Below are 49,372 nucleotides of genomic sequence, written 5' to 3'. Positions count from 1 at the left end.
TGACTTTTGGCACGCTGTTGAGTTCTCAAGGAACGGACGCTTCCTTTGTACTCACCCTCTCGGGCTTTCCTCCGGGCGCTTCCCTTCGGTGTTTCATTTTGTCTTGCTGTGTTTCGCTGTCTTGCGTTTCCGACTGTATCAGACTCTTTCGTGTCCGATTTCCTCGGTGCCTTTCCGGTTCCCGCTCCGGCCTTTCGGCTTTCGCGTTTCCCTTTCCGGCGAGCCAAACACTATCAGGACTTTCTCGGCTCCCCGACCACTCATCTGCGAGCACGCAGAAGCTGACCCAGGGATTAGGATCTGACTTGATAGATGCCGCCGAGTCCGGACGCTTGACCGCGTCGCTCGCCTCAGGCAGGAGTCCGACTGTACATCGGCGGTTGGGGCAGGCGCAAATCGTTTGTGCAGTGCCTCTACTCAGTCATCCGGGACCTCTGGCGCGGAACCGGGACTTTTTATGACTTACTCTTCTGAACAGTGCGTCGTCCCGGACAGGTAGTGACGGCGGCTACGTATCTCCACCCCCTGGGAGGCTTGCCATGACCAGCGTGACGTCCCCGCTTGCCGGACGCGCCATCGGGCTCTCTGCAGTACCGGACCCCGTCTTCTCCGGCGCGATGGTCGGGCCCGGCACGGCCATCGATCCCGCGCGCGAGCCCTCCGTGGCTGTCGCCCCCGTCGACGGCATCGTCGTCTCGCTCCACCCCCATGCCTTCGTCGTCGTGGACGACCAGGGTCACGGTGTGCTGACGCACCTGGGCATCGACACCGTCCAGCTCAACGGCGAGGGCTTCGAGCTGCTCGTGAACAAGGGTGACACCGTGCAGCGCGGTCAGTCCATCGTGCGCTGGGACCCGGCCGCCGTCGAGGCGGCCGGCAAGTCTCCGATCTGCCCGATCGTCGCGCTCGAGGCCACTGCCGAGTCCCTCTCCGGTCTCATGGAGGATGGCGACGTAAAGGCTGGGGACGTTCTCTTCAGCTGGAAGTGACGTCATCGCCGTTCCCGACGGCGGGCACGACATACACCGCGGCGGCTGGGCCCGTCGCTCTATCGGAGACGGTGAAATGGAGACAACGCTGCGAGGCGTCGGCGTGAGCCACGGTGTGGCGATCGGCGAGGTTCGGCACATGGGGACGGCGGTCCTTGAGCCGCCTGCCAAGCAGATTCCCGCGGAGGAGGCCGAGCGCGAACAGGGGCGCGCTCGGCAGGCTGTGGAAGCTGTCGCCGCCGACCTGAATGCGCGTGGCCATCTGGCGGGTGGCGAGGCACAGCATGTGCTCGAGGCGCAGGCCATGATCGCGCAGGACCCCGAGCTCATGGCGGACGTCGACCGGCGGGTGACCGTCGGCAGCTCGGCGGAGCGCGCCATCTACGACGCGTTCTCGCACTACCGCGAGCTGCTCGCGGGCGCCGGTGAGTACATGGCCGGTCGCGTCGCCGACCTCGATGACGTGCGGAATCGTATCGTCGCCCGCCTGCTGGGCGTTCCGATGCCCGGTGTTCCGGACAGCGACGAGCCCTACATCCTGATCGCGCGCGACCTCGCGCCGGCGGACACGGCGTTGCTCGACCCCACGCTGGTGCTCGGTTTCGTCACCGAGGAGGGCGGGCCCACCAGTCACAGCGCGATTCTGGCGCGTGCGCTCGGTGTGCCGGCGATCGTCGCGCTGCCGGGTGCGGGTGAGCTGGCCGAGGGCACGGTGGTCGCCGTGGACGGCAGCACCGGTGAGATCTTCGTCGAGCCGAGTGCGGAGAAGCGGGCGCAGCTCGAGGCTTCGGCCGCCGAGCGCAAGGCCGCTCTTGCCGCGTCGACCGGTCCCGGTGCGACGTCCGACGGGCACAAGGTTCCGTTGCTCGCCAACGTCGGCGGTCCCGCGGATGTGCCGGCGGCCGTGGAGGCGGGGGCCGAGGGCGTCGGTCTCTTCCGTACCGAGTTCCTGTTCCTCGACGACAGCACCAAGGCGCCGTCGGAGGAGAAGCAGGTCGAGGCGTACCGCAAGGTGCTCGAGGCCTTCCCCGAGGGCCGTGTCGTCGTGCGTGTGCTCGACGCCGGGGCCGACAAGCCGCTCGACTTCCTGACGCCTGCCGACGAGCCGAACCCGGCGCTGGGTGTGCGCGGGCTGCGGTCGCTGCTCGAGCACCCCGACGTGCTGCGTACGCAGCTGACCGCGCTGGCCAAGGCCGTGGAAGGGCTGCCGGTCTACCTCGAGGTCATGGCGCCGATGGTCGCCGACCGCATCGACGCCAAGGCGTTCGCCGACGCGTGCCGTGAGGCGGGGCTGCAGGCCAAGTTCGGTGCCATGGTGGAGATTCCGTCGGCCGCTCTGCGGGCGCGCTCGATTCTCCAGGAGGTCGAGTTCCTCTCCCTGGGCACCAACGACCTCGCGCAGTACGCCTTCGCCGCCGACCGTCAGGTGGGTGCCGTGTCCCGGCTCCAGGACCCGTGGCAGCCCGCGCTGCTCGACCTGGTCGCGCTGTCCGCCGAGGCGGCCAGGGCCGAGGGCAAGAGCTGTGGCGTGTGTGGCGAGGCGGCTTCCGATCCGCTGCTCGCGTGTGTGCTGACCGGTCTGGGTGTCACCTCCCTGTCGATGGGTGCGGCGTCCATTCCTTACGTGCGGGCGACGCTGGGCAAGTACACGCTGGCGCAGTGCGAGCGTGCGGCGGCTGCCGCGCGTGCCGCGGACAGCGCCGAGGAGGCCCGGAAGGCCGTGCAGGCCGTTCTGTCCGGCGAGTAGCCGGGGCCAGGTGTGTGAGGGGCGCTCCATCCGTCATGGGTGGGGCGCCCCTTTGCGTTCAGTGGTGGTGTCCTCCGTCGGGCTCCGTGTTTCCGATGGTCGGTGCGGCGCAGTAGTCGACGCCGGATTCCGGGGCGACGAGGTCACCTGAGACCGCGTCGGTGCAGTAGGCGTCGAAGACTTCGGCCGCGGTGAGGGGCAGCAGGCGTTCGCCGTGCAGGCGCCAGCCCTGGACGCGGTCGCGTCGGCCGTCCGCGATGGTGCGCATCACCAGGCCCGCGGCGCTGTGGGTGGCGATGCCGACCGCGAGGACCGTGGTGAACTCCAGGGCTTCGGACTCGTCGAGGTGCGTGTTGCCGTGGGAGTCCTCTGCCGTGTGCAGGGCGACGAGGAGTGTTTCCGAGGCTGCGGGCACGCTGCAGACGAGGTGACGGGTGCCGGGGCCCGAGCTTTCGAGCAGCTGGACGATGAGGTCCGATGCCCGGTTGAAGGCTTCGCGGCCGATGTCCTCGCCGCAGACCGCGCAAGCACCGAGGCGGGCCAGGAGCGTCGTCGCGTACTCCCAGGTGGCCTTGCGGATCGCTTCGTCGACGAGGTCGGGGAGCAGATCGGCGAGGGGTCGGCCGTCGTACGCCACGGTGGGTCCTGTGGCGGCGAGTTCGGCGGTGAAACGGGTGCGGCTGGCCGGGGCGTCGGGGTCGAGGCCGGCCTCGGCGCAGTACTCCGCGTACTCCTGGGGGTCGAAGAGCGCGATGGCTGTGTGTCCGCCGTCGGACGCGAGTGATCTGAGGAGGCCTTCGGCCTGCCGGAGGTAGGTGGTGTGGTCGTCGAAGGTGAAGGTGCGGTAGCGGCGCATCGCCGCGAAGTCGTCCTCGTCGGCCAACAGGCCGATGGTTCCGGCGACTTCGCGGCGTAGCGCCTGCCGCATCGTGGTGTGCCGGCTGCGCGTCATGATTCCCCCTGGCGTTACGTCGATCAGTGCTCACTCAGAGTAATCGCGGGCACTGACAACGGCGTCGGGGCGGGGAGTTCAGGAGCGCTTGCGGGCCAGGTCCTCGTAGAAGCGGAGCAGGTCGAGGTTGTCCACCGAGCCGGGGTTGACGGCCTTGTCCAGTGCGGTGCCCTGGAGCAGTCGCTTGACCGGGACCTCGATGCGCTTGCCGGTGAGGGTGTGCGGGATGCCGGGGACCTCGATGACCTCGTCGGGGACGTGGCGCGGGGAGAGCTGTGCGCGGATCGCCTGCTTGATGCGGTCGCGCAGGCCGTCGTCGAGGACGGCGCCGGGGGCCAGGTGGACGAAGAGGGGCATCCAGTAGCCGCCGTCGGGCTGTTCGGCGCCGATGACGAGGGATTCGCGGATCTCCGGGAGGCGTTCGACGACTTCGTAGATGTCGGCCGATCCCATGCGTACGCCCTGGCGGTTGAGCGTGGAGTCGGAGCGGCCGTGGATGACGACCGAGCCGTGCGGGGTCACGGTGATCCAGTCGCCGTGGCGCCAGACGCCGGGGTAGGTGTCGAAGTAGCTGTCGTGGTAGCGGCTGCCGTCCGGGTCGTTCCAGAAGTGGATCGGCATGGAGGGCATCGGGTTGGTGACGACGAGTTCGCCGACCTCGTCGATGAGGGGCTTGCCCTGGGGGTCCCAGGCCTGCAGGTCCGTGCCGAGGCCGGGGGCCTGGAGCTCGCCGATGTGGACGGGCAGGGTGGGGACGGCTCCGGCGAAACAGGAGCAGACGTCCGTGCCGCCGCTGACCGAGGCCATCCACAGGCCGCCGGGGGTGTCCTCGAACTCGTCGTGCAGCCAGCGGAATCCGTCGGGCGGGAGCGGGGAGCCGGTGGTGGCCACGCAGGTGACGGTGGAGAGGTCGAAGTCGCGGGCCGGGTGCACGCCCGCCTTGCGGCAGGCCATGACGTACGCCGCCGATGTGCCGAAGAGCGTGGCCTTCGTGCGTTCGGCGATGCGCCATTGGGCGCCGGTGTCGGGATAGCCGGGGCTGCCGTCGTAGAGGACGATCGTGGTGCCGGTGAGGAGGCCGGAGACGAGGAAGTTCCACATCATCCAGCCGGTGGACGTGTACCAGAAGAAGCGGTCGTCGGGGCCCAGGTCGCAGTGCAGGCCGAGCTGTTTGAGGTGTTCGACGAGGATGCCGCCCTGGGACTGGACGATGGCCTTGGGCAGGCCGGTGGTGCCGGAGGAATAGAGCACCCACAAGGGGTGGTCGAACGGGACCGGTTCGAAGACCGGGGCCGTGTCCGAGGCGGTGAGGGCGGCCCACTCCAGGGCGCCTTCGGGGGCCTCGGTGCCGAGCAGCGGGATGTGGACGACGGCGCGCAGGGTGGGCAGTTCGCGGCGCAGTTCGGCGACGGCGTCGCGGCGGTCGTGCTCCTTGCCGCCGTAGCGGTAGCCGTCGACGGTGAACAGGACGACCGGTTCGACCTGCTGGAAGCGGTCGAGGACGCTGCGTGCGCCGAAGTCGGGGGCGCAGGAGGTCCAGACGGCGCCGACGGCAGCGGTGGCCAGGAGGGCGACGACGGCCTGCGGGATGTTCGGGACGTATCCGCTGACGCGGTCTCCGGGGCGTACGCCGAGTGTGCGCAGCTCGGCCGCCAGGGAGCCGACCTGGCGGCGCAGCTCGCCCCAGGTGGTGGCGGTGGGCTCGTGCGTCTCGTCCACATGGAGGAGGGCCGGGTCGCCCGCGCGCGCAGGGTCCTCTGCGGCGCGCAGCGCGTGTTCGGCGTAGTTGAGCGTAGCTCCGGGGAACCACTGCGCGCCCGGCATCGAGCGGTCGCCGAGTACGCGCGCGTAGGGCGTCGAGAAGCGCACGTCGAACCAGTCGGTGACCGCTTCCCAGAACGTGTCCAGTTCGTCCACGGACCAGCGGTGCAGGGCTGCGTAGCCGCCGTCGGCGGGTGCTCCGTGGCGTTCGGCGGCCCATGCCTGGAATCGCGTGATCTGCGCGGCGGCGATCCGTTCCTGGTCGGGCTGCCAGAGCGGTGAGGGGTTCGCTGAGGACATGGGTCGGCTCCCGGGCTCTACGCGTCGTATGCGTGTGGGTGCGCGCGTGCTGGTTGTGCGCGCGACACGGCTGACAGGGACGATGCCACGTGATCGATTTCGGCACCAGGGTGTGCCTCACACAGTCGGCGAGGCGACTATGTGCCGTCACCCCAGGTGAACGGCAGTTGAACGATCCACACGGGCGGCTTCTTCGGTGGCAGGGTGAGCAGCATGAACGGTCGTGACCTGGTGCGTTCGATGAAGGCGGTCAGCTTGATCGGTACGGCGCAGGGGTTGCGTGCGGTGCGGTCCTCTTGGCGCAGGCAGCGGGCGGACGCCGCCGCGCTCGCCCCCCGGGGTGTCGAGCGTGCGCGGGTGCCCGGTCCGGTGACGGGGGTGGAGCCGGGGCCCGGGGGCGGGGTGGTGCGGTTCGCCCGTTCGGAGCTGCGGGTGCGGGTCACCACGGGCGGGGCGGTCTTCTGGGGCTGGGACGGTGCGGAGCCCGACCCCTCGTACGCGCTCGTCAGCGGGAGCCCCGAGGCGGACCCGCGGGCCGTGCTCGAGCCGGACAAGGAGGGCGGCTGGCGGGTGGTGTCGGAGCGGGCGACCGTGATCGTCTCGCGGCTGGGTGCCGTGGAGCTGCGGACGCCCGGTGGTCTGATGCTGCGCCGTGATCTGCCGCCTCGCTGGTGGGAGTCGGCCGGTGGTGCCACGCGCTGGTTGCAGCGCTCGCAGGTGGCGGCGGACGCGCGGTTCTTCGGTCTCGGGGGTCGCGCGCGGGGGCCGCGGCTGCGGAACGGGACGTACCGGCTGTGGAACACCGATCCCGGGGGTTCGTTCGGGCCGGGGGACGACCCCTTGTACATCACCATGCCCGTGCAGTTCGTCGTGGCGGACGCCGGCTGTCATCTGGTGTTCCACGACAACACGTGGGACGGCACCGTGTCGCTGCGCGAGGGCGAGGAGGGTGCGGGGTCGGGGCACGACAGGGCGGGCTCGTGCGAGGTGCGCATGGACGGCGGGCCGCTGCGGTGCTGGGTCATGGTGGGCACCCCCGCGCGCGTGCTGCATGCCTGGGCCTCGCTCACGGGGCCGCCCGCACTGCCTCCCGCGTGGGCGCTCGGCCATCATCACGCGCGGTGGGGCTTCGGCAGCGAGCAGGAGGTGCGGCGCATCGTCGCCGGTTACCGGGATCGGGGGCTGCCGCTGGATGCCGTCCATCTGGACATCGATCACTACGAAGCGCACCAGGTGTTCACCGTCGACAAGGAGACGTATCCCCATGTGCCGCAGCTGGCGGACGACTTGCTCAAGGACGGCGTGCGTCTGGTGTCGATCGTCGATCCGGCGGTGAAGGCCGAGCCGGGCAACGAGGTCTACGACAGCGGCCGCGCGACGGACGCCTTTGTGCGGGATGCCGCGGGGCGGACGGTGCACGGGGTCGTGTGGCCGGGCCAGGCGGTGTATCCCGACTTCACGGACGCGCGGGTGCGGGCGTGGTGGGGCGCTCTCTACAAGGAGCGGCTCGCCCAGGGGTTCGCGGGTTTCTGGCACGACATGAACGAGCCGGTGTCCTTCGCCGCCTTCGGGGAGCCGACGCTGCCCCGCTCGGCCCGGCACGCGCTGGAGGGCCGCGGCGGCGACCACCGTGAGGCGCACAACGTGTACGGCCTCGCCATGGCGCGCGCCGGATACGAGGGGCTGCGTGAACTGCACCCCCAGGAGCGGCCGTTCCTGTTCTCGCGCTCCGGTTGGGCGGGGATGCAGCGCTACGGAGGGACGTGGTCGGGGGATGTGGCCACGGGGTGGCCGGGGCTGCGGGCGTCGTTGTCGCTGGTGCTCGGCCTGGGGCTGTGCGGTGTGCCGTACTCGGGCCCTGATGTGGGCGGCTTCGACGGCAGTCCGTCACCCGAGCTGTATCTGCGGTGGTTCCAGCTCGGTTCGTATCTGCCGTTATTCCGTACGCATGCCGCGCTGCGGGCCGGGCGCAGGGAGCCCTGGGAGTTCGGTCCCGAAGTGCTCGAGCACGCGCGCGTGGCGCTCGGCGAACGCCGGCGGCTGCTGCCGTACTTCATGACGCTCGCGCATCTGGCCCGGCGTACGGGAACGCCGTATGTGCGGCCCCTGTGGTGGGGCAGTCCGGAGGACCGGGGGCTACGTGACTGCGAGGACGCGTTTCTGCTCGGGGACTGTCTGTTGGTGGCGCCGGTGTTCGAGCCGGGGGCCGTCCGCCGCACGGTCCGGCTGCCGCCCGGCCGTTGGTACGACACGGCGACCGGTCAGGCGTACGAGGGGCCGGCCCGGGTGCTCCTTCAGGCTCCGCTGTCCCGTGTTCCGGTGCTCGCGCGGGCGGGTGCGGTGCTGCCGGTGCGGGGCGCCGACGGTGGGCTCGAGCTGGAGGTGTGGGCTCCGGCGCCGGGGCGTACGGGAGGCGGCCTTGTGGTGAGGGACGCGGGTGACGGGTGGGAGGAGCCGGAGATCGAGCGGTTCGCCGCGCGGTGGGTCGAAGGGCGGGTGGTGGTCGAGCGAGACGGCGCGGAGGCGGGCGACGTGGGGCTGCCGGTGACGGTGCGGGGAAGCTCACCGCGTCAGATGTAGCGCCCCTCGAACCAGGCGCGCACCGCCAGGGTGTGCAGGGGGAAGGCGAGTTCGGCCGGGCGGTGCAGCAGGTGCCAGCCTTCGGTCTCCGCCGTGGGCACGGGGTCCGGCAGCTCGGCCGCCGGGCGCTCGGGCAGGAGGCCGAAGAGCAGCAGGTAGCCGTCGGGTGCGCTGAGCGCTTCCGCGAGGCGGACGTCGCGGCTCTGTGCGCCGATGCCGGTCTCTTCCCGGAGTTCGCGGACGACGGCGTCCCGCCAGTCCTCCCGGTCGTCGATGAACCCGCCGGGCAGGGCCACTGCCCCGCGGGCAGGGGCGATGGTGCGGGTCACGACGACGAGGGCGGTGCCTTGGGTGTCGTACACGGGCTGCAGAGCCACCGCTACGGGCAGCGGGTTGCGGTAGGCCACCGTGCCGCAGGCGGCGCAGGTGCGGGGCCAGGCGGAATCATGCTCCCCGTAGGGGGCCCCGCAGCTCGAACAGTGGGAGCCCGGGGCGGGTATGGCGTGGTGCTGGGATGCGGACACGCCGCGGACTGTATCCGATCTCTGTCCGATACTCCGGTGCCGGTCTTCCGCTTCAGGGGCGGATCCTGATAGATGCAGGGTTCATGACAGGAATTGCCCCCGCGCTGCGGAAAATCGCCGTCACCGCCACCGCTCTCGTCGCTGTGGCCGCCGTCTCCGCGCCCGCACACGCCAAGCCCGAACCCAAGGCGCCCGACGAGTTCGTGGCCTTGCGGGACATCGATCCGACGATCATCCAGGAGATGCGCTACCTCACGCCGCACAACTTCGTGGGTGAGCCCATCGACGGCTACAAGAAGCCGATGTGCATCCTCACCGAGCCCGCGGCGAAGGCGCTGCACAAGGCCCAGCGCACGCTGCTGCGCAAGGGCTACTCCCTGAAGGTGTACGACTGTTACCGGCCCCAGCGGGCGGTCGACCAGTTCGTGCGCTGGGCCGAGGATCTCGGCGACGTACGCATGAAGGCGGAGTTCTATCCCCATGTCGACAAGTCGCGGTTGTTCGAGGACGGCTACATCGCGGCGAAGTCCGGGCACAGCAGGGGCTCGACGCTCGATCTGACGGTCGTGAAGCTGCCCGCCCTGCCCACGCGCCCGTACGTCCCCGGAGAGCCCCTCACGCCCTGCTTCGGACCCAAGGGCGAGCGGTTCCCCGACAACTCCCTGGACATGGGGACGGGGTTCGACTGCTTCGACACCCTCTCGCACACCGATGATCCCCGCATCACCGGCAAGCAGCGCGCCAACCGTGATCTGCTGCGGGGCGCGCTGACCAAGGTCGGCTTCGTCAACCTTCCGGAGGAGTGGTGGCACTTCACGTACAAGCCCGAGCTCTTCCCTGACACCTACTTCGACTTCCCCGTGGCACGTCGTTCGCTGCAGGGGAAGTAGCGGGTGCCGCGCTACTGACGGGATCCGGTTGCCCGTGGCACACTTCTGACGTTCCGTCAGATCCAGTGTCGTGGAGGAGCCTTGTCGCGTACGCGTACTCCCGTGGTGAGCGGATGGTTCGCCGGGGAGGGAGACAACTTCCGCCTTCTGGGCACGCGCTGCTCGGCCTGCGCCTGTGTCTTCTTCCCCCGCGAGGACGGCTTCTGCCGTAATCCCGGATGCCCGGGCGGTGACCTCGAAGAGGTGCCGCTCTCCCGGCGCGGGCGCGTCTGGTCGTACACGGACAGCCGCTACCGCCCGCCCGCGCCCTATGTCTCCGACCCGGAACTCCCCTGGCAGCCCTACGCGTTGATCGCTGTAGAGCTGGAAGCGGAGCGGATGGTGGTACTCGGCCAGGCGACTCCCGGGGTCACCGTCGCCGACCTGGAGGTCGGCATGGAGGTGGAGGTCGTCCCCGGCGTCCTGGACGACCACAACGGGGAGGACGGGGAGGACAGGGAGGACGGGGCGGGTGACGCCGGCGAGGGCTCGGCGACGACGTGGTACTGGCGGCCGGTGGGGGTGGGCGCATGACCAGCGAGGTGGCGGTTCTCGGCGCGGGCATGCACCCGTGGGGCAAGTGGGGCAGGAGCTTCGTCGAGTACGGCACGGCGGCGGCCCGCGCCGCGCTCGCCGACGCCGGAGTGGACTGGCGTGACGTGGGGTCCGTCGTGGGGGCGGACACGGTCCGCGGCGGCTACCCCGGGTATGTGGCGGGGGCGACGTTCGCGAAGGCGCTGGGCTGGCAGGGCGCGCGGGTCGCCAGCGTGTACGCGGCGTGCGCGTCCGGGGCCCAGGCGATCAACACGGCGCGTACGCAGATCCTGGCGGGCCTCGCCGACGTCGTCCTCGTGGTCGGGGCGGACGCCGCGCCCAAGGGGCTCTTCCGGCCCGCCGGAGGGGACCGGCACGACGACCCGGACTGGCTGCGGTTCCGCCTCCTCGGCGCCACCAACCCCACGTACTTCGGCCTCTACGCACGCCGGAGGATGGCGCTGCACGGCGACACCCTGGAGGACTTCGCCCAGGTCAAGGTGAAGAACGCGGCGGCGGGGGCACTCAACCCGAACGCGCGCTACCGCAAGACCGTCACCGCCGACGAGGTGGCCGCCTCGGCCGTCGTCGCCGACCCCTTGCGGCTGCTGGACATCTGCGCGACCTCCGACGGAGCGGCCGCGCTCGTGCTCTCCAGCATGGAGTTCGCCCGGCGGCACGGCGCGAGCAGCCCCGTACGCATCCGGGCCGTCTCCACGGTGACGCCGACGTACCCGACCACCGTCCTGGACCTGCCCGACATCGCGACGGACTCCGCGGCCGTGGTGGAGCCGACCGACGGGACCTTCCGCTCCTCCATCGCGCACGCCGCGTACGAAGAGGCGGGCATCGGGCCCGACGAGCTCTCCTTGGCGGAGGTCTACGACCTCTCCACCGCGCTCGAACTGCAGTGGTACGAGGACCTGGGACTCTGCGGCGAGGGTGAGGGGGCCAAGCTCCTGCGGGAGGGTGCGACCGCTCCGGGCGGGCGCATACCGGTCAACCCCAGTGGCGGTCTCGCCTCCTTCGGAGAGGCCGTTCCCGCACAGGCCATCGCCCAAGTATGCGAACTCACATGGCAGTTGAGGGGCACGGCGGGGGCGCGGCAGGTCACGGGGGCGCGTGCGGGGATCACCGCGAACCAAGGGCTGTTCGGGCACGGCTCCGCGGTCGTCGCGGTGCGCTGACCGCTGTCACCGGCCCTCCCGCGCTCACCGCGGGGAGGACCACGGGCGCCTCACAGGGGAAGGGCGTACGCCGGTTAACCGTTGCCGTCCGCGACCTTGACGCTCCATCACCACCGGTGAACACTTCCGGTGTCAGTCGGCATCGCCGCACTTCGGCTCCGCGCCATTCAGGGCCCCTGTACGCGCGAAGGGTCTGCACGAAGGGCCTGTTCAGCGGGTCATCCCCCTCTGGGCGATTCGACTGCGACGGCACGCTCGCCATGGAAGCCGGGCGGGGCGCGGGACACCCCTGCCTTCGGCTGAAGTCACCGGGCAAAGCCAGGCAGTAGTCGTGGAACGCACCCAGCACGGAGTACCGGGGCCACCGCCCCGGGCGAGGGCCTAGGAGCCGCCATGTACTCGAATGGGGACATCTTCGTCGGTGAGATCATCGGCACCGCGATCCTGATTCTTTTCGGCGCCGGCGTATGTGCCGCCGTCACCTTGAGCCATTCGAAGGCAAAAGCCTCCGGATGGGTCGTCATCGCCTTCGGATGGGGCTTCGGCGTGCTCGCGGGCGCGTACACCGCCGGGCCCCTCTCCGGTGGTCACCTCAACCCCGCCGTCACGCTCGGCATCGCGATCGACACCGAGGAGTGGGGCAAGGTCTGGGTCTATCTGCTCGGGCAGATGGTCGGCGCGATGCTCGGCGCCGTCCTCGCGTATCTCGTGTACTACGCGCAGTTCAACGCCAACGTCTCCGGGAGCGTCAAGGACAAGGTGACGAGCGCGCACGAGCCGACGCCGACCCTCGGCATCTTCTCGACCATCCCGGAGATCCGGAACACGGTCGCCAACCTCGTCACGGAGATCATCGCGACCATCGCCCTGGTGCTGCCCATCCTCGCCTTCGGACTCACCAAGGGGCTCGGCGAATCCGGCACGCAGACGCTGATCGTGGCGTTCCTGGTCGTCGGCATCGGCCTCTCGCTCGGCGGGCCCACCGGCTACGCCATCAACCCGGCCCGTGACCTGGGCCCGCGCATCGTGCACGCGTTCCTGCCGATCCCGAACAAGGGCACATCGGACTGGAGTTACGCCTGGGTCCCCGTGGCCGGGCCGCTGATCGGCGGAGCGCTCGCAGGTCTCATCTACAACGTAGCCTTCTGACGCTAGGGGTAGCCATGCCGGACAACTCCGAGAAGTTCGTCGCCGCCATCGACCAGGGCACCACCTCCAGCCGCTGCATCATCTTCAACCACGCGGGCGAGATCGTCGCCGTCGATCAGCGGGAACACCGCCAGATCTTCCCCAAGCCGGGGTGGGTCGAGCACGACGCCACCGAGATCTGGTCCAAGGTGCAGGCCGTGGTCGCGGGCGCGATCGCCAAGGCCGGGCTGCGCACCGACCAGATCAGCGCCCTCGGCATCACCAACCAGCGCGAGACGACGGTCCTGTGGGACCGCGCGACCGGCAAGCCCGTGCACAACGCGATCGTCTGGCAGGACACCCGGACCTCGGCTCTCTGCAACGAGCTGGGCGGCGCGGACGGCCAGGACCGGTTCCGGGAGCAGACCGGGCTGCCGCTTGCGAGCTACTTCTCCGGACCGAAGGCGGCCTGGCTGCTGGACAACGTCCCGGGGCTTCGGGCCCGCGCCGAGCGCGGCGAGATAGCGTTCGGCACCATCGATTCCTGGCTGATCTGGAATCTGACCGGCGGCACGGACGGCGGCGTGCACGTCACGGACGTCACCAACGCCGGGCGCACCATGCTGATGAACCTGGCCACCCTGGAGTGGGACCAGTCGATCCTGGCCGCCATGAACGTCCCCGAGGCGGTCCTCCCGGAGATCAGGTCGTCGGCGGAGGTCTACGGCACGGCGGTCGGGCAGCTCTCCGGTGTGCCGGTCGCCTCCGCGCTCGGCGACCAGCAGGCGGCCATCTTCGGGCAGGCGTGCTACGACACGGGCACGGCGAAGAACACGTACGGAACCGGGAGCTTCCTGCTGCTCAACACCGGTAACCGGCCCGTCCCCTCGAAGAACGGGCTGCTCACCACGATGGGCTACAAGATCGGCTCCGAGGCGCCCGTCTACTGCCTCGAAGGGGCGATCGCGATCACCGGCGCCCTGGTGCAGTGGTTCCGCGACCAGCTCGGCATCATCCGCAGCGCGGACGAGATCGAGACGCTCGCCGCGAGCGTGGAGGACAACGGCGGCGCGTACATCGTGCCCGCGTTCTCCGGCCTCTTCGCGCCCTACTGGCGCTCGGACGCGCGCGGTGTGGTCACCGGCCTCACCCGTTACGTGACCAAGGCGCATCTGGCGCGCGCCGTCCTGGAGGCGACCAGCTGGCAGACCCGTGAGGTCGTCGACGCGATGTACCAGGACTCCGGGGTGCAGCTGCGGACCCTGAAGGTGGACGGCGGCATGACCAAGAACAATCTGCTGATGCAGCATCAGGCGGACGTGCTCGGGGTGCCGGTGATCCGGCCGAAGGTCTCCGAGACGACGTGTCTGGGCGCCGCGTACGCCGCGGGGCTCGCGACCGGTGTGTGGAACGACCTCGACGAGCTGAAGGCGCACTGGCAGCAGGACGTCGAATGGACGCCGGTGATGGACACGGAGGCCCGCGAGCGGGAGTACCACAACTGGCACAAGGCGGTGGAGCGGAGCTTCGGCTGGCACGAGGACGGCGCGAGCTGAGCCGAGGATGACCGCGGCCCGTACCCCGTTCGGTGGGGGTACGGGCCGCGGCGGTGCACGCTCTCATCCGCTCAGGTGGTCGCGGGCTCCCTGGCCGCGGCGGCGACCGCCATCGCGTGCTGGACCACTCCGATGAGGACTTCCTTGACGGACTGCCGCTCGCGCGCGTCGCACATCAGCACCGGAACACCCGGATCGAGGTCGAGCGCCTGCCGCACGGCCTCGGCGGGGTAACGCGACGCGCCCTCGAAGCAGTTGACGCCCACCACGAACGGTATGGAGCGGCGCTCGAAGTAGTCGACGGCCGCGAAGCAGTCCTCCAGGCGGCGCGTGTCGGCGAGGACCACGGCACCCAGCGCCCCGGTGGCCAGCTCGTCCCAGAGGAACCAGAAGCGGTCCTGGCCCGGGGTGCCGAAGACGTAGAGGACCAGGTCCTCGCGGAGCGTGATGCGCCCGAAGTCCATGGCGACGGTGGTGGTGTGCTTGTCCGAGACGCCGCTGGTGTCGTCGACCGGGCGGCCCGCCTCGCTGAGCAGCTCCTCGGTGCGCAGCGGTTTGATCTCGCTGACGGCGCCGACGAGGGTCGTCTTGCCGACGCCGAAACCGCCCGCCACCAGGATCTTCAGCGTCACCGGCTCGACGGGGGCCTTGCCGCGCTCAGCACGCTTGAAGATCATCGCTCGCTTCTCCTGGATCAGTATCAGTTGCTTCGGGGGGTGCGCTTTTCGCACCGCTGTCGCGCGGGGGCGGACCGTATCCGCCGCCGCCTGGGGTTTCGATCACGAGTACGTCGCCGGGGCCGGCGTCCGCGAAGTCGCTGCCGTCCAGTTCCTGGACGCCGCCGTCGGCACGCTCCACGCGGCCCGCGCCGAGGGCTCCGGGGTCTCCGCCCGCCATGCCGTACGGCGCCACCTTGCGGTGCTGGGAGAGCGTGGAGATAGTCATGGGCTCGCGGAAGCGGATGCGGCGCACGGCCCCGTCCCCGCCGCGCCACGTCCCGGTGCCGCCGCTCCCCCGGCGTACGGCGAACTCCTCCAGGAGCACGGGCAGGCGCCACTCGAGGACCTCGGGGTCGGTGAGCCGGGAGTTGGTCATGTGGGTCTGGACGACGGACGCCCCGTCGAAGCCGTCGCCCGCACCGGAACCCGAGGCGACGGTCTCGTAGTACTGGTGGCGGTCGTTGCCGAAGGTGACGTTGTTCATCGTCCCGGAGCCCTCGGCCTGGACGCCCAGGGCTCCGTAAAGGGCGCCGGTGATCGCCTGTGACGTCTCGACGTTCCCGGCGACCACGGCCGCCGGCGGCTCGGGGGCCAGCAGCGAGCCCGGCGGCACGACGATGCGCAGGGGGCGCAGACAGCCGTCGTTGAGCGGGATGTCCTCGGCCACCAGGGTGCGGAAGACGTACAGGACCGCGGCGTTGACCACCGCGAAGGGCGCGTTGAAGTTCGTCGCGAGCTGATCCGACGTACCGGTGAAGTCGATGGTCGCCGAGCGGGCTTCGCGGTCCACGGAGACACGGACCCGGATGACGGCCCCCGAGTCCGTCGGATAGGCGAACTCGCCCTCTTCTAGTGCGTCGATGACGCGGCGCACCGCTTCTTCGGCGTTGTCCTGCACGTGCCGCATGTACGCCTGGACGACGTCGAGCCCGAAGTTCTCGATCATGCGGCCGACCTCGTCGACGCCCTTCTGGTTGGCGGCGATCTGGGCGCGCAGGTCGGCGAGGTTGGTGGCCGGGTTGCGGGAGGGGTAGGGGGCGTCGGTGAGCAGGCTCAGGGTCTCGGCCTCGCGGAGACGGCCGCCCTCCACGAGGAGCCAGTTGTCGAAGAGGACACCCTCCTCCTCGATGGTGCGGCTGTTGGCCGGCATGGAACCGGGGGCGATGCCGCCGATCTCCGCGTGGTGCCCGCGCGACGCCACGTAGAAGAGGACCCGCTCCCCCGGCGTGTCGAAGACGGGCGTGATGACGGTGACGTCCGGGAGGTGGGTTCCGCCGTGATAGGGGTCGTTGACCGCGTAGGTGTCCCCGGGGCGCATGCCACTGCCTCGGCGCCGGATCACCTCCTTCACGCTGGTGCCCATCGAGCCCAGGTGCACCGGGATGTGAGGGGCGTTGGCGACCAGGTTGCCGGCCGGGTCGAAGAGCGCGCAGGAGAAGTCGAGCCGCTCCTTGATGTTGACCGACTGTGCCGTGGACTCCAGCCGGGCGCCCATCTGTTCGGCGATCGACATGAAGAGGTTGTTGAACACTTCGAGGAGTACGGGGTCGGCCTCGGTGCTCGCGGCGGAACTCTCGGGCACCGCCACACGTTCCATGACCAGGTGTCCCTCGCGTGACACGGCCGCCTGCCAGCCGTCGTCCACGACCGTCGTGGAGCCGGCCTCGGTGATGATCGCGGGTCCGTCGACGGTCTCGCCGTACGGCAGTTCCTCGCGGCGGTGCAAGGGCACGTCGCGCCAGGCGCCGCCCGTGTGCAGGCTGACGGTGCTGATGGTCCGCGCAGCGCCTCGGCCCGTGTCACCGGCGAGCACGGAGAGGTCGGGCTGCTCGGTCAGGCCGGTGGCCTCCACGGAGAGCGCCTCGACGACGACTGGGTGGTCCAGGGTGAAGGAGTAGGTGGTGCGGTGGCGTTCCTCGAAGACACGGATCATGCCGTCCGGCTCGGTGAGCTCCACGGTGAGGGTGGTGTCGGTGCCGTCGTAGCGCAGTTGGGCGCGGCGGGTGACCTGGATGCGGTCCTCGGGCACGTCCTCGGCGAGGAGTTCGGCGCGGGCCGCTTCCTCCAGGTCGTCGGCGGTCTTCAGGACGCGCGGCATCGCCGACGGTTCGAGGCGGGCCTCGACGGACTGCTCGCGCATCGCGGTGGTGTCGGCGAGTCCGATGCCCAGCGCGGAGAGCACGCCCGCCATGGGGGGTACGAGGACGGTGCGGATGCCCAGCGAGTCGGCGACCATGCAGGCGTGCTGGCCGCCCGCGCCACCGAACGTCGTCAGGGCGTAGCGGGTGACGTCGTGGCCCTTCTGGACCGAGATGCGCTTGACGGCGGCCGCGATGTTGGCGACGGCGATCCGCAGATATCCCTCGGCGACCTGCTCCGGGGTGCGGTCGTCGCCGGTGTGTTCCCTGATCTCGCGGGCCAGCGCGGTGAAGCGGTCGCGCACGAGTGCCTCGTCGAGCGGCTGGTCGCCGTCCGGCCCGAACACCCGCGGGAAGTGCGCGGGCTGGACCCGTCCGAGGGCGACGTTGGCGTCGGTGACGGTGAGCGGACCGCCGTTCCGGTAGCTGGCCGGGCCCGGTGCCGCGCCCGCCGAGTCGGGGCCCACGCGGTAGCGGCTGCCGTCGAAGTGCAGGGCGGAGCCACCGCCCGCCGCGACGGTGTGGATGTCCAGCATCGGCGCCCGCAGGCGTACGCCCGCGATCTGTGTGGTGAAGACCCGCTCGTACTCGCCCGCGTAGTGCGACACGTCCGTGGACGTGCCGCCCATGTCGAAGCCGATGACGCGGTCGAAGCCCGCGCGCTGCGACATCCGGGCCATGCCGACGATGCCGCCGGCCGGACCGGACAGGATCGCGTCCTTGCCGCGGAACTGGCCCGCTTCGGTGAGGCCGCCGTTCGACTGCATGAACATCAGCCGTACGCCGTCGAGTTCGTCGGCCACGTGCTGGACGTAGCGGTTCAGGACGGGCGACAGGTAGGCGTCGACGACGGCCGTGTCGCCGCGCGGGACCAGCTTCATCAGCGGGCTGACCTCGCTGGAGAGTGAGACCTGCTCGAAGCCCGTGCGGACGGCCAGTTCGGCGATGGCCCGCTCGTGGGCGGGGTACAGATGGCTGTGCATGCAGACCACCGCGACGGCCCGGATGCCGTCCTCGTGGGCCCGGCGCAGCGGCCCGGCGAGCTGTTCCAGGTCGGGCGCCCGCAGGACCTCGCCCTCGGCGGTGACCCGCTCGTCGGCCTCGATGACCCGGTCGTACGGCAGCTCCGGGAGGACGATCTCGCGGGCGAAGATGTGGGGGCGGTTCTGGTAGGCGATGCGCAGGGCGTCGCCGAAGCCGCGGGTGATCACCAGGGCGGTGGGCTCACCCTTGCGCTCCAGGAGGGCGTTGGTGGCGACGGTGGTGCCCATCCGGACGGCGTCGATGCGAGATCCCGCAGTGTCGTCCGAGGCGTCGGAAGCGGAATCCAGTAATTCACGGATGCCGGCGACGGCCGCGTCGCCATAGCGGGACGGGTTGTCCGACAGGAGCTTGTGCGTGAGCAGCCGTCCGTCGGGGCGCCGCGCGACGATGTCCGTGAAGGTGCCGCCCCTGTCGACCCAGAACTGCCAGCCAGTCACGTCCCACTCCCGCTTCCGCGCTGTTCAGAGCGCCCGGAGGCCGTTGATCACGTCGCGCAGAATACTCTCGTCCGGCAGTTCCGCCGGGGGTACGGGACGTGTCACGTGCACCAGTTCGTCATCGACGAGATCGCCGATGAGGACGCGGATCACGCCGATGGGAAGGTCCAGTTCGGCCGCCAGTTCGGCGACCGACTGGGGGCTGTCACGGCAGAGCCCGACGATGTCCACGTGCTCCGGGGACAGCCTCCTGTCCGCCTCCGGGTCACCGGCACGGGCCTCCGCGATGACGACCGCGATCAGATCGAGGCGATGCTGGGCCGGACTCGTGGTCCGGCCGCGCGTCATGGCGTACGGCCGCACCACGGGCCCGGCGTCGTCGTCGAACCAGCGAGGCGTCCCCTGTGTCCCTGTGCCGTCTTCGCTCATACCCTCCCGCTACCCTCCCGTGGGCAGGTCGGTGCGCGGCGCCGTACCCAGATGCACACCCACCCTCTTGACCAGCAGCGTCATCTCGTACGCCACCAGACCTACGTCGGAGTCCGCGTCCGCGAGGACGGCGAGGCAGCTGCCGTCGCCCGCGGCCGTGACGAAGAGGAACGCGTCGTCGAGTTCGACCACGGTCTGGCGTACCCGGCCCGCCTCGAAGTGGCGTCCGACGCCCTTGGCGAGGCTGTGGAAGCCGGAGGCGACAGCGGCGAGGTGCTCGCTGTCCTCCCGGGTCAGATCCTGCGATACGCCGGTGGGCAGGCCGTCGCCGGAGAGCACGAGCGCCTTGCGGATGCTGGCGACCCGCTGCACCAGGTCGTCGAGGAGCCAGTTCAGCTCCCTCGCCGCCCCGGGATTGGCGATGCGTGCGTCGGCCTTCGGTGCGGTCATCGACCGTCCCCCTCAGATGTCGTTCCTGGTGCTGTGCCGTCCAAGGCGTCTTCGCCCGCGGCGTTCTCTTCACGACCACGCTGCCAGCCGCGCTGGAGCGAGGCCATCCGGCTGCGTACCTCGTCGGCGTCGCGCTCCTCCGGCCTGGTCGTGGCCGGGGCCGGGTCGCGTTCCGTGCGGTGGTCCGGTCCGTCCTTCAATTGTGGGGCGAGATTGGCCTGGCGCACGCGCCGGGGCAGTCCGCCGGGTGCGGTGGCGGGTGTGGGTGCCGATGCCTGACCGGCGCGGGGTTCGGCCTCCGTGCGCGGGGCTTCCGTACGCGGGGACTCCGTGCGGCGGCTGCGCCTCGGGAGATCCGGCGGGGCGTCGGCCGCGGTGACGTCGCGGTGCGGCGGGGACAGGTCAGGCCAGGCGGACTGCGGCTCGGGGCGGCGCGGCAGGTCGATGGGCTCGGCCGCGGGACGGATGCCGCGGTCCCGGTCCACGGCACCGCCCTGGGGGCGTCCCACGGGGGCCTGGGTGCGTTCGGGGCGCTCGGGGCGCTCCGGTGACGCTTCGTCGCCCTCCGGCGCGCCACGGGGCCTGTTGTGCGTCACGGGGCGGCCGTGGGAGGAGACCAGCTTCGGGGTCCTGCGGCGGGGCAGCTGTACGGGGTCTGCGGGGGCCGCGTCCGCGTCGTCGTCGGGGGCTCCGAAGCCGTTGCCCTTGCCGTTGCCGCGGGCGGGCAGGTCGCCGGGGCGGGTGGGCTCGCGTTCGCCCGTCTCGCGCTCGTCGCGGGCCTGTTGGTGCTGCTCGTCGCCCTGGATCCCGGCCGCGCGGCGGCGCGGGCGGAAGAGACCGCCGCGCTCGCTGTCGGCGTCGCCGAGGTCACCCAGGTCGCCGAGCGTGCCCGGGAAGGGGTCGAGGCCCGCCATGCCGACCGGCGCCTCCAGCTCGACGGGACCGTCGAGCACGGACGCGGGCAGCCCCGGCAGCTGTACGGGCACCTGGCCGAGCGCCGCCTGCTTGTCGCCCGCGGCGTCGCGGCCCAGGGCGTCCTTGGGCTGCGGCCGGTCGAGCCGGAAACCGACGCCGTTCGTGTCCGGCACGTCGTCGGTGAGCAGCGTCTCCGGGATGAACACGACGGCGGTGGTGCCGCCGTACGGGGAGGGCTGCAGGGAGACGCGTACGCGCTGGCGCTGGGCGAGGCGGCTGACCACGAAGAGGCCGAGCCGGTCGGTGTCGGAGAGCTCGAACTCCGGTGTCTCCGCGAGGCGGAGGTTGGCGTCCAGGAGCGCGTCGGCCGCCATGCCGAGGCCCCGGTCGTGGATCTCCAGGGTGAAGCCGTTCGCGACGTGCTCGCCGAGGACCTGCACCGCGGTGTGCGGGGGCGAGAACACCGTGGCGTTCTCCAGGAGTTCGGCCATCAGGTGGGTGAGGTCGGCGACCGCGGGCCCGGTGACGGCGATCCGCGGCAGACGGCGCACCTCGATGCGTTCGTAGTCCTCGACCTCGGCGACGGCCGCGCGTACGACGTCCATGAGCTGGACGGGCTTGCGCCACTGCCGGGACGGGGCGGCGCCGGAGAGGATCACGAGGCCCTCGGCGTGCCGGCGCATGCGCGTGGTGAGGTGGTCGAGGCGGAAGAGGTCAGCGAGTTCGTCGGTGTCCTCGGTCCTGCGCTCCATGGTGTCGAGCAGGGTGAGCTGCTTGTGCAGGAGCACCTGGCTGCGGCGGGCGAGGTTGACGAACACCTCGGACACGCCGCGGCGCAGGTCGGCCTGTTTGACGGTGGCCTCGACCGCCGCGCGCTGCAGGGTGTTGAGGGCCTGGCCGACCTGGCCGACCTCGTCCTTCTCGTACGTCAGGCGTGGTGCCTCGGTCTCCACGTCGACCTGTTCGCCCGCCGCCAGGCGGCGCAGCACGCCGGGCAGCCGGACGCCGGAGGCCTCGTGGGCCTCCAGGCGCAGGCGGCGCAGGTCGCGGATGAGGCTGCTGCCGATGCGCACGGACATGAAGACGGAGAACAGGAGGGCGAGGAGACCGAACACGCCGGCTACGACGACGCGCACGATCACGCCGACCGCCACCGGCTCGACGCGCTCCTGGTAGCGGTCGCCGGCCGCCTTGTCGCGCTCGGCGAGATCCTTCAGCGCTTTGCCCGAAGCGGCGTCCCAGCGCGCCGACGTGACGGCGCGAGGGGTGCCGGGCGAGGATTCGATGACGGCCTTCTCGGCCGACCTGAGCTGGGTCGTCTCGGCGCCGTTCCAGTACCGCTCGTAGCCGGCGCGCTCGTCCTCCGGGAGCTGGGCGAGGTTGACCTCGTACAGCAGCGTGCGCTGGGCCCTGAGGTCGGAGATCTCGCGGATCTCGGTCTTGGTGAGCCTGCGCGCGACCAGTGCGGAGCCGAGCAGCGCGTCCTCGCGGGACAGCAGTTCACGCGCGCGTGCCACCCCGACCAGGGCCCTGCCCTGCTGGTCCATCTTCACGTCGTCGAGGCCGTGGAGGGTCATCAGGAAGCCGTAGCAGGGGTCGATCAGCTTCGTGTACATCTTCAGCGCGCCGGCGCGGGTGATCGTGCCTTCCTCGACCGTGCGGCGCAGCGACTCGATGCCCTCGAAGGAGTCAAGGAGTGTCGCGAGCCGGTCAGCGGACTGTCCGGTGACCTCGTCCCGCACGTCCGGGTGTTCGGCGTTGTCCACGACCTTGTTGATCATCTCGTCGGTGGCCGCCTGGCTGCGGCGCAGCGCGGCGAGCGCGTCCGAGGCGCGGGGGTCGGCGAGATAGACGAGGGTCTGGCGGCGTTCCTGCTGGACGACCCGGGCGGTGTCCTCGATCGGGTAGCCGATCTTGTCGACGACATTGGAGACGTCGATGAGGTCCTTGGCCGACTGGCCGGTGAGGTAAGTGGCGAATCCCCACATCGCGGTCAAAGAAATGAGCGGCACCAGCAGCAATGCCACGATCTTCCGGCGGATGGACTTCCCGCGAAAGCGCATGGCCTCCCCCAGATCGACCCCCTGCGGCCGCGCTATGGCCAGGGGCACACATGTGCGTCAACAAACGGCGTGAGCCTACTACTGACGCAGGAGTAACTCGAAGGCATGTCCGGACGGATTTCAGCCGTGACGCAAAAAGGACGTCACCAGTTGTCCCTCCAATTCGGGAGATTGCATCCCGCGTGTGGCACATGCCACTCGACACAGTCACCCTTGCCGATCAACCCAGTTGGCCGGAACTCTTCGCTTTTTTGAACCGGGTGGGAATCTTCCGGACTTCTCGTTCGTCCTTGAGTAAGGGAAACGGGGACAGCGGCGCCAGGGGAGCGCATGCCGCCATCAGGCGGCGTAAAGCTGCGTATACCGGGCAACCAGTGGAGAGTCGGGTCCGCCGACATCTCAGCGAACGGCCCGAGAGCATCGGGGGAGTGACGAGTTTGATGGCCACGGCAGAGCGCCAGAGGACGACCGGGGGCGAGCACGAGGCAGCCGGGCGCGGGGATCAGCGCGAGGCTCCCGGGCAGCAGTCCGGCGAGGAGCGCAGGGAGTTGTGGGTCGAGGAACCGGCGCGCAGACGGCGCCTGCCCGATCCGGTGCGTACGGCCGCGGTGCGCGCTGTGATCATAGTGGCGCTGACGCTCATGCAGGCGATGACGGCGTTCCTGTGCACGATGGCCGGATCGTGGCTGTCCTTCCCGATGGTGCTCAGCAGCGTGGCCAGCACCGTCGTCGCCACCTGGGGTGTCCTGGACGTGTGGGTGACACGCCAGGTGTGGAACCAGCGCAACGGCGTGGTGTCGGTGCCCAGCAGCACGGCACGTCAGCTGCGGCGCGAGCGGCGCCGGGCCCGCCGGCAGGCCCGGACGGCGGCGCGCAGCGAGGAACGCATACGCAGGCGCGGTGGCGCGGGGCAGTTGTCGCACCCCTAGTCCGCTGGTCCGCGGCAGCCGGCCGCCGGAAAGTCGCTAGGCCGCCACGGGCAGCTCCGCGAGCAGCCCGCGTCGCATGCGCATGAACGGGCGTGGCCGGTCCACCGCGAGGACCGCGGTGGTATGCCCCTCCCGCTCGTACGCGGCGAGGAAGCTGCCCTCCTCCGGCGCCCCTTCGAGGAGGCGCACGGTGTCGTCGGCGCGCCGCCGCCCGGCGAACTGGATGCGGGAGCCGTACTGATCGGACCAGAAGTACGGCAGCGGACGCACGGTCTCGGCCGTGTGCCCGGCCAGCAAATTGCGTACGGCGACACGGGGTTGCTCCGTGGCACTCGTCCAGTGCTCGGCCCGCACGCCGCCCACGCGGGCGACATCGCCCACCGCGACGACGTGCGGCAGCCCGGTGACGCAGCCGTCGTCGCAGAGCACCCCGTCGCCCACGGCGACGGTCGAGCCCGCGAGCCAGTCGGTGTTGGGGACGGCCCCGATGCCCACGACGACCACATCGGCGGGCAGCAGACGGCCGTCGGCCAGCTCCACCGCGCGTACGGCCCTCTCGCCGTGCAGGGCGGCGACACCGGTGCCCGTCACGAGCTCCGCTCCCCCGCGCGCGTGCAGTCCCGCACAGAACGTCGCCATGTCCGCGCCCAGCTGCGGCAGAAGAGGCAGCGGGGCCGCCTCCACGACCGTCACCTCATGGCCGAGCGCCACGCACGAGGACGCGGTCTCCGCGCCGATGAAACCGCCGCCGATCACGACGACCCGCCGCGGGCCCGCCGTCAGCGCCGTCCGCAACGCGCGGGCGTCGTCCAGGGTGCGCAGCGTGTGCACCCCCGACAGGGAGGGGCCCGGCAGACGGCGCGCGGAGGCGCCGGTCGCGATGACCACCCCGTCGCTCGCGATGGTCCTGCCGTCCTCCAGGAGCACGGTCCGGCCCCGTGGGTCGAGGCCCCGGGCGCGCACCCCGAGCAGCCACTCGGCGGCGAGTTCCTCGGTCTCCTCGGCGTCGGACAGGGCGAGTTGGGCCTCGTCGGACCGGCCGACGAGGAAGTCCTTGGACAGCGGCGGCCTGTCGTACGGTTGATGCGGCTCGTCCCCGATGATCACGAGCCGTCCGTCGTATCCCTGGGCGCGCAGTTCGCGCGCCGCGTAGAGCCCGGTGAGCGAGGCGCCCACCACGGTGATGGTTCTCATGCGGCGGAACCCTCCTCGGCCACGAGGTGGACATGGATCGTGCCGTCGTCGACGCTCACCCGGTGGGTGCGCACGGCGCGGCGGGCGGGCAGACAGGTCGGCCGGCCGGTGCGCAGATCGAACGAGGCGGCATGGAGCGGGCATTCGACCAGACAGCCCTCGAGCCATCCCTCGGAAAGAGAGGCGTCCTGGTGGCTGCAGGTGTCGTCGATGGCGTAGATCTCGCCGTCGGCGTTGAACACCGCGACGGGAGGTGTGGTGTCGACACGGACGGATTCGCCCGCGGGGAGGTCTTCTAGGCGGCAGACGGGAATCATGGGCCCCCCTCCTGATCTCTCTCGGCCGGTCCGGACACCTTCTCGGCCCAGGACCCTTCGGTAACATGATGTTTCGCATGGCGCACGAGGGAGCGCTATGCGCAACAGACTCCGGCCGGGAAGCCCACCGCGTCAAGGGCTTCCCGCAGATGCGGCTTCAACGGGCCGCGAGGTGGTGAGAGTTGAGATATGACCGGCACGCGGAAACAGCCTGATCAGAACGAGGAGCCGCACGAGGAGCGCCCCGAGAACCGGCCCGGATCCCGCGAGAAGCAGCCGAAGTCCGCGCCGGCGTCCGTCCAGTCCGTGGACCGCGCGGTCAGCGTCCTGGAGATACTCGCCCGGCTCGGCGAGGCCGGGGTCACGGAGATCGCCGACGAGCTGGGGGTGCACAAGTCGACGGCCTTCCGGCTGCTCGGAGTCCTGGAGAACCGTGGCCTCGTGGGCCAGGCCAAGGACCGCGGCAAGTACTTCCTGGGGGCCGGCGTACTCCGCCTCGCGGGGGCGGCGGCAGTGCGTCTGGACATCTCCCAGGAGGGCGGACCGGTCTGCCGCGACCTCGCCGACGAGTTGGGCGAGACGGTCAACATCGCGATCCTGGACGACGACGCCGCGGTCAACATCATGCAGGCCCGCGGCCCCGCGTCCGTGACCGCGCAGAACTGGCTGGGCAGGCGCACGCCGCTGCACGCCACCTCCAGCGGCAAGATCCTCCTCGCCCATCTGCCGACGACGTTGCGCGAGGGGCTGATCGCGCGGACGCTGCCGCGCCTGACCGAGCACACGGTGACCGGGACGGTGGCGCTGCGCGGCGAGCTGGAGGCCGTCGTCGACCAGGGGTTCGCCATCGCCGTGGAGGAGCTCGAGGTGGGTCTGGCGGCCGTCGCCGCGCCGGTACGCGCGCACGACGGCAAGGTGATCGGGGCGCTCAGCGCGTCCGGGCCCGTGTACCGCCTGACCGAGGACCGTCTGACCGAGCTCGCCAAGCGCACGGTCGCCGCGGCCGTGGAGCTGTCGCGGCGGATGGGCTACGGCTTCTGAGCGGGGTCACCACAAGCCCGGGACGCGGGCGGAGAACGAGAGCCGAGAAACAGGGCCGAGAACGAGGGCTCAGACCGAGGGCGGAACCGGTTTATCTGGTTCCGCCCTCGCCTTGTGCGGGAGGCGTTCCGCTGTGCGCTGCTGATTTGCCAAGGGTTAACTCCCACCCCTTGACGGCCTCTTGATGGCGTTCCCACTATGTCTCTCATAGCGCAACCCGTCGTGCAGTGCGCAACAGCAGAGGAGTCTGGCCGTGCCACACGAGGTCCGTGCCGTCGTCGCCATGAAGAAGGGCGCACCCGTCGAGGTGCAGACGATCGTCGTGCCAGATCCCGGACCGGGAGAGGTACTTGTCTCCGTGCAGGCCTGCGGGGTCTGCCACACGGATCTGCACTACCGGGAAGGCGCGATCAACGACGACTTCCCGTTCCTGCTCGGCCACGAGGCAGCAGGCACCATCGAGGCGATCGGTGCCGACGTCGCCGATCTGGCGCCCGGCGACTACGTGGTGCTCGCCTGGCGGGCGCCCTGCGGAGCCTGCCGCTCCTGCCTGCGCGGCCGCCCCTGGTACTGCTTCGATTCACGCAACGCCGCCCACCCCATGACCCTCCTGGACGGCACTCCCCTGAGCCCCGCCCTGGGCATCGGCGCCTTCGCCGAGAAGACCCTGGTCGCCGCCGGACAGGCGGTGAAGGTCGACCCGGCGGCCCGCCCCGAGGCCGCCGGGCTCATCGGCTGCGGAGTGATGGCGGGTTACGGGGCCGCCGTGAACACCGGTCAGGTGGGGCGCGGCGACACCGTGGCCGTCATCGGCTGCGGCGGCGTCGGCAACGCCGCCATCGCCGGTGCCGCGCTGGCGGGGGCGCGCCGCGTCATCGCCGTCGACATCGACGAGGCCAAGCTCGACGGGGCGACCCGGTTCGGCGCCACGCACACCGTCAACTCCCGCGGCACGGACCCGGTCGACGCCGTCCGCGAACTCACCGGCGGCTTCGGGGTCGACGTCGCGATCGACGCGGTCGGCACCCCGTCGACGTACCGGCAGGCCTTCTACATGCGCGATCACGCGGGAGTCCTCGTGCAGGTCGGGGTGCCCGACCCGGAGATGCGGATCGATCTTCCGCTGATCGACCTGTTCTCACGCGGTGGCGCCCTCAAGTCCTCGTGGTACGGCGACTGCCTGCCGACCCGGGACTTCCCGATCCTCGTCGACCAGTACCTCAGCCGCCGCCTCGACCTCGGCGGCTTCGTCTCGGAGACCATCACGCTCGACCAGGTCGAGGAGGCGTTCGGCAGGATGCACCGCGGCGAGGTACTGCGTTCGGTGGTGGTCCTGTGAACGGCCGTGACCCCGTGAGCGGCTCTGATCCCGTGAACGGCTCTACACCCGTGAACGGCCGTTCCGCGCCGCCCCGTGTCGTCGTCATCGGCGCCGGCATCGTCGGGTGCTCGCTCGCCGACGAGCTGACCGCCCGCGGCTGGAGCGACGTCACGGTCCTCGAACAGGGCCCGCTGCCCGCCCCCGGCGGCTCGACCTCCCATGCCCCCGGTCTCGTCTTTCAGACAGGCCCGTCCAAGACCCTGACCACCTTCGCGACGTACACGGTCGAGAAGTTCGGGGCCCTTGAGGTGGACGGTCTGCCCTGCTTCAACCCGGTCGGCGGCCTGGAACTCGCCACCACGCCCGAGCGCTGGGCCGACCTGCACCGCAAGGCCGGATACGCCGCTTCCTGGGGCGTGCGCGCACAGCTGGTCGGTCCGGCCCGGTGCAAGGAGATGTGGCCGCTCATCGACGAGAGCGTGGTGCTCGGCGGGCTGCACACCCCTGACGACGGGCTCGCCCGTGCCGTGCTCGCCTGCCGCGCGCAGATCGAGCGGGCACGCGCGCGTGGCGCGCGTTTCCTCGACCGGCACACCGTGACCGGCGTGGAGCAGGAGGAGGGACGCGTCACCGCCGTCGTGACCGACCAGGGGACCTTCCCCGCCGATCACGTCGTGTCGGCCGCGGGTTTCTGGGGCCCGGTGATCGGGCGCATGGCCGGCGTCGACATACCCCTCCTGCCCCTCGCCCATCAGTACGCGAAGACCGCACCGCTCCCCGAGCTCGCGGGCGTCAACTCCCCGCGCACGGAGGCATCGAAGCCGATCCTCCGCTTCCAGGACCGCGATCTGTACTTCCGTGAGCACACCGACCGCATCGGCATCGGTTCCTACGCCCATCGCCCCCTGCCCGTGGACGCCTTCAGCGTCCCTGCGTACGACGACGCGGCGGACATGCCGTCCTCGTACCCCTTCACCGAGGAGGATTTCGCGCCGAGTTGGGAGGACTGCGGATGGCTGCTGCCCTCCCTGCGCGGCACCGACGTCGCGGAGGGCTTCAACGGCGTCTTCTCCTTCACCCCGGACGGGATGCCGGTCCTCGGTGAGTCCCGTGCGCTGCGCGGATTCTGGCTGGCCGAGGCGGTGTGGGTGACGCACTCCGCGGGCGTGGCCAAGGCGCTCGCCGAGTGGATGATCGAGGGGCGGCCCTCCGTCGACGTACACGACTGCGACCTCACCCGCTTCGAGGTCGCCCAGCGCTCCCCCGCGTACGTCGCCGACCGCGGCGCCCAGCAGTTCGTCGAGGTCTATGACGTCCTGCACCCGCTGCAACCCATGGACCGGCCAAGGCCGCTGCGGGTGAGCCCCTTCTACGCCCGGCAGCAGGAACTGGGTGCCGTCTTCCTGGAGGGCGGCGGCTGGGAGCGTCCGCACTGGTACGAGGCGAACGCCCCGCTGCTCGCGGGCGTCGAGGTCCCCGAGCGTGATGCCTGGTCGGCCCGCCACTGGTCGCCGATCGCGGCCGCCGAGGCGCGGGCGACCCGCGAGAAGGTCGCCCTCTACGACATGACTCCCCTGCGCCGTCTGGAGGTATCGGGCCGCGGCGCGCTGCCCTTCCTGCAGCGCATGACCTCGAACAACCTGGCCAAGAAAGCCGGCGCGGTGACGTACACCCTCCTCCTGGACGAGGCGGGCGGCATCCGCTCCGACCTCACGGTGGCCCGGCTCGCCCCGGACCGCTTCCAGATCGGCGCCAACAGCCCGGCCGATCTCGACTGGCTCCTGCGCCACGCCCCCGACGACGTCCACCTGCGGGACATCACGTCGGGCACCTGCTGCATCGGTGTCTGGGGCCCGCTCGCCCGCGACCTCGTCCAGCCGCTCACCCACGACGACTTCTCGCACGAGGCGTTCGGCTACTTCCGGGCCAAGGAGACGTACATCGGGCATGTCCCGGTGACGGCGATGCGCCTGTCGTACGTCGGTGAGCTGGGCTGGGAGCTCTACACGAGCGCCGACACGGGGCTCCGCCTCTGGGACACCCTCTGGGAGGCGGGGCAGGAGCACGGTGTGATCGCGGCCGGCCGGTCGGCGTTCAACAGCCTGCGCCTGGAGAAGGGATATCGCGCCTGGGGCCATGACATGACCACCGAGCACAATCCGTACGAGGCGGGTGTCGGCTTCGCCGTCCGTATGGACCGCGGCGACTTCGTGGGACGCACCGCGCTCGAACACCTCGATGCCCCCACGCGCCAGCTGACCGCCCTCCTGCTCGATGATCCGGCCGCCGTGGTCCTCGGCAAGGAGCCGGTCCACGTCGACGGGACACCGGCCGGGTACGTCACCAGCGCCTCGTACGGCTACACGCTGGGCCGGTGTATCGCCTACGCGTGGCTGCCGCCGCTGGAGGCGGGCACGGGCGTGCACGTCGAGTACTTCGGCGAGAAGGTGCCCGCCACGGTCGCCGAAGAGCCCCTGTTCGACCCGAAGATGACCCGCATCCGCCGCTAGAGGCCGAGCGGCCGCTGTTCTGGAGGAAGCTCTGTGTCCCCCACCTATGACGTGATCGTGATCGGCCTCGGCGGCATGGGCAGTGCCGCCGCCCACCACCTGTCCGCGCACGGCGCCCGCGTCCTCGGCCTGGAGAAGTTCGGACCCGTCCACAACCGCGGCTCCAGCCACGGCGGTTCGCGCATCACCCGGCAGTCCTACTTCGAGGACCCCGCGTACGTCCCGCTGCTCCTTCGCTCATACGAGCTGTACGCACGCCTGGAGCGCGACACCGGCCGCGAGATCGCCACCCTGTGCGGCGGCGTGATGATCGGCAGGCCCGAGAGCCGCACCGTCTCCGGTTCGCTGCTCTCCGCGCGGCAGTGGGACCTGCCCCACGAGATGCTCGACGCCACCGAGATACGCCGCCGCTTCCCGACGCTCGCCCCACGCGACGACGAGGTCGCCCTGTACGAGTCGCGGGCCGGCCTCGTCCGCCCCGAGAACACCGTCGCCTCCCATCTGCAGCTCGCCACGCAGCAAGGCGCCGACCTGCACTTCGAGGAGCCGATGACGCGCTGGGAGCCGTATCGGGGCGGCGTGCGCGTGCACACTCCCGAAGACACCTACACCGCAGGCCAGTTGGTCATCTGCCCGGGAGCCTGGGCGCCGCAGCTCCTGACCGACATCGGGGTGCCGTTCACCATCGAACGGCAGGTCATGTACTGGTTCCAGCCGACGGGCGGTGTGCGGCCCTTCCTGCCGCAGAACCACCCGATCTACATCTGGGAGGACGCGGACGACGTGCAGGTCTACGGCTTCCCGGCCATCGACGGACCTGACCTCGGCGCCAAGGTCGCCTTCTTCCGCAAGGGCACGCCCTGCACGCCCGAGACCATCGAGCGCACGGTCCACGAGGACGAGGTCGCCGCGATGGCGGAGCACATGGCGGGCCACATCCCCTCCCTGCCCGGACGCTTCCTCAAGGCCGCGACCTGCATGTACTCCAACTCCCCCGACGAACACTTCGTCATCGCCCGCCACCCGGCCCACCCGGAATCGGTCACCGTGGCCGCCGGGTTCTCCGGGCACGGCTTCAAGTTCGTGCCGGTCGTCGGCGAGATCGTCGCCGATCTGGCGCTGCGGGGCACCACCGATCACCCCATCGAGCTCTTCGACCCCAGCCGCCTGGCCGCCGCGCCCGCTTGAGGAGTACGCCACCGTGACGACCACCCCCGAGGCCCCGACCGCCGCCAGCCTGATGAGCACGCTGCCGGGCCACTTCTACACCGACCCCGAGATCTTCCGGCAGGAGCAGGAACGCGTCTTCGAGTCGCTCTGGTTCTGCGCGGTGCGCGCCGCCGACCTCGGCAAACCCGGCGCCTTCCGCACCGTCCAGGTCGGCCGCGAGAGCGTGCTAGTCACCCGCTCCCGCTCCGGGGAGCTGCGCGCCTTCCTCAACATCTGCCGGCACCGCGGCGCCCGGCTCTGCACCCAGGAGGCGGGCGAGGTACGCCGCGCGCTCCAATGCCCGTACCACGCATGGACGTACGACCTCGACGGCAAGCTGATCGCCGCGCCGAACCTGACGAAGATGCCGGACGTCGACCGCACCGCGTACGGCCTGGTCAAGGTCGCGCTGCGGGAGTGGCTCGGCTACGCCTGGGTGTGCCTGGCCGACGAACCGCCCTCCTTCGAGGAGACCGTCATCGGCGCGGCCGTCGAACGCCTGGGCGACGCGGCGTCCATAGAGCGCTACGGGACGGAATCGCTGGCCCTCGGCAAACGCGTCACGTACGACGTACGGGCCAACTGGAAGCTGATCGTCGAGAACTTCATGGAGTGCTATCACTGCGCGACCATCCACCCCGAACTGACCGATGTCCTGCCGGAGTTCGCGGACGGGTTCGCCGCGCAGTACTACGTCGGGCACGGCGCCTCGTTCGGCGAGGAGGTCAGCGGGTTCACCGTCGACGGCAGCCCCGGCTTCGACCGGCTCCCCGAGGTCGCCGAGGACCAGGACCGCCGCTACTACGCGATCACGATCAGGCCGACCGTCTTCATCAACCTCGTCCCCGACCATGTGATCCTGCACCGGATGTTCCCGCTGGCCGAGGACCGCACGGTCGTCGAGTGCGACTGGCTGTACGCACCCGAGGTCGTCGCGTCCGGCGTCGACCTCACCAGGTCGGTGGAGCTCTTCCACCGGGTCAACGAACAGGACTTCGAGGCCTGCGAGCGCACCCAGCCCGCGATGGCGTCACGCGCCTACCGCGCGGGCGGGGTGCTCGTGCCGACCGAGCACCACATCGGCCTCTTCCACCAGTGGCTGGCCGACCGGCTGGCCTGAGGCTTACGGCGCCGAGGCGGCAGGCCGCTTGTACATCCGCGTCGCCGTGATCTCCCCGTGCACGGTCTCCTCGGCCGGGTCCTGCTGCGGCAGGCCAGGACGCAGGTGCTCCTCGACGCTGATGTACTTCAGGCCCGCGCGCAGGTCCGCGTCGTTCCGCAACCGGATGACCAGCGGGAACTCCGCGAGCGCCGTCGTGTCGAACAGGCCGGTGGTGTAGAGCAGCTGCACACCGAGCGCGTCCGAGACGGCCCGCTGCAGCTCCAGGAGGTAGGTGGCGTTGGCGCGGCCGATGGGGTTGTCGAGGAAGAGCGTGCCGGCGTGCCGGTGCTTGTCGCGGCCCCGGTCGTTGCTGCGCAGGGCGGCCATCGTGCAGTACAGGGCGATGGCCGCGGTGAGCAGCTGCCCGCCGGAGAAGACGTCGCCCATCTGGCCGACGGGCACCCGCTCGGCGCGCAGCACGGCGTCCGGCTTGAGGATCTCCACGGCGATGCCCCGCGGCTCGAGGGCGGCCTGAACTCCGCGAAGGAGCAGGGACATGCCGTCCCGCCGCAGGTCGGAGTTCTTTTTGACCGCGGCTCGCGTGGCCTCGTCGATGACCTCGCCCAGGCGCTCGGTCAGCGTCGCCTGGTCGGGCTCATCGAAGCGGACGCGCAGGAACTCCTGGCCCGACCACTCCCCCAGGCCCTCGGGGAGCTGGGAGAGGCGCTGGGCGGAGCGGAGCGTGGCGAGCGAGGACTCCACGAGGCCGCGCAGGCGGTCCACGATGCTGTCGCGGTTGCGCTCCAGCTGCTCCAGCTCGTCGGTGAGCACTCGCAGCCGGGGCGCGAAGGCGTCGGCCCACTTCTTGGCGTGCTCCGGCAGCGCGGACGCGGGCAGTTCGCGGATCTGCTGGCGTGCGGGGGTGCGTACCTGCTCGTAGCGGGTGGAGTTCGCGTGCCGTACGAGGATGTCGCTCGCCTCGCGGACGGCGGCCTCGGCAGTGGAGAGGTCGGCGGCGCAGCCGCGCAGGGAGCGCCGGGCCTCCGACGCGGACTGCCGGGCCTCTTCGAGGGTGCCGGGGTAGGGCTCGGGCTCCTCGGTCTCCTCCTCCTGGTGCTGCTCGCGCAGCAGGTCCCGCAGGAGGGCGGCGGTCTCGTCGAAGCCGCCGGCGGCGTCCTCGGTGGCGCGGTGGGCGTGCAGGAGGGTGGCGTGCGCGTCCTTGGCCTGGCTCAGCGCCTCGGTGTGGGCGGCCAGTTCACCGGTGGCGGTGCGCAGGAGGGCCTGCGCGTGCTCGGCGTCGGCGGGGACCAGGTCTTCGGGCAGCTCGGTGTGCGCTTCGGCGTCGTCCTGGGGGGCGAGGCGCTCGGCCTCGCCGCGGAGCCTGCCGAGCTGCTCGCTCGCGGCGGAGGCGCGGGTCTCGATGAGCTGGACCTGGGCCTCGGCGCGCGCGGACGCCGCCTGGCGGGAGGGGCCGTCGGAACCGTCCGTGCCTTCCAGAAGCAGGGCGGCGCGGGTGCGGACCTTGTTGCTGAGCCGGTCGAGCTCGGCGAGGGCGCCGCTCTCGTCGCTCTCGGCGCGGGCCTGTTCGGCGCGCAGGTCGGCGCCGACGCCGACCTTCTCGTAGAGCTGGGAGGCCGCGCGGTAGGCCTCGCGGAGTGCGGGCAGCGACGACTTGGGCGCCGCCGTGTCCTTGGAGTCCTCGGGCACGTCCTCCGGGGCGCCCGCGATCTCGGCGCGCTCGGCGCGCAGGGCGCGGGCGGTGCGGCGGGCGTCGTCGGCGGCGCGCTGGGCGGCGCGCCGGTCCTCGTCGGCGGCGCGGGCGCGGTCCAGGCAGGTCTGGGCGCGGGCCTCCGACTCCACGGCGTCGTCGGCCAGTTCGCGCAGCTTGGTCTGCCAGCCCGCGCGCTCGCGCAGGCGGAACGCGAGACCGGCGAGCGCGTCGGCGACGCGTCGCGCGCGCTGGGCGGCCTCCTGCCGCTCGTCCCGCGCGCGTGCCGCTTCGGCCGCCGTCTCGTCGGCCTCGGCCCGGACCGTGCGGGCCTCGGCGAGTTCGGCCTCGGCCTCTTCGGCGAAGGCGCGGGCGCTGCGTGCGGCGGTGGCGAGCTCTTCGATGCGTCCGGCGGGGCAGCCGGCGCGCCAGGAGGCGAGCCGCGCGGCGAGCTCGCGGTCCTTGGTGAGGCGCCCGGCGAGCGTCCGGATCTCCTCGTCGCGCCGCGCCGCCCGCGTGCGGAGCGCCTGCCGCTCCTCGTCGGCGGCGTGTTCGTCGTGCATGGCGGGGTTCGGCGGTACGAGGAAGACGTCCCCGCCCTGTGCGTCCTCGCCGGGGGTCGGCGCGAGGAGGGCGGCCGCGGTGCCCACGGCCACGGCGGAGCGGGGCAGCAGGGCGGCGCCGGCGAGCGCCTCGCGGGCCCGTGCGTGCGTGGCGGGGTCGGTGATGACGACGCCGTCGACCAGTTCGGGCCTGGCGGCGAGCACGCGCGCGTGGTCGGCGGGGTCGACGGCCTGCGCGAGGTAGCGCCAGCCGGGCAGCGCGGGGATGCCGTGCTCGCCGAGGAACTCGACGGTGGCCAGGACGTCGGGCCCCGGCGGGAGAAGGCCGCCGTCGCCGAGTGCGCCCAGGATGCGGGAGTCGTCGGCGGCGGCGGTCCGCAGTTCGAAGAGCTGCCGCTCGGCGGATGCGACCCCGTCCTCCAGGAGGGTGCGGAGGTCGTCGGCGCTGCGGTCCAGCTCGGTGAGGGAGAGCGCGCCGTCGATCGCGGTGCGGGTGCCCGCCTCGTCGTCCCGGTCGGCGCTGTTGCCTGTCTCCGCGGCCCCCTGCCGAGGCTGCGGCACCCCGCCCTGGGAGCTCGCCCCGGGCAGGCCGAGCAGTTCGGCGAGGCGCACGTCCCCGGCGATCGACTCCGCCGCCCGGCGTTCCGCGTCGTACGCGTGCTCGGCCGCGTCCGCGGCGTCCGAGGCGCGGGCCGCGGTGAGTTCGGCGCGGGCCTCAGCCGCGGCTGCTTCCTTGGCGTGCTCGGCGGCGCGCAGGGAGGTCTCGCGGGCGGTGTCCCAGGCGGCCGCCGCGGTCTTCTCGGCGTCGCTCGCGGCCAGCGCGGCGCGCGCCGGGTCGGCGTCCGGAGCGGTGTCGTCGAGCCAGCCCGCGCGGACCGCCTCCGCGGTCTCCTGCTCGACTTCGGAGAGGCGCTGACGGAGGTGTCCGGCCTCGCTGCGGGCGCGCTGCGCCTCGGTCGCGGCGACCGTCGCGTCGCGGTGGGCGGCCTCGCCCGTCTCCTGGAGCGCGGCCGAACGCTCCTCCTCCTCGTTCGCGAGCGATTCGGCGCCCTCGGCCGCGGTGTGCAGCACACGGACGAGATCGGCCGCCGCCTTGGAGCGGGCGGCGAGGGCGGGAGCCGCGTCCCGCTCGGCCTCCAGGATCGCGGAGGCCACGCGCGCGGAGCGGTCGGCGGCCGCGCGGTGGCGCAGGACGGCCTCGGCCGCCTGCCAGGCGGCGTGCAGCTGACGCGCGTCGGCCAGCTCGCGGCGCTGGGCGGCGGCGGCCTTCTCCGCGACGGTGAGCGCCAAGGAGGCGTGCCTGAAGGCGAGTTCGGCGGAGATCAGGGCGGACCTGCCGCGTGCTTCCTCCGCCGTGGTGACGGTCTGCGCGGCGGCGGTGACCCGCTCGGCGAGCTCCCCCGCCTTGTTCCGCTCGGCGACGGCGCGCGCGGAGAGGCGGCGGGCGAGCGTACGGGTGCGCCGCTCGGCTCCCGCGTGCACGTCACGCGCGCGTGAGCGTGTGTCGGCGGCGTCGACGATGCGGCCGAGCAGGTCGACGGAGCCCGCGGTGAACTCCCGCTCGGCGATGAGTTCGGAGCGGCGGCCCAGCTTGTTGCCGAAGCCGTGCACGAGGTCGGCGAGGCCGTCCGTGTCGCGGGTGTCGGTGACGGCGCGCAGCAGCAGGTCGGTGAAGTCGGAGTCCTTCTTGACGGCGAAGAGGCCCGCGGCCTCGCCCTCGTCGGCATTCATCTCGCGCTGGTAGCGGAAGAGTTCGGGGTCCAGACCCAGGTCGCCGAGGTGTTCGTTCCAGCGGTCGTGGATCTCCTCCCAGTGCACCTCGAGGTGGGGGTACGCCTTGCCCGCCTCGGTCAGCGCGTCACGGAAGCCCTTCATGGTGCGCCGGCGCCCCTGGGCGCCCGAAGCGCCTTCCACAAAGGGGCGTACGGCGGTGGACTCGGCGACCGGCAGCGAGTCCAGGCTCATGCCGGGTCCCGGCCGGAAGGAGTACCACGCCTCGGCGAACTTCCGCGGGTCGTTGGAGACCTGCCGCCCTCTCCACTCGCTGACCTTGCCGACGACCACGCACTCGCCGGTCAGGGTGTGCTGCCACTCCAGGGCGACGTGCCCGCAGTCGTCGGCGAGCAGGAACTTGCGCAGCACTCCGGAGCTCGCGCCGCCCAGCGTGTTGCGGTGCCCCGGCAGCATCACCGAGAAGATCAGCTTGAGCAGGACGGACTTGCCGCCGCCGTTCTCCAGGAAGAGGACGCCCGCGGGCGCGGGGCGGCGCGGGGGGCCGACCGGCTCGTCCTCGAAGAACTCCGCCTGGGCGGGCGCGGGGTCGGGCACCTCCGCGCCGACGCCGCGCAGGTCAAGCACGGTGTCGGCGTAGCGCGCACCGGCGGGGCCGATGGAGTAGAGGCGGACCCGGGACAGCTCGTACATGGCGGCGGACTCTCGTCGTAAGTCGTGGGGAACAGCGGGGATGTGGGGGGCGGGGCGCGAGTCGTCAGGAGTGGAAGGGCAGCCCCGCGTCGGCGGCCAGCTCCAGGTCGTCGGTCTCTTCGGGGGGCAGCAGGGTCGCGGACCCGTCCGTGACGGGCACGACGCCCAGTTCCAGGAGTTCGGCCATGGCGGCGCCGCCCGCCATGTCGCGCACCTGCAGCTGATAGCGGGCCGTGGTGCGGTACGTGCCGCCGGAGTCGTCGCCCGTGCGCTGCAGGAACCCGGAGTCGGTGAGGAACGCGACGGCCTTGCCGATGATCCCGGTGGTCGACCCGGCGAGGCGCCGGGCGTCCTTGGTGGCGCCCGTCGAGCTGCGCCGTGCCCAGATCCGCCAGGCCGCCTCCAGACCGGGGGTGTCGGTGGCCGGGTCGGAGTTCTCGCCCTGCTCCTCGGCGCGCTCCTCCAGGCGGTGGCAGGCCTGTCGTACGAAGGCGTCCACTCCGTTGACCGTGACGCGTCCGATGTAGCCGTCGTCGGCGAGGTCCTCGGGGCGCGGGAACGCCAGGGCGGCGACGGCGAGATGGGCCAGACCGTGCAGGAAGCGGTCGGTGGAGTCGGCGGCCGTACGGCGTGCGTAGTCGCCCATGCGGACGGCGAACACGGAGTCGTCGGCGGCCGTCACGGCCATCCCCGCGCGCGGGGAGACCTCCAGGACGACGAGACCGAGCCCGGCGGCGACGGCGTCGGCGAGCCGCGCGAAGGGCGGGTCCTCGCGGTACCTGCGCAGCAGTTCGGCGTACTCCTGGTCGCGGGCGGGCTGGAGCTTGGGCTGGAGTCCGAAGGCGACGAGGCGGGCGGCGTCGGCGGCGTCGGCCGGGGTGATGGGGGCGGCCACCGCGGGCGCCGCCGTCGCGTCCGGCTCGCCCCACGCGGCGTGCTCTGCGGGGTGCTCGGTCACGGCTTGTGCTCCTTGCGGCGGTGGTACGGGAGTGGGTGGCAGGGGTCGGGGGTGCTCACGAGCGCTTCAGGAGTGCTCGGGGGCGTCTCGGGAGTGTTCACGCGCCCTCCGTCCGGCCGGCCGCCATGCCGGCGGCGTCCAGGAGCGCCGTGCCCACGATGAGGTCGGCGCCGCCGAACTCCGGGTCGTCGAGCTGAGCGCCGTCGTCCACGGCGAACAGGAGCTTCTCCTCGCCCTGGCGGTAGGCGGTGCCGACCGGCGGGCTTGCCGCGTGGACGGCGAGGAGGGCGACCAGGTAGGGCAGTTCGGTGTCGCGGCGGCGCGCATCGGCGAGCAGTCCGGAGAGGCGCCTCGGCGCGTCGGCGGGCAGGTCGAGCAGCTGCATGGCGTCGGCGAGCTGTTCCTCGCTGAAGCGGCTGTCGTCGGGGGTGGCGATGAGGTCGGGCTCGGGCATCTCCATGCCCAGGTGCTCCCGCTCCTGCGGCGGCGTGAGCAGTATGTCCACGAGGTCGCCGACGCGGACGGACACGGGGGTGCGCAGCCCCGTCCCGCGCGCGAAGAAGGCGCCCGTCACGCGGCTCGCCTGCTCGACCGGAAGGGGCAGCAGGGGGGCGACGAGCTGGCCGTACAGATCGAGGCCGGTGCGGGCGGTGGGGGCCGCGAAGGCCTGGCGGTCCTGTTCGGCGCGGAAGAGCGGGCCGGCTTCGAGGAGCCGCGACTGGAGCTGTGTGTGGCGGCGGATGCAGTCCTTGACGATGTCGACGAGCTCGGCGGCGCGGCGCTTCTGCTCGGGGTCCTCGGACTCGTCGCGTGCCTTGCGGATGTTCGTCAGGATCGCGTTCTCGTGGCGATAGCGGTCGGCGACGTGGTCGAGCGCCTCCGCGATCATGTCGGGGACGGCCCGGAGCCAGTCGACCGCGCGGACGTTGCGCCGGGTGGCGTCCAGGGCCCTGCGGAGCGTTTCCGAGTACTGCACGGTCCGATAGCGCGCCTGCTCGGCGGCGAGCTGGGCGTCGGCGAGTCGGCCGCGGCTGATGAGCACCTCGAGCTTCACCTCGGCGGCGATCTGGGCGCTGGTGACGTCGGTGTCGAGGGCGCCCACCAGGACGTTGACCGCCTCGTCCGTGGTGCGGAGATAGACACCGCCCCCGTACCCGGGCACCTCTTCGATCAGCTTGAAGTCGTAGTCCCTGCGCACATAGGTGCCGTCGGGCGCGAAGGTGCCGTACACGGCGCGGAAGCCGCGGTCGACGCTGCCGACGTTGATCAGGTTCTCCAGGACCCAGCGGGCCACGCGCTCGTGTTCGGCCACGGGGCGGCGGGGGGCCTGGGCCCCGACGCGCGGCAGCAGCCTGGCCACGATCTGCTCGTGGTCGGCGCCGGTGTCGAAGTCCATGTTCAGGGTGACGAGATCGATGGCGGAGAGGGCCACCTCCGCCATCGCGTACACCGAGTACTCGCCCGCGAGGTTGGCCTTGCGCACGTCCAGGTCGTGCAGCGGCGCCGTGCAGGCGAGCGCGCGCAGCCGCCGCGCCAGGCCCTCGTCGGCGGCCGGGCCCAGAGCGGGCCTCGGCCCCGCGCTGAGCTGGGGCGGAGCGGTGTCCGTAACGGCAGGCGAAGTCACGCTGCACAGACTAGATCCTCGGTCTGACAACGGTCGAAACGGCGCAGATCTGGCAACGCCCCTGGCCGGTCCGCCCGGGGCTCAGCCGCCGGTCCGCCCGGAGCTCAGCCGCCGGTCCGCTCGCCCTCCGCGACGCGGCTGCCGTAGACCTCGACGAGGCCGCGCAGCGAGTCGTCGAGGTAGACCGCGAGCAGCCGCTCGGCCTCCGCGGCGTCGCCCTTCTGCAGGGTCTGCAGTATCTGCCGGTTGCGCGCGAGGTAGGGCTCGTGCAGGCGTCGCGGGTCGTCCACCACGTGGAAGGCCAGGCGGAGTTCGGCGAAGACGCTGCGCATCACCTCGTCGGTGCGGGCGCTTCCGGCGAGCGCGACCAGCTCCCGGTGGAAGTGGATGTTGGCGGTGGAAACGCCCTTCCACTTGCGCTCGCGGGCGGCCTTCGTGCCGTCCGCGACGGCGCTCTCGAGTCCGTCGAGGACGAAGGGCGGCTCGCCGAGACCGCGGACGACCGCGCATTCCACGAGGCGTCGGGTGCGGTAAATGTCCTCTACGTCCTCGACGGTGAGAACACGGACAAATACCCCGCGGTTGAGCTGGTGGACCAGCAGCCGTTCGTGCGTGAGCAGACGGAAGGCCTCGCGCAGCGTGTTGCGCGAGACGCCGAGCGCGCCGCCGATGCTGTCCTCCGACAGGCGCACTCCGGGCGGGAAGTACCCCTCGGCGATGCGGCTGCGGAGGATGTCCGACACCCGCTCCGCGGTACTGGTGCGCCCCAGGAGCGCACGGTCGTCGGCCAGTCCGCTCGGGTCAGCCATTCCCTCAGCCATGCCGGGATTCAATCGCAGATACAAGAACGAGACAACATGGGTATTGAGGGATCGTTCAACGATCCTCTACCTTGGCGGGCACGGCACAGTCCCCCCTCCTGCGAGGTGCCCATGAGCACACCCCCGCCGCCCCAGACCCTGTCGACCGACACCCGCCCCACGGACGGCGACCCCGCCAACGACACTGACGACAGTGGCGCGTTCGGCTGGCTGCGCGCCCTCGGCCCGCGCGGCCGCCGCGCCTTCGCGGGCGCCTTCGGCGGCTACGCCCTCGACTCCTACGACTACTTCACGCTCCCGCTGAGCATGGTCGCGATCGCCGCGTACTACGGCCTGGACAGCGGCCAGACGGGCCTGCTCACCACGGTCACCCTGGTCGTCTCCGCCATCGGCGGCGCGATCGCCGGGGTGGTCGCGGACCGGATCGGCCGGGTCAAGGCACTGATGATCACGGTCATCACGTACGCCGTCTTCACCGTCGCCTGCGGCTTCGCGCCCAACTACGAGACGCTGCTCGTCTTCCGCGCCCTCCAGGGCCTCGGGTTCGGCGGCGAGTGGGCGGTCGGCGCGATCCTGGTCGCCGAGTACGCCACCGCCAAGAACCGCGGCCGCACGCTCGGCGCGATCCAGAGCTCCTGGGCGATCGGCTGGGCGCTCGCGGTGATCGTCTACACCGTGGTGTTCCAGTTCCTGGACGAGGACATCGCCTGGCGCGTGATGTTCTGGACCGGCGCGCTGCCCGCCCTCCTCGTCGTCTACGTGCGCCGCAACGTGCATGACGCCCCGGAGGCGGCCGAGGAGCGCGAGAAGAGCGCGCACAAGGGGTCGTTCACCGCGATCTTCAAACCGGGCCTGCTGCGCGTCACGCTCTTCGCGGTCCTGCTCTCCACCGGCGTGCAGGGCGGCTACTACACGCTCGCCACCTGGGTGCCCACCTACCTGAAGACCGAGCGCGGACTCACGGTGGTCGGCACGGGCGGGTATCTCGCGTTCCTCATCTCCGGTGCCTTCATCGGCTATCTGGCGGGCGGCTATCTCACCGACATCCTCGGCCGCAAACGCAACATCACGCTCTTCGCGTTCCTCTCCGCGGCCAGCATCCTGGCCTACACGAACATCCCGGACGGGGCCAACGGCCTTCTCCTTGTGCTCGGTTTCCCGCTCGGCTTCTGTATGTCGGCCATTTTCAGCGGCTTCGGTTCGTTCCTCAGCGAGCTCTACCCGGCAGCCGTGCGCGGCACGGGGCAGGGCTTCACGTACAACACGGGACGCGCCGTGGGCGCCGTGTTCCCCACCATGGTCGGCTTCATGGCCGACAGCTGGGGTGTGGGCGGTGCGCTGGTCTTCGGCGCGCTGGGCTACGCCATCGCCGTGCTCGCGCTGTTCGGACTGCCCGAGACGCGCGGGAAGGAGCTGACATGAGCCCCTCGGTCACCGCGTCGCACAGCCCCGCGGAGGCCCGCGCGCTCTTTCGCGCGGGTACGAGCGGCCCGACGGCGGGATGGGCCGCCGGCCACACCCAGGCCAATCTGATCGCCGTGCCCGCCGACTGGGCGTACGACATGCTGCTGTTCTGCCAGCGCAACCCGAAGCCCTGCCCGGTGCTCGACGTCACGGACGCGGGCTCCTGGACCACGACCCTCGCGCCCGGCGCCGATCTGCGGACCGATCTGCCGCGCTACCGGGTGTGGCGGGACGGCGAGTTGACCGACGAGCCCACGGACGTGGTCGAGCACTGGCGGGACGACCTGGTGTCGTTCCTCATCGGCTGCAGCTTCACCTTCGAGTGGGCGCTGACGGAGTCCGGCGTCCCGATGCGCCATGTCGAGCAGGGCCGCAACGTCTCCATGTACGTGACCGCGCGCCCCTGCCGCCCGGCGGGCCGTCTGCACGGCCCCATGGTGGTGTCGATGCGCCACGTCCCGCCCGAGCACCTCTCGGCGGCGATCAGGGAGACCTCCCTGCTGCCCGCGGTGCACGGCGGCCCGGTGCACTGCGGGGACCCCGCGGGGCTCGGCATCGACGACCTCACCCGGCCCGACTTCGGTGATCCGGTGGCCGCCGAGCCCGGTGACATCCCGGTGTTCTGGGCATGCGGGGTGACACCCCAGGCCGCGGTGATGGCCTCGCGCCCGCCGTTCGCGATCACGCACGCGCCGGGCCAGATGTTCGTCACCGACGCCCGCGACGAGCAGTACCGGGTGGCCTGAGCGGCCGCCGGACGGAAACGGAGATCCACGCAGATGACGGAAGCCTCGATGACGGAAGCCTCGATCGACGCCGTGATCGATCTCAACGCCGACCTCGGTGAGGGTTTCGGCCGCTGGCGCCTGACCGACGACGAAGAGCTGCTCTCCGTCGTCACCAGCGCCAACGTGGCCTGCGGCTTCCATGCCGGGGACGCGGCCACCATGCGCCGCGTGTGCGCACAGGCCGCCGAACGCGGCGTACGGATCGGCGCCCAGGTCTCCTACCGCGACCTGGCGGGCTTCGGGCGCCGCTCCATGGACGTACCCGCCGACGAACTGGCGGCCGAAGTGGCCTACCAGATCGGCGCGCTGGAGGTCTTCGCGCGGGCGGCGGGCGCGCGCGTGGCCTATGTGAAGCCGCACGGCGCGCTCTACAACCGCGTCGTCCAAGACGAGGACCAGGCCCACGCCGTCGTCGCCGGGGTCCTCCTCGCGGATGACACGCTGCCCGTCCTCGGGCTGCCGGGATCGCGCTTCCTCGAAGTGGCCGACAAGGCCGGACTGCCGGTCGTCACCGAGGCGTTCGCGGACCGCGCGTACACCCCGGAAGGGACGCTCGTGCCACGCGGCACCGAGGGCGCCGTCATCACGGAGGCGGACGTGGTCGTCGAACGCTCCGTGGGCATGGCCCGGTCCGGGTCCGTCACCGCTCTGGACGGCCGGCGGATCGGCGTCCGCGCGCGCTCACTGTGCCTGCACGGCGACACCCCGGGCGCGGTGGCCCTCGCCCGGCAGGTCCGGGCGCGCCTCGAGGGCGCGGGCGTGCGGGTGGAGGCCTTCGCGTGAGGGTGCTTCCGGTCGGCGATCTCGCGCTGCTCGTGGAACTCGCCGACGGCGACGAGGCGCAGGCCCTCCACGCCGAGCTGCTGCGCCGCAGGGCCGCGGGCCTGATCCGCGTACGGGAGATCGTGCCCGCGGCCCGCACGGTGCTCCTGGACGGCCTTGACGACCCCGTCCGCGTCGGCGCGGAGCTCGCCGCCCTGGACGTTCCGCCGCTGTCGGCGCGCGCGGAGGACGTGCGGGAGATCCCCGTCCGCTACGACGGGCCCGATCTGGCCGATGTGGCGGCGCACTGGGGGGTGCCGGTGACGGAGGTGGCGCGCATCCACGCGGCCACCGAATTCCGGGTCGCCTTCTGCGGGTTCGCGCCCGGCTTCGGCTATCTCACCGGACTTCCGGAGCGCTACGACGTGCCTCGCCGGGCCACGCCGCGTACGAGCGTCCCGGCCGGCAGCGTCGCCCTCGCGGGTCCGTACACCGGGATGTATCCGCGCTCCTCGCCGGGCGGCTGGCAGTTGATCGGCACGACCGACGCCGTGTTGTGGGACCACGCGCGCGTGCCCGCCGCGCTGCTCACCCCCGGGGTCCGGGTGCGCTTCGTGCCCGCTCCCCTCGTACAGGGCTCGGAGGCACGATGACCGACCGTGCTTTCGCCGTCGTACGGGCCGGGGCCCTGACCACGGTGCAGGATCAGGGCCGCCCCGGGCACGCGCACCTCGGGGTGCCGCGCTCCGGGGCCCTCGACCCGGCCGCGGCCCGCCTCGCCAACCGCCTCGTCGGCAACCCGTCCGACGCCGCCGTCCTGGAGACCACGCTCAACGGCTGCTCCGTGCGGCCGCGTTGCGCGGTGACGGTGGCGGTCGTGGGGGCGCCCTGCCCGGTGACGGTCGACGGCCGCCCGGTGGCATGGGGCGCCCCCGTGCGGGTACCGGCCGGTGCGCTGCTCGACGTCTCGGCGGCCGTCTCCGGAGTACGGTGCTATATCGCGTTCAGTGGCGGAGTGGCCGTCGAGCCGGTCCTCGCCAGCCGCTCCACCGACCTGCTCTCCGGGCTCGGCCCTCCCCCGCTCGCGGACGGCACGGTCATCCCGCTGGGGGTGGCTGCCGGGCCCCACGCGCGCGTGGACGCCGTTCCGCACCCCGCGCCGCCCCACGAGCTGATCCTGAGGGTGACGCCGGGCCCGCGCGCCGACTGGTTCACTCCCGCGGCCCTGCGCACGCTGACCACGCGCGCGTACCGGGTGTCCTCGGCGAGCAACCGCATCGGTTTGCGCACCGAAGGCCCTTCCCTGGAGCGGGAGTTCACCGGCGAGCTCCCCAGCGAGGGCATGGTCCTCGGCGCCGTCCAGGTGCCACCGGACGGTCGGCCCGTGGTGTTCCTCGCCGACCACCCGACGACCGGGGGCTATCCCGTGATCGCGGTGGTCAGGGAGTCCGACCTGGCCGGCGCGGCGCAGGCGGTGCCGGGAACACCGGTCCGATTCGTCCCTGCGGCACGACGCTGAGACGTCCCTTCAACGGCCCTTCCCGGTGCACGCTCCGGGGCCCTCGATTCGCACGCGCCCCGCAGCACCCCGGGGGCGCGCCAGTTACACCTCGGCCGCGTCGGGGTCGATCCTGCTGCGTACCGCCGTCTGTACCTCGTCCTCCTCGGCGGGGTCCGCGGCGAGCCTTCTGAGCTGGGTGACCACGCGGGCGTCGCCGGTCTCGGCGTGCCGTGCGGCGACCTCGCGGGTGGACTCCTCACAGTCCCACAGGCACTCGACGGCGAATCCGGCGGCGAAGGAGGGGTCGGTGGCGGCGAGCGCGCGGGCCGCGCGGCCGCGCAGGTGGGAGGAGGCGGTCTCGCGGTACACGTGGCGAAGGACCGGGGCCGCGCAGGCGATGCCGAGCCGTCCCGCGCCGTCGACGAGGGTCCAGAGGGTCGGCGCGTCCGGGCCTTCGCCGCGGACGGCCTCGCGGAGCGCGGCGAGCACGAGCTTGCTGTCCTGGGCGCCGCCCCTGCAGGCGAGCACCCGTCCCGCGGCGGCGCCGAGCTCGTCGGGCCGCTGGGCCCAGCGGCGGGCCCGCTCGACGGCGGCGACGCTGCGCATCCGTTCGAAGGCCTCGGCCGCGGCGTCCACGACGGCCCGTGACGGGCTCTCCACCGCGAACTCGATGAGGTCGAAGACGGCGGGGTCCTGGGCGTCGGCGAGGTAGCGCAGGGCCGTGCCGCGCGCCCCGTCGGAGCCGTTGCGGGCGGCCTCGAGGATCTCGGCGCGGTCCTCGGGCCCGGCGACCGCGCTCAGGCAGCGGGCGGCGGGCACATGCAGGACCGAGCCGCGTTCGAGCCCCTCCTGCGCCCAGTCGAAGACGGCCTGGACGCTCCAGCCGGGGCGTGGCCCCGCGGGGCGCATCTGTCGCTGCCAGCGGTCGAAGGAGCCCTGTTCCCGTGCGGCGCGCACGCGGGCACCGACGGCCTCGCGGGGGTCCTCCTCCCACAGCCGCCAGGGCCGGGGTTCGTAGGCGTCGCGCACCACGGCGGCCAGTTCGGCCTCGCCCTGAGCGTCCGAGGGGAACCTGGCGAGCACGGGCACGGCCAGGGCGCGCAGGCCCGCGTCGTCGTCACGCATCGCCAGTTCGTCCAGGGCCCAGGCCCAGTTGGTGCCGAAGGCCGCGTACCGGCGCAGCAGTTCGAGGGCGTCGTGCCTGCCGTACGAGGCGAGGTGCCCCAGGACGGCGAGCGCCAGGCCGGTGCGTGAGTCGTCCGTGTTCAGGACGTCCTCGGGGTCGAACAGATGCCGCTCGATCTCCTCGATCCCGCCGCGCAGGTCGAGGTAGAGGCGGGCGTAGTAGAGGGAGCGGTTCTCGACCTGCCAGTCGTGGCGTGGGTCGTGGAGCACGCAGGTCTCCAGGGCGGCGAGCGCCTCGGACCGGGGTGCGGTGAGTGCGTGCAGGGTGCCGTCGCCGCGGCCCCGCTGCAGCAGGCCGAGCAGCGTACCGCTGGGCGCTATGACCGGATCGAACATGGGAAACAGCCTCACATCAAGCGTCGACGCAACCGGGAATCGTGAATTACCTGGCCGTGCGCCAACACGTCGGGCCGCCCGCCGTCTTTTGCTTGTTGTAGACCATCTTCCTCTGCCTCTCGTCGGTGGCCCGTAGGGATCCCGGACGGGAGGTCCGGGGGCGGGCCGCTCACGGTCCACGCGGTGCGGCAACTCCTGCCCCGCCGTCGCGTCCGTGAATCACGTCGTCATGATGACCCAGCGGTTCACACCGCCGCGACCACATTTCCAGCGCCCCCGTTGTTGCTGGTCAGGTACCCCGCTCAGGCCGCCCCGAACAGCTCGAGCAGCTCCGTCTTGGCGAACATCCGGGCGGTGTCCACCGCCGACGGCGTGCCCGCGGCCGGATCCGCTCCTCCGTCGAGCAGCGCCCGGATCACCGCGTCCTCGCCCTTGAAGACGGCCCCGGCGAGCGGCGTCTGCCCCCGGTCGTTGGCACGGTTGGCGTCACCGCCCCGCTCCAGGAGCGCCCGGACCGCCTCCGCGTGGCCGTGATAGGCGGCGAGCATCACGAGCGAGTCACCGCTGTCGTTGGTGAGGTTCGCCGGAACGCCTGCGTCCACGTAGGCGGCGAGGGCCTCGGTGTCGCCCTGGCGCGCCAGATCGAAGATCTTGGTCGCCAGCTCCACGACTTCCGGGTCGGGGGCTTCGCTCATGGACCGGACCGCCTTTCGACTGCGGGGTGACTCGAAGGGGTCGTACGGCGCCGAGTGCAGCCGTACGAGTGAATCGACAGGGTACTGCCCGTCCGGGGACATGACGGGGCGCGCCCGCGGCAAAGATCACGAAGGCACCCGGACGCCACCCCGAGGCGCACTCCGAAGGCCCGACAAGCCTCCGCCATTCGAGGGAATTCCTCGAAAATTCCCCCATTTGCACCTTTTATCGTATGGATACATGCTGTGAACCTGGAACAACTCATGGTGACTGTCCCCACCAACCAGGAGAACCGTCATGATCCTTTCCATCTCGGGCGTCGTGCTGCTCGGCATCATCGTCTTCCTGTTCTTCCGCAAGGACGGACTCAAGGCGTCCCACGCCGTGGTCTGCGCGCTCTTCGGCTTCTTCATGGCGGGCACCGCCATCGCCCCGAGCATCAAGGCCGGCAGCGCGAGCCTGGCGAGCCTCCTCGGCGGGATCAAGTTCTGACGCCTCCTGCCCCCTGCAGCACTTCGTTCGCACCATCTGGAGACTGACGTGGCCCGGCGCCCCCTCCCCCGCATCCTGAGCAACGGCACCGCCTCGATCGCCCGCAGCCGGGAGTTCGCACGGTCGGCCGCCGACAGCGCCACCGACGTCCTCCACCCGCTGATCACGATCACTCGTGGACTGCGCCGCCTTGCAGGGGCCGGGCGGCGCAAGTGGACCGACACCCCCAAGGACCGGCGCGGACCGCTGCTGTTCCTGGTGGCCTCCGTGATCCTGGTCGTGACCCTCATGCCGTACGGTCCGCTGCTCGCCGCCATCTGTCTGATGGCGGCCGCCGCGTGGACCGGCCGGGAACGCACGGAGCCGGCGCCCACCGGCCCCGACGAGGCGCAGACCCAGCGCCTGCAGTCCCTCTACGAAGCGCTCGTGCCGTACTTCTCGGTCCCCGAGGACCCGGCGCCGCTCTTCGCGCACGGCGGCGAGTGGGACAAGGCCCTCACGTCCTACGAGTTCGACGACGACGGACGTGTCTCCCATCTGGTGGTGCGCTATCCCGCGTACTTCACGGACGGCGAGACCGAGTCCCGCACCCGCATCGAGCAGCTGCTGCACGCCAAGGCGGGCCGTGGCCGCGAGTACCACTTCGAGTGGGACGAGGAGGGCAACCAGCTCACGGTGAACGTGCTGCCCCCGCTGCCCACCGACATCGCCGCCCAGCGGTTCGTCACGGCCCCCGGCGAGACCGTGCTCGGCTTCACCGACCCCACCGGGGTCCAGCGCACCCTCCCCGTGACGGACGGCGACACTCAGCGCGACGTACCCCCCGTCGTCTGGCGCACCGGCCCCCGCTCCACCGAGCCGCACCTCCTGGTGATCGGCGAACCCGGCAGCGGCACAACCACCCTGCTCCGCTCCGTCGCCCTGCAGGCCCTGCAGCACGGAGACGTCCTGATCGTCGAGGGCAGCGGCATCGGCGACTACGCCTGCCTGACCGGGCGGGACGGTGTCCTGGCCATCGAGTGCGGGCTCGCCGGCGCCCTGGCGAGCCTGGAGTGGGCGGCGCACGAGACGGAGCGCCGCCTCATCTCGGCCAACCGGGCCCGCCAGGCGGGCCACCCCGCCCCGGAGGACACCAAGCGGCCTTTGTGGATCCTCATGGACCGCCCCAGCGTGCTCGGCCACCTCGCGGCGGCCGACGGACGCAAGGACCCGCAGTCGCTGCTCCAGGTGCCCCTGCGGCACGGCAGGGCGGCCAACGTCACGGTGGTCGTGGCCGACCAGTTCGACAGCATCGACTCCCTGAGCGACCCGGTGCGCCAGCACACCCGCGCGCGCGTGGTCCTCGGCCCCACGACGCTCGACCAGGTCGAGGACATCCTCGGGGTGCCGCCGCGCACGACGCCCACCTGCGACATCCCGCCCGGCCGCGGGTACGCACGGCTCGGCACGGGTCAGGTGCACCGGCTCCAGGTGCCTGCGACGCCCGATCCGTACGACGACGCGACGAGCGAGGCCCACCGGCAGGCGGTGGTGGAACTGCTGCCCGCACGGAGCGCCCCCGCCGACGCCGGAACGAGCGCAGAAGGGACGGCGACGGCCGAGACCGGTACCGAGGTCGTCGCCGCTGCCGACGCCGATGCCGACACGGCGGCGGCGAAGCCGGGCGCGCGACCGGAGCCCGTGCCCGCCGAAGGCTGACGTCTCCCCGTGGCCCGGGGGCTCAGGCCACGAAGGCCCGCGACGCCTCCACGCCCCCGCCCGCCCCGGTCTCGACCAGACGCGCGGCCGCGGCCAGCCGCACCGCCGCTTCCTCGGCCACCGCGCCTCCCACGGTGAACGGCAGCCGCACATACCCCTCGAAGGCGCCGTCCACCCCGAAGCGCGGCCCTGACGGGACCCTGACCCCGACCCGCTCGCCCACTTCGGCCAGACGGGAGCCGGAGAGGCCGCCCGAGCGCGCCCACAGGGTGAGGCCGCCCGCCGGCACCGCGAACTCCCACTCGGGCAGTTCGCGGCGGACGGCGGCCACCAAGGCGTCGCGGTTC

General features: G+C 71.7%; 38 protein-coding genes (1 of these 38 only partly in view). 21 read left to right on the top strand and 17 right to left on the bottom strand.

Going from position 1 to position 49,372, the window contains the following annotated elements; all coding sequences use genetic code 11:
• Positions 1-539 precede the first annotated feature (539 nt).
• Positions 540-989 (top strand): PTS glucose transporter subunit IIA, encoded by a 450-nt coding sequence (locus AB0M70_RS19170; RefSeq protein ID WP_365821122.1) that lies wholly within the window; start codon positions 540-542, stop codon positions 987-989.
• 76 nt (positions 990-1,065) lie between these two features.
• The gene (ptsP, locus tag AB0M70_RS19165) at positions 1,066-2,736 is read left to right on the top strand and encodes a phosphoenolpyruvate--protein phosphotransferase (RefSeq protein WP_365821121.1); all 1,671 of its coding nucleotides are present in this window, start codon (positions 1,066-1,068) and stop codon (positions 2,734-2,736) included.
• Between the two features lie 58 nt (positions 2,737-2,794).
• On the opposite strand, the gene AB0M70_RS19160 is transcribed toward ptsP, so the two are convergent.
• Positions 2,795-3,688 carry a hypothetical protein gene (locus tag AB0M70_RS19160; RefSeq protein WP_365821120.1) on the bottom strand — a complete coding sequence of 298 codons (894 nt, stop codon included), beginning with the start codon at positions 3,686-3,688 and terminating at the stop codon, positions 2,795-2,797.
• A gap of 78 nt (positions 3,689-3,766) precedes the next feature.
• Entirely contained in the window at positions 3,767-5,749 is a 1,983-nt protein-coding gene (locus tag AB0M70_RS19155) for an acetoacetate--CoA ligase (RefSeq protein WP_365821119.1), read from the bottom strand.
• A gap of 213 nt (positions 5,750-5,962) precedes the next feature.
• On the opposite strand from AB0M70_RS19155, the gene AB0M70_RS19150 reads away from it, so the two are divergent.
• Positions 5,963-8,329 carry a TIM-barrel domain-containing protein gene (locus tag AB0M70_RS19150; RefSeq protein ID WP_365821118.1) on the top strand — a complete coding sequence of 789 codons (2,367 nt, stop codon included), beginning with the start codon at positions 5,963-5,965 and terminating at the stop codon, positions 8,327-8,329.
• Here the strand turns inward: AB0M70_RS19150 and AB0M70_RS19145 are convergent.
• Positions 8,320-8,853 (bottom strand): NUDIX domain-containing protein, encoded by a 534-nt coding sequence (locus tag AB0M70_RS19145; protein WP_365821117.1) that lies wholly within the window; start codon positions 8,851-8,853, stop codon positions 8,320-8,322. The two genes, AB0M70_RS19150 and AB0M70_RS19145, sit on opposite strands and share 10 nt — an antisense overlap.
• 83 nt (positions 8,854-8,936) lie before the next feature.
• Between AB0M70_RS19145 and AB0M70_RS19140 the strand changes: the two genes are divergently transcribed.
• From AB0M70_RS19140 to glpK, 5 genes are all read left to right on the top strand, one after another.
• Positions 8,937-9,743, top strand: a complete 807-nt coding sequence (locus tag AB0M70_RS19140; protein WP_365821116.1) for a M15 family metallopeptidase — start codon at positions 8,937-8,939, stop codon at positions 9,741-9,743.
• Between the two features lie 102 nt (positions 9,744-9,845).
• Positions 9,846-10,316 carry a zinc ribbon domain-containing protein gene (locus AB0M70_RS19135; RefSeq protein ID WP_365821153.1) on the top strand — a complete coding sequence of 157 codons (471 nt, stop codon included), beginning with the start codon at positions 9,846-9,848 and terminating at the stop codon, positions 10,314-10,316.
• Entirely contained in the window at positions 10,313-11,503 is a 1,191-nt protein-coding gene (locus AB0M70_RS19130) for a lipid-transfer protein (protein ID WP_365821115.1), read from the top strand. The genes AB0M70_RS19135 and AB0M70_RS19130 overlap by 4 nt, the downstream gene beginning before the upstream one ends.
• Positions 11,504-11,896: 393 nt before the next feature.
• A complete protein-coding gene (locus AB0M70_RS19125) occupies positions 11,897-12,652 on the top strand; it encodes an MIP/aquaporin family protein (RefSeq protein WP_365821114.1) in 756 nt (251 codons plus the stop codon).
• Between the two features lie 14 nt (positions 12,653-12,666).
• Positions 12,667-14,187 carry a glycerol kinase GlpK gene (gene glpK, locus AB0M70_RS19120; protein ID WP_365821113.1) on the top strand — a complete coding sequence of 507 codons (1,521 nt, stop codon included), beginning with the start codon at positions 12,667-12,669 and terminating at the stop codon, positions 14,185-14,187.
• A 71-nt stretch (positions 14,188-14,258) separates the two neighbouring features.
• Here glpK and AB0M70_RS19115 read toward each other — a convergent pair whose 3' ends face one another.
• From AB0M70_RS19115 to AB0M70_RS19095, 5 genes are read right to left on the bottom strand one after another with little or no spacing between them, the layout of a single operon-like run.
• Positions 14,259-14,864: an ATP/GTP-binding protein gene (locus tag AB0M70_RS19115; RefSeq protein ID WP_365821112.1), complete on the bottom strand. Its 606-nt coding sequence runs from the start codon at positions 14,862-14,864 to the stop codon at positions 14,259-14,261.
• Positions 14,845-18,525, bottom strand: coding sequence for a hydantoinase B/oxoprolinase family protein (locus AB0M70_RS19110; RefSeq protein WP_365821111.1), 3,681 nt, complete (start codon positions 18,523-18,525; stop codon positions 14,845-14,847). The genes AB0M70_RS19115 and AB0M70_RS19110 overlap by 20 nt, the downstream gene beginning before the upstream one ends.
• Before the next feature lie 24 nt (positions 18,526-18,549).
• Positions 18,550-18,954: a DUF742 domain-containing protein gene (locus AB0M70_RS19105; RefSeq protein ID WP_363211112.1), complete on the bottom strand. Its 405-nt coding sequence runs from the start codon at positions 18,952-18,954 to the stop codon at positions 18,550-18,552.
• Positions 18,955-18,963: 9 nt separating this feature from the next.
• Positions 18,964-19,404, bottom strand: a complete 441-nt coding sequence (locus AB0M70_RS19100; protein ID WP_363211111.1) for a roadblock/LC7 domain-containing protein — start codon at positions 19,402-19,404, stop codon at positions 18,964-18,966.
• On the bottom strand, positions 19,401-22,382 hold the full coding sequence (locus AB0M70_RS19095) for a nitrate- and nitrite sensing domain-containing protein (RefSeq protein ID WP_365821110.1): 2,982 nt from the start codon (positions 22,380-22,382) through the stop codon (positions 19,401-19,403). The genes AB0M70_RS19100 and AB0M70_RS19095 overlap by 4 nt, the downstream gene beginning before the upstream one ends.
• Positions 22,383-22,822: 440 nt before the next feature.
• On the opposite strand from AB0M70_RS19095, the gene AB0M70_RS19090 reads away from it, so the two are divergent.
• Complete coding sequence (locus tag AB0M70_RS19090) at positions 22,823-23,311, top strand: hypothetical protein (protein WP_365821109.1); 489 nt, start codon at positions 22,823-22,825, stop codon at positions 23,309-23,311.
• Between the two features lie 36 nt (positions 23,312-23,347).
• On the opposite strand, the gene AB0M70_RS19085 is transcribed toward AB0M70_RS19090, so the two are convergent.
• Complete coding sequence (locus AB0M70_RS19085) at positions 23,348-24,505, bottom strand: FAD-dependent oxidoreductase (RefSeq protein ID WP_365821108.1); 1,158 nt, start codon at positions 24,503-24,505, stop codon at positions 23,348-23,350.
• Entirely contained in the window at positions 24,502-24,822 is a 321-nt protein-coding gene (locus AB0M70_RS19080; protein ID WP_363211107.1) for a bifunctional 3-phenylpropionate/cinnamic acid dioxygenase ferredoxin subunit, read from the bottom strand. Before AB0M70_RS19080 ends, AB0M70_RS19085 begins: the two co-directional genes overlap by 4 nt.
• Positions 24,823-25,011: 189 nt before the next feature.
• On the opposite strand from AB0M70_RS19080, the gene AB0M70_RS19075 reads away from it, so the two are divergent.
• The 5 genes from AB0M70_RS19075 to AB0M70_RS19055 all read left to right on the top strand — a co-directional run bounded on the left by AB0M70_RS19075 (position 25,012) and on the right by AB0M70_RS19055 (position 32,023).
• The gene (locus tag AB0M70_RS19075) at positions 25,012-25,863 is read left to right on the top strand and encodes an IclR family transcriptional regulator (RefSeq protein WP_365821107.1); all 852 of its coding nucleotides are present in this window, start codon (positions 25,012-25,014) and stop codon (positions 25,861-25,863) included.
• A 253-nt stretch (positions 25,864-26,116) separates the two neighbouring features.
• On the top strand, positions 26,117-27,202 hold the full coding sequence (locus AB0M70_RS19070) for an S-(hydroxymethyl)mycothiol dehydrogenase (protein WP_365821106.1): 1,086 nt from the start codon (positions 26,117-26,119) through the stop codon (positions 27,200-27,202).
• A 50-nt stretch (positions 27,203-27,252) separates the two neighbouring features.
• Positions 27,253-29,694 carry an FAD-dependent oxidoreductase gene (locus AB0M70_RS19065; RefSeq protein WP_365821105.1) on the top strand — a complete coding sequence of 814 codons (2,442 nt, stop codon included), beginning with the start codon at positions 27,253-27,255 and terminating at the stop codon, positions 29,692-29,694.
• 33 nt (positions 29,695-29,727) lie between these two features.
• The gene (solA, locus tag AB0M70_RS19060; protein WP_365821104.1) at positions 29,728-30,882 is read left to right on the top strand and encodes an N-methyl-L-tryptophan oxidase; all 1,155 of its coding nucleotides are present in this window, start codon (positions 29,728-29,730) and stop codon (positions 30,880-30,882) included.
• A 13-nt stretch (positions 30,883-30,895) separates the two neighbouring features.
• Positions 30,896-32,023: an aromatic ring-hydroxylating dioxygenase subunit alpha gene (locus tag AB0M70_RS19055; RefSeq protein WP_365821103.1), complete on the top strand. Its 1,128-nt coding sequence runs from the start codon at positions 30,896-30,898 to the stop codon at positions 32,021-32,023.
• A gap of 3 nt (positions 32,024-32,026) precedes the next feature.
• On the opposite strand, the gene AB0M70_RS19050 is transcribed toward AB0M70_RS19055, so the two are convergent.
• The 4 genes from AB0M70_RS19050 to AB0M70_RS19035 all read right to left on the bottom strand — a co-directional run bounded on the left by AB0M70_RS19050 (position 32,027) and on the right by AB0M70_RS19035 (position 40,103).
• Complete coding sequence (locus AB0M70_RS19050) at positions 32,027-36,700, bottom strand: hypothetical protein (protein WP_365821102.1); 4,674 nt, start codon at positions 36,698-36,700, stop codon at positions 32,027-32,029.
• 64 nt (positions 36,701-36,764) lie between these two features.
• Positions 36,765-37,595 carry a hypothetical protein gene (locus AB0M70_RS19045; protein WP_365821152.1) on the bottom strand — a complete coding sequence of 277 codons (831 nt, stop codon included), beginning with the start codon at positions 37,593-37,595 and terminating at the stop codon, positions 36,765-36,767.
• Positions 37,596-37,755: 160 nt separating this feature from the next.
• Positions 37,756-39,282: a hypothetical protein gene (locus tag AB0M70_RS19040; RefSeq protein ID WP_365821101.1), complete on the bottom strand. Its 1,527-nt coding sequence runs from the start codon at positions 39,280-39,282 to the stop codon at positions 37,756-37,758.
• A 104-nt stretch (positions 39,283-39,386) separates the two neighbouring features.
• Entirely contained in the window at positions 39,387-40,103 is a 717-nt protein-coding gene (locus AB0M70_RS19035) for a GntR family transcriptional regulator (RefSeq protein WP_365821100.1), read from the bottom strand.
• Between the two features lie 111 nt (positions 40,104-40,214).
• Between AB0M70_RS19035 and AB0M70_RS19030 the strand changes: the two genes are divergently transcribed.
• From AB0M70_RS19030 to AB0M70_RS19010, 5 genes are read left to right on the top strand one after another with little or no spacing between them, the layout of a single operon-like run.
• Positions 40,215-41,525 carry an MFS transporter gene (locus AB0M70_RS19030; protein WP_365821099.1) on the top strand — a complete coding sequence of 437 codons (1,311 nt, stop codon included), beginning with the start codon at positions 40,215-40,217 and terminating at the stop codon, positions 41,523-41,525.
• Positions 41,522-42,313: a putative hydro-lyase gene (locus tag AB0M70_RS19025; RefSeq protein ID WP_365821098.1), complete on the top strand. Its 792-nt coding sequence runs from the start codon at positions 41,522-41,524 to the stop codon at positions 42,311-42,313. Before AB0M70_RS19030 ends, AB0M70_RS19025 begins: the two co-directional genes overlap by 4 nt.
• 33 nt (positions 42,314-42,346) lie before the next feature.
• Positions 42,347-43,138: a 5-oxoprolinase subunit PxpA gene (locus AB0M70_RS19020; RefSeq protein WP_365821097.1), complete on the top strand. Its 792-nt coding sequence runs from the start codon at positions 42,347-42,349 to the stop codon at positions 43,136-43,138.
• Positions 43,135-43,770: an allophanate hydrolase subunit 1 gene (locus AB0M70_RS19015; protein ID WP_365821096.1), complete on the top strand. Its 636-nt coding sequence runs from the start codon at positions 43,135-43,137 to the stop codon at positions 43,768-43,770. The genes AB0M70_RS19020 and AB0M70_RS19015 overlap by 4 nt, the downstream gene beginning before the upstream one ends.
• Positions 43,767-44,636, top strand: coding sequence for a biotin-dependent carboxyltransferase family protein (locus AB0M70_RS19010; RefSeq protein WP_365821095.1), 870 nt, complete (start codon positions 43,767-43,769; stop codon positions 44,634-44,636). The genes AB0M70_RS19015 and AB0M70_RS19010 overlap by 4 nt, the downstream gene beginning before the upstream one ends.
• An 84-nt stretch (positions 44,637-44,720) precedes the next feature.
• Here AB0M70_RS19010 and AB0M70_RS19005 read toward each other — a convergent pair whose 3' ends face one another.
• Both AB0M70_RS19005 and AB0M70_RS19000 read right to left on the bottom strand, forming a co-directional pair.
• Positions 44,721-46,139, bottom strand: a complete 1,419-nt coding sequence (locus AB0M70_RS19005) for a HEAT repeat domain-containing protein (RefSeq protein WP_365821094.1) — start codon at positions 46,137-46,139, stop codon at positions 44,721-44,723.
• 302 nt (positions 46,140-46,441) lie between these two features.
• On the bottom strand, positions 46,442-46,834 hold the full coding sequence (locus tag AB0M70_RS19000; protein WP_365492482.1) for an ankyrin repeat domain-containing protein: 393 nt from the start codon (positions 46,832-46,834) through the stop codon (positions 46,442-46,444).
• 298 nt (positions 46,835-47,132) lie between these two features.
• Here AB0M70_RS19000 and AB0M70_RS18995 point away from each other — a divergent pair, with 298 nt between their 5' ends.
• Positions 47,133-47,327, top strand: coding sequence for a hypothetical protein (locus AB0M70_RS18995; RefSeq protein ID WP_160503705.1), 195 nt, complete (start codon positions 47,133-47,135; stop codon positions 47,325-47,327).
• Positions 47,328-47,375: 48 nt separating this feature from the next.
• Positions 47,376-49,025 (top strand): ATP-binding protein, encoded by a 1,650-nt coding sequence (locus AB0M70_RS18990; RefSeq protein WP_365821093.1) that lies wholly within the window; start codon positions 47,376-47,378, stop codon positions 49,023-49,025.
• 22 nt (positions 49,026-49,047) lie between these two features.
• Here AB0M70_RS18990 and AB0M70_RS18985 read toward each other — a convergent pair whose 3' ends face one another.
• Positions 49,048-49,372 carry the 3' portion of a PLP-dependent aminotransferase family protein gene (locus tag AB0M70_RS18985; protein ID WP_365821092.1) on the bottom strand. Its footprint extends 1,175 nt past the window's final position, so only the last 325 of its 1,500 coding nucleotides appear in the window; the start codon falls outside the window, past its right edge; it ends in the stop codon at positions 49,048-49,050.

Origin of the sequence: Streptomyces sp. NPDC051214 (assembly GCF_040682375.1) — a bacterium.
Classification (GTDB): domain Bacteria; phylum Actinomycetota; class Actinomycetes; order Streptomycetales; family Streptomycetaceae; genus Streptomyces.
The sequence above is the reverse complement of the archived record's forward strand: the minus strand, read 5'-3'. Positions and strand labels throughout refer to the sequence as shown.

Excerpts from the sequence above, each read along its gene's own strand:
- AB0M70_RS19170 (WP_365821122.1), top strand. The coding sequence starts at position 540 with ATGACCAGCGTGACGTCCCCGCTTGCCGGACGCGCCATCGGGCTCTCT.
- ptsP (WP_365821121.1), top strand. The coding sequence starts at position 1,066 with ATGGAGACAACGCTGCGAGGCGTCGGCGTGAGCCACGGTGTGGCGATC.
- AB0M70_RS19160 (WP_365821120.1), bottom strand. The coding sequence starts at position 3,688 with ATGACGCGCAGCCGGCACACCACGATGCGGCAGGCGCTACGCCGCGAA.
- AB0M70_RS19155 (WP_365821119.1), bottom strand. The coding sequence starts at position 5,749 with ATGTCCTCAGCGAACCCCTCACCGCTCTGGCAGCCCGACCAGGAACGG.
- AB0M70_RS19150 (WP_365821118.1), top strand. The coding sequence starts at position 5,963 with ATGAACGGTCGTGACCTGGTGCGTTCGATGAAGGCGGTCAGCTTGATC.
- AB0M70_RS19140 (WP_365821116.1), top strand. The coding sequence starts at position 8,937 with ATGACAGGAATTGCCCCCGCGCTGCGGAAAATCGCCGTCACCGCCACC.
- AB0M70_RS19130 (WP_365821115.1), top strand. The coding sequence starts at position 10,313 with ATGACCAGCGAGGTGGCGGTTCTCGGCGCGGGCATGCACCCGTGGGGC.
- AB0M70_RS19125 (WP_365821114.1), top strand. The coding sequence starts at position 11,897 with ATGTACTCGAATGGGGACATCTTCGTCGGTGAGATCATCGGCACCGCG.
- glpK (WP_365821113.1), top strand. The coding sequence starts at position 12,667 with ATGCCGGACAACTCCGAGAAGTTCGTCGCCGCCATCGACCAGGGCACC.
- AB0M70_RS19115 (WP_365821112.1), bottom strand. The coding sequence starts at position 14,864 with ATGATCTTCAAGCGTGCTGAGCGCGGCAAGGCCCCCGTCGAGCCGGTG.
- AB0M70_RS19105 (WP_363211112.1), bottom strand. The coding sequence starts at position 18,954 with ATGAGCGAAGACGGCACAGGGACACAGGGGACGCCTCGCTGGTTCGAC.
- AB0M70_RS19100 (WP_363211111.1), bottom strand. The coding sequence starts at position 19,404 with ATGACCGCACCGAAGGCCGACGCACGCATCGCCAATCCCGGGGCGGCG.
- AB0M70_RS19095 (WP_365821110.1), bottom strand. The coding sequence starts at position 22,382 with ATGCGCTTTCGCGGGAAGTCCATCCGCCGGAAGATCGTGGCATTGCTG.
- AB0M70_RS19090 (WP_365821109.1), top strand. The coding sequence starts at position 22,823 with ATGGCCACGGCAGAGCGCCAGAGGACGACCGGGGGCGAGCACGAGGCA.
- AB0M70_RS19085 (WP_365821108.1), bottom strand. The coding sequence starts at position 24,505 with ATGAGAACCATCACCGTGGTGGGCGCCTCGCTCACCGGGCTCTACGCG.
- AB0M70_RS19080 (WP_363211107.1), bottom strand. The coding sequence starts at position 24,822 with ATGATTCCCGTCTGCCGCCTAGAAGACCTCCCCGCGGGCGAATCCGTC.
- AB0M70_RS19075 (WP_365821107.1), top strand. The coding sequence starts at position 25,012 with ATGACCGGCACGCGGAAACAGCCTGATCAGAACGAGGAGCCGCACGAG.
- AB0M70_RS19050 (WP_365821102.1), bottom strand. The coding sequence starts at position 36,700 with ATGTACGAGCTGTCCCGGGTCCGCCTCTACTCCATCGGCCCCGCCGGT.
- AB0M70_RS19035 (WP_365821100.1), bottom strand. The coding sequence starts at position 40,103 with ATGGCTGAGGGAATGGCTGACCCGAGCGGACTGGCCGACGACCGTGCG.
- AB0M70_RS19030 (WP_365821099.1), top strand. The coding sequence starts at position 40,215 with ATGAGCACACCCCCGCCGCCCCAGACCCTGTCGACCGACACCCGCCCC.
- AB0M70_RS19025 (WP_365821098.1), top strand. The coding sequence starts at position 41,522 with ATGAGCCCCTCGGTCACCGCGTCGCACAGCCCCGCGGAGGCCCGCGCG.
- AB0M70_RS19020 (WP_365821097.1), top strand. The coding sequence starts at position 42,347 with ATGACGGAAGCCTCGATGACGGAAGCCTCGATCGACGCCGTGATCGAT.
- AB0M70_RS19010 (WP_365821095.1), top strand. The coding sequence starts at position 43,767 with ATGACCGACCGTGCTTTCGCCGTCGTACGGGCCGGGGCCCTGACCACG.
- AB0M70_RS19005 (WP_365821094.1), bottom strand. The coding sequence starts at position 46,139 with ATGTTCGATCCGGTCATAGCGCCCAGCGGTACGCTGCTCGGCCTGCTG.
- AB0M70_RS19000 (WP_365492482.1), bottom strand. The coding sequence starts at position 46,834 with ATGAGCGAAGCCCCCGACCCGGAAGTCGTGGAGCTGGCGACCAAGATC.
- AB0M70_RS18995 (WP_160503705.1), top strand. The coding sequence starts at position 47,133 with ATGATCCTTTCCATCTCGGGCGTCGTGCTGCTCGGCATCATCGTCTTC.